45 protein-coding genes and 3 pseudogenes (2 of these 48 running past the window's edge) are annotated in these 57,671 nt (G+C 38.0%); 14 read left to right on the forward strand and 34 right to left on the reverse strand.

Features of this window, described 5'->3' with window-relative positions; translation table 11 throughout:
* Window positions 1–1,169, reverse strand: the 5' portion of a protein-coding gene (rodA, locus tag AC4G3K_RS10960) for a rod shape-determining protein RodA (RefSeq protein ID WP_491077602.1). It extends 4 nt beyond the left edge of the window; only the first 1,169 of its 1,173 coding nucleotides appear in the window; the start codon lies at window positions 1,167–1,169; the stop codon falls past the left edge of the window.
* 376 nt (window positions 1,170–1,545) lie between these two features.
* Between rodA and AC4G3K_RS10965 the strand changes: the two genes are divergently transcribed.
* Entirely contained in the window at window positions 1,546–2,397 is an 852-nt protein-coding gene (locus AC4G3K_RS10965; RefSeq protein ID WP_491133304.1) for an MBL fold metallo-hydrolase, read from the forward strand.
* A gap of 390 nt (window positions 2,398–2,787) precedes the next feature.
* Window positions 2,788–3,369 (forward strand): annotated as a pseudogene (locus tag AC4G3K_RS10970) (YdcF family protein).
* A gap of 78 nt (window positions 3,370–3,447) precedes the next feature.
* Here AC4G3K_RS10970 and AC4G3K_RS10975 read toward each other — a convergent pair.
* Window positions 3,448–3,960 (reverse strand): acyl-CoA thioesterase, encoded by a 513-nt coding sequence (locus tag AC4G3K_RS10975; RefSeq protein ID WP_491077599.1) that lies wholly within the window; start codon window positions 3,958–3,960, stop codon window positions 3,448–3,450.
* A gap of 207 nt (window positions 3,961–4,167) precedes the next feature.
* On the opposite strand from AC4G3K_RS10975, the gene AC4G3K_RS10980 reads away from it, so the two are divergent.
* A complete protein-coding gene (locus AC4G3K_RS10980) occupies window positions 4,168–6,294 on the forward strand; it encodes an MMPL family transporter (protein ID WP_491133305.1) in 2,127 nt (708 codons plus the stop codon).
* 204 nt (window positions 6,295–6,498) lie between these two features.
* The gene (gene helD / locus AC4G3K_RS10985) at window positions 6,499–8,829 is read left to right on the forward strand and encodes an RNA polymerase recycling motor HelD (protein ID WP_491133306.1); all 2,331 of its coding nucleotides are present in this window, start codon (window positions 6,499–6,501) and stop codon (window positions 8,827–8,829) included.
* Between the two features lie 65 nt (window positions 8,830–8,894).
* On the opposite strand, the gene AC4G3K_RS10990 is transcribed toward helD, so the two are convergent.
* The 7 genes from AC4G3K_RS10990 to AC4G3K_RS11020 form a co-directional block, all read right to left on the reverse strand.
* Window positions 8,895–10,166, reverse strand: a complete 1,272-nt coding sequence (locus tag AC4G3K_RS10990) for an ATP-binding protein (protein ID WP_491077596.1) — start codon at window positions 10,164–10,166, stop codon at window positions 8,895–8,897.
* A 145-nt stretch (window positions 10,167–10,311) separates the two neighbouring features.
* Window positions 10,312–12,492, reverse strand: a complete 2,181-nt coding sequence (locus AC4G3K_RS10995; protein WP_491133307.1) for an alpha-galactosidase — start codon at window positions 12,490–12,492, stop codon at window positions 10,312–10,314.
* A 173-nt stretch (window positions 12,493–12,665) separates the two neighbouring features.
* Window positions 12,666–14,126, reverse strand: a complete 1,461-nt coding sequence (locus AC4G3K_RS11000) for a S1C family serine protease (protein WP_491133308.1) — start codon at window positions 14,124–14,126, stop codon at window positions 12,666–12,668.
* Between the two features lie 734 nt (window positions 14,127–14,860).
* Complete coding sequence (locus AC4G3K_RS11005; protein ID WP_491133576.1) at window positions 14,861–16,360, reverse strand: HAMP domain-containing sensor histidine kinase; 1,500 nt, start codon at window positions 16,358–16,360, stop codon at window positions 14,861–14,863.
* A complete protein-coding gene (locus AC4G3K_RS11010) occupies window positions 16,347–17,036 on the reverse strand; it encodes a response regulator transcription factor (RefSeq protein WP_491077593.1) in 690 nt (229 codons plus the stop codon). The genes AC4G3K_RS11005 and AC4G3K_RS11010 overlap by 14 nt, the downstream gene beginning before the upstream one ends.
* 80 nt (window positions 17,037–17,116) lie before the next feature.
* Window positions 17,117–17,815, reverse strand: coding sequence for an ABC transporter ATP-binding protein (locus tag AC4G3K_RS11015; protein WP_491133309.1), 699 nt, complete (start codon window positions 17,813–17,815; stop codon window positions 17,117–17,119).
* A gap of 11 nt (window positions 17,816–17,826) precedes the next feature.
* On the reverse strand, window positions 17,827–19,344 hold the full coding sequence (locus AC4G3K_RS11020; RefSeq protein WP_491133310.1) for an ABC transporter permease: 1,518 nt from the start codon (window positions 19,342–19,344) through the stop codon (window positions 17,827–17,829).
* A gap of 291 nt (window positions 19,345–19,635) precedes the next feature.
* On the opposite strand from AC4G3K_RS11020, the gene AC4G3K_RS11025 reads away from it, so the two are divergent.
* The 4 genes from AC4G3K_RS11025 to dnaN all read left to right on the forward strand — a co-directional run bounded on the left by AC4G3K_RS11025 (window position 19,636) and on the right by dnaN (window position 23,898).
* Window positions 19,636–20,802, forward strand: a complete 1,167-nt coding sequence (locus AC4G3K_RS11025; RefSeq protein ID WP_491133311.1) for an MFS transporter — start codon at window positions 19,636–19,638, stop codon at window positions 20,800–20,802.
* 87 nt (window positions 20,803–20,889) lie between these two features.
* A complete protein-coding gene (locus tag AC4G3K_RS11030; RefSeq protein WP_491077589.1) occupies window positions 20,890–21,054 on the forward strand; it encodes a hypothetical protein in 165 nt (54 codons plus the stop codon).
* Between the two features lie 351 nt (window positions 21,055–21,405).
* The gene (locus tag AC4G3K_RS11035) at window positions 21,406–22,608 is read left to right on the forward strand and encodes an MFS transporter (protein WP_491133312.1); all 1,203 of its coding nucleotides are present in this window, start codon (window positions 21,406–21,408) and stop codon (window positions 22,606–22,608) included.
* Between the two features lie 156 nt (window positions 22,609–22,764).
* Window positions 22,765–23,898, forward strand: coding sequence for a DNA polymerase III subunit beta (gene dnaN / locus AC4G3K_RS11040; protein ID WP_491133313.1), 1,134 nt, complete (start codon window positions 22,765–22,767; stop codon window positions 23,896–23,898).
* A gap of 63 nt (window positions 23,899–23,961) precedes the next feature.
* Here dnaN and AC4G3K_RS11045 read toward each other — a convergent pair whose 3' ends face one another.
* Window positions 23,962–24,204, reverse strand: coding sequence for a YkuS family protein (locus tag AC4G3K_RS11045; RefSeq protein WP_491077586.1), 243 nt, complete (start codon window positions 24,202–24,204; stop codon window positions 23,962–23,964).
* Window positions 24,205–24,405: 201 nt separating this feature from the next.
* Here AC4G3K_RS11045 and AC4G3K_RS11050 point away from each other — a divergent pair, with 201 nt between their 5' ends.
* Entirely contained in the window at window positions 24,406–24,684 is a 279-nt protein-coding gene (locus tag AC4G3K_RS11050; RefSeq protein WP_491077739.1) for an AbrB/MazE/SpoVT family DNA-binding domain-containing protein, read from the forward strand.
* 372 nt (window positions 24,685–25,056) lie between these two features.
* Here AC4G3K_RS11050 and AC4G3K_RS11055 read toward each other — a convergent pair whose 3' ends face one another.
* The 10 genes from AC4G3K_RS11055 to desA form a co-directional block, all read right to left on the reverse strand.
* Window positions 25,057–26,805 carry a glycine betaine ABC transporter substrate-binding protein gene (locus AC4G3K_RS11055; protein ID WP_491077585.1) on the reverse strand — a complete coding sequence of 583 codons (1,749 nt, stop codon included), beginning with the start codon at window positions 26,803–26,805 and terminating at the stop codon, window positions 25,057–25,059.
* On the reverse strand, window positions 26,802–28,010 hold the full coding sequence (locus tag AC4G3K_RS11060; protein ID WP_491133314.1) for a quaternary amine ABC transporter ATP-binding protein: 1,209 nt from the start codon (window positions 28,008–28,010) through the stop codon (window positions 26,802–26,804). Before AC4G3K_RS11060 ends, AC4G3K_RS11055 begins: the two co-directional genes overlap by 4 nt.
* A 177-nt stretch (window positions 28,011–28,187) precedes the next feature.
* A complete protein-coding gene (gene murB / locus AC4G3K_RS11065; protein ID WP_491133315.1) occupies window positions 28,188–29,102 on the reverse strand; it encodes a UDP-N-acetylmuramate dehydrogenase in 915 nt (304 codons plus the stop codon).
* A 305-nt stretch (window positions 29,103–29,407) separates the two neighbouring features.
* Entirely contained in the window at window positions 29,408–30,070 is a 663-nt protein-coding gene (locus tag AC4G3K_RS11070) for an amino acid ABC transporter permease (RefSeq protein WP_491077582.1), read from the reverse strand.
* A gap of 12 nt (window positions 30,071–30,082) precedes the next feature.
* Window positions 30,083–30,718 carry an amino acid ABC transporter permease gene (locus AC4G3K_RS11075; RefSeq protein WP_491077738.1) on the reverse strand — a complete coding sequence of 212 codons (636 nt, stop codon included), beginning with the start codon at window positions 30,716–30,718 and terminating at the stop codon, window positions 30,083–30,085.
* 65 nt (window positions 30,719–30,783) lie between these two features.
* Window positions 30,784–31,590, reverse strand: coding sequence for a transporter substrate-binding domain-containing protein (locus tag AC4G3K_RS11080; protein ID WP_491077581.1), 807 nt, complete (start codon window positions 31,588–31,590; stop codon window positions 30,784–30,786).
* A 15-nt stretch (window positions 31,591–31,605) separates the two neighbouring features.
* The gene (locus AC4G3K_RS11085) at window positions 31,606–32,334 is read right to left on the reverse strand and encodes an amino acid ABC transporter ATP-binding protein (protein ID WP_491077737.1); all 729 of its coding nucleotides are present in this window, start codon (window positions 32,332–32,334) and stop codon (window positions 31,606–31,608) included.
* Between the two features lie 480 nt (window positions 32,335–32,814).
* Window positions 32,815–33,414: a response regulator gene (locus AC4G3K_RS11090; protein WP_491077580.1), complete on the reverse strand. Its 600-nt coding sequence runs from the start codon at window positions 33,412–33,414 to the stop codon at window positions 32,815–32,817.
* Window positions 33,411–34,544, reverse strand: a complete 1,134-nt coding sequence (locus AC4G3K_RS11095) for a sensor histidine kinase (RefSeq protein ID WP_491077579.1) — start codon at window positions 34,542–34,544, stop codon at window positions 33,411–33,413. Before AC4G3K_RS11095 ends, AC4G3K_RS11090 begins: the two co-directional genes overlap by 4 nt.
* A gap of 92 nt (window positions 34,545–34,636) precedes the next feature.
* The gene (gene desA, locus AC4G3K_RS11100) at window positions 34,637–35,647 is read right to left on the reverse strand and encodes a Delta(5) desaturase DesA (RefSeq protein WP_491077578.1); all 1,011 of its coding nucleotides are present in this window, start codon (window positions 35,645–35,647) and stop codon (window positions 34,637–34,639) included.
* A 430-nt stretch (window positions 35,648–36,077) separates the two neighbouring features.
* Here desA and rsgA point away from each other — a divergent pair, with 430 nt between their 5' ends.
* Window positions 36,078–37,118 carry a ribosome small subunit-dependent GTPase A gene (gene rsgA / locus AC4G3K_RS11105; RefSeq protein WP_491077577.1) on the forward strand — a complete coding sequence of 347 codons (1,041 nt, stop codon included), beginning with the start codon at window positions 36,078–36,080 and terminating at the stop codon, window positions 37,116–37,118.
* A 528-nt stretch (window positions 37,119–37,646) separates the two neighbouring features.
* Window positions 37,647–38,291, forward strand: a complete 645-nt coding sequence (locus tag AC4G3K_RS11110; RefSeq protein WP_491077576.1) for a DUF4272 domain-containing protein — start codon at window positions 37,647–37,649, stop codon at window positions 38,289–38,291.
* A gap of 65 nt (window positions 38,292–38,356) precedes the next feature.
* Here the strand turns inward: AC4G3K_RS11110 and AC4G3K_RS11115 are convergent.
* The 10 genes and pseudogenes from AC4G3K_RS11115 to AC4G3K_RS11160 form a co-directional block, all read right to left on the reverse strand.
* Window positions 38,357–39,264: pseudogene (locus tag AC4G3K_RS11115) on the reverse strand (SDR family oxidoreductase).
* A gap of 216 nt (window positions 39,265–39,480) precedes the next feature.
* Entirely contained in the window at window positions 39,481–40,737 is a 1,257-nt protein-coding gene (cypC, locus tag AC4G3K_RS11120) for a CYP152 family fatty-acid peroxygenase CypC (RefSeq protein ID WP_491077574.1), read from the reverse strand.
* Between the two features lie 173 nt (window positions 40,738–40,910).
* A complete protein-coding gene (locus tag AC4G3K_RS11125) occupies window positions 40,911–41,309 on the reverse strand; it encodes an acyl-CoA thioesterase (RefSeq protein ID WP_491077573.1) in 399 nt (132 codons plus the stop codon).
* A gap of 18 nt (window positions 41,310–41,327) precedes the next feature.
* Window positions 41,328–42,488: an iron-containing alcohol dehydrogenase gene (locus AC4G3K_RS11130; RefSeq protein WP_491077572.1), complete on the reverse strand. Its 1,161-nt coding sequence runs from the start codon at window positions 42,486–42,488 to the stop codon at window positions 41,328–41,330.
* 431 nt (window positions 42,489–42,919) lie between these two features.
* Window positions 42,920–44,377: an N-acetylglucosamine-specific PTS transporter subunit IIBC gene (gene nagE, locus AC4G3K_RS11135; protein WP_491077571.1), complete on the reverse strand. Its 1,458-nt coding sequence runs from the start codon at window positions 44,375–44,377 to the stop codon at window positions 42,920–42,922.
* 123 nt (window positions 44,378–44,500) lie between these two features.
* Complete coding sequence (locus tag AC4G3K_RS11140) at window positions 44,501–44,971, reverse strand: PTS sugar transporter subunit IIA (RefSeq protein WP_491133316.1); 471 nt, start codon at window positions 44,969–44,971, stop codon at window positions 44,501–44,503.
* 228 nt (window positions 44,972–45,199) lie between these two features.
* Window positions 45,200–46,636, reverse strand: a complete 1,437-nt coding sequence (locus AC4G3K_RS11145; RefSeq protein WP_491077569.1) for a PH domain-containing protein — start codon at window positions 46,634–46,636, stop codon at window positions 45,200–45,202.
* The gene (locus AC4G3K_RS11150; protein ID WP_491133317.1) at window positions 46,633–47,151 is read right to left on the reverse strand and encodes a PH domain-containing protein; all 519 of its coding nucleotides are present in this window, start codon (window positions 47,149–47,151) and stop codon (window positions 46,633–46,635) included. The genes AC4G3K_RS11145 and AC4G3K_RS11150 overlap by 4 nt, the downstream gene beginning before the upstream one ends.
* A gap of 167 nt (window positions 47,152–47,318) precedes the next feature.
* Window positions 47,319–48,164, reverse strand: coding sequence for an aldose epimerase family protein (locus AC4G3K_RS11155; protein WP_491077567.1), 846 nt, complete (start codon window positions 48,162–48,164; stop codon window positions 47,319–47,321).
* Window positions 48,165–48,301: 137 nt separating this feature from the next.
* Complete coding sequence (locus AC4G3K_RS11160; RefSeq protein ID WP_491133318.1) at window positions 48,302–51,397, reverse strand: efflux RND transporter permease subunit; 3,096 nt, start codon at window positions 51,395–51,397, stop codon at window positions 48,302–48,304.
* 110 nt (window positions 51,398–51,507) lie between these two features.
* Between AC4G3K_RS11160 and AC4G3K_RS11165 the strand changes: the two genes are divergently transcribed.
* The 3 genes from AC4G3K_RS11165 (at window position 51,508) to AC4G3K_RS11175 (ending at window position 53,777) form a co-directional block, all read left to right on the forward strand.
* Window positions 51,508–52,344: a TetR/AcrR family transcriptional regulator gene (locus AC4G3K_RS11165; protein WP_491133319.1), complete on the forward strand. Its 837-nt coding sequence runs from the start codon at window positions 51,508–51,510 to the stop codon at window positions 52,342–52,344.
* Window positions 52,345–52,554: 210 nt separating this feature from the next.
* Complete coding sequence (locus AC4G3K_RS11170; protein WP_491133320.1) at window positions 52,555–53,187, forward strand: YesL family protein; 633 nt, start codon at window positions 52,555–52,557, stop codon at window positions 53,185–53,187.
* 170 nt (window positions 53,188–53,357) lie between these two features.
* Entirely contained in the window at window positions 53,358–53,777 is a 420-nt protein-coding gene (locus tag AC4G3K_RS11175) for a hypothetical protein (RefSeq protein ID WP_491133321.1), read from the forward strand.
* A gap of 263 nt (window positions 53,778–54,040) precedes the next feature.
* Here AC4G3K_RS11175 and AC4G3K_RS11180 read toward each other — a convergent pair.
* The 4 genes and pseudogenes from AC4G3K_RS11180 to AC4G3K_RS11195 all read right to left on the reverse strand — a co-directional run.
* Window positions 54,041–54,422 (reverse strand): annotated as a pseudogene (locus tag AC4G3K_RS11180) (YciI family protein).
* Between the two features lie 197 nt (window positions 54,423–54,619).
* Entirely contained in the window at window positions 54,620–55,441 is an 822-nt protein-coding gene (locus AC4G3K_RS11185) for a carbohydrate ABC transporter permease (protein ID WP_491077562.1), read from the reverse strand.
* Between the two features lie 15 nt (window positions 55,442–55,456).
* A complete protein-coding gene (locus AC4G3K_RS11190) occupies window positions 55,457–56,335 on the reverse strand; it encodes a carbohydrate ABC transporter permease (RefSeq protein WP_491077561.1) in 879 nt (292 codons plus the stop codon).
* A gap of 71 nt (window positions 56,336–56,406) precedes the next feature.
* Window positions 56,407–57,671 carry the 3' portion of an extracellular solute-binding protein gene (locus AC4G3K_RS11195; RefSeq protein ID WP_491077560.1) on the reverse strand. It continues 31 nt past the right edge of the window, so only the last 1,265 of its 1,296 coding nucleotides appear in the window; its start codon lies beyond the right edge, outside the window; the stop codon is at window positions 56,407–56,409.

The raw sequence follows: 57,671 nt of genomic DNA on the forward strand, positions 1-57,671 counted from the left end.
GATGAGGTAGAGAACATGTATTTCTTGTGATGAAATCTTATACTAAATATTAATCCAAGCGCCAACATATTTCCGAGGAGTGAACTTCCTCCATAACTTAGGAATGGCAAAGGTATACCGGTAATCGGCAACAAGCCGATTGTCATTCCGATGTTTTCAAATACATGGAAAGTCAGCATGCAGATTACACCCACACAGATATAGGTATTAAAATCATTCTTAGTCTCAAGACCAATTTTTGTCATATTATAAATCAATAAGAAGAATAAACTAATGACAATACTTGAACCAAGGAATCCGTATTCTTCTCCAATGACAGCAAATATAAAATCTGTATGGCCTTCTGGCAAGTAAACTTCTCTATTCGCAAATCCCTTACCGGAAGTGGTCCCTGATCCAATCGCTAATAATGATTTAATTAACTGATAGCCTTCGGCAGAAGTATAGTTATACGGATCGAGCCAAGCATATATACGCCCAAATTGATATTGTTTAACATGAAAATATTTTTCCATAATATTCGGATGCCAAACGATAAGGTAAAAAATAACTCCAATTAACAGAAAGCCTCCGCCAAAAATAGACAAGAGTATTTTCCAGGTGATTCCTGATATGAAAATCATCCCAATCATAATCGCAATCATAACAAGAGAAGTTCCCAAGTCAGGCTGCTTCATGACAAGTAAAATAGGAATTGCTGTAGTAATTACAATTTTAAATAAAAGCATAAAGTCGGTTTGAAGTGTTTTAATTCGATGCTTCATATGATGATTTTGAATAAGGGCTGCCAATGCCATAATCAGAAATACCTTCATAAACTCTGATGGCTGAATGGAACCTATACCGGGAAATCTAAACCAACTTTTTGCGCCATTAACAACCGGTGCAATACTTGGTGGTGCAATGATTATAGACACCAACAGGAATAAGCCGAAGAAGTATAAATACCAGCTCATTTTTTTCAACTGATCTGCATCAAATCTCATAATCACAAATGCAAAACTGATTCCTACGACATACCACACAATCTGCTTTACAAGAAAGTTTTCTGTATATTGTCCTGTCGTTTGTGCACTATATATAGCCATACAGCTCGTTATAAAGAGCAGAAACACGATAAATAGAAGACCATAATCTATTCTCGACGTAAAATTTTTATTGTTAGACATGATAAACCACCATATTCATACTAGTTAGGCTTGCAGCCATTTCTTTTATTATACTTGAACAAGATAAAATCACAACTGACATGGTATAAAGAATATACTTCCTGAAAAAGATAATTATACATATATTTCATTACCAATTCCAGTTCCTTCTATTTTCTATATCTATTAATTTTATATTATATAGGTATCCTATCTTAATTTTCACAAAAGCTATATTGATTAATAGTCAGCTAGTATTAAAACTCTCCTCAAACGCTCAACATGTTCGCCTAATAGAAATACAGGCGTTCATTCACAGCTTTTTCATTTTTCTTGTTAATGAGAAATGAAATCAGGGTACATACTAAGTAAAGAGCCTATCTTAGGAGGGATTTTTATGGAACATAAATCTAAACCAACATTCCGTCATACATATATTCCTTTAACATCATCTACGAGCGGAATGGGTATTGAAGTGAAAGAAGATATTTATGTCCTGAATACACAAATCGTTAATATTACGCTGGTAGGATTACCTCAGCAAGACGATTTCGTTTTGATTGATGCCGGCATGCCTAAGGCCGATGATGAGATTATCGAAGCAGTAAACAAACGTTTTGGTAAAGAAAGCAAGCCAAAAGCGATCATTTTAACACATGGCCACTTCGACCATGTTGGTGCCCTTGAAGAATTATTGGATAAATGGGATGTGCCCGTTTATGCTCATGAACTGGAGATTCCTTATTTAACCGGGCAAAAGAATTATCCTGAACCTGACTATAAAGCAGATGGCGGGCTCGTTCCTGACATTGCGCGTTTTTTTCCTAACCACGGTATTGATATCGGCGCTAAGGTGCAACCTCTTCCGGCTGATGGGAGCGTTCCAGAAATGCCTGGCTGGAGATGGATTCATACGCCTGGGCATACACCAGGGCATATATCCCTTTTTCGCGAAGAAGACCGCTTTTTAATAGCCGGTGACGCATTCGTTGGCGTAAAACAGGAATCACTTTATAAAGTCCTAACCCAAAAACAAGAAATCAGTGGTCCACCGAGTTACTTTACTACAGATTGGAACGCAGCCAAAGATTCTGTGATTAAGCTAAATCAGCTGAACCCGAACTTTGCCGTCACAGGCCATGGTCTCCCGCTCCTTGAGGAATATTTAAAAAAGGAGCTGAACATCCTGGCAAACCATTTTGATGAAATGGCCATACCGGAACACAGCATTTATAAGAAGGAGGAATAGCCATACATTCAGCCACCAGGTTATAAGGGGCATCCCTTCAGATGCCCCCCGCCATTTAGGATATAGTGTTTCTTTCCTAATCAATTCCCTATAAAAAGAGATTAACTGGTCGATGTATTTGGATCTCTTTTCCTTTCATACTCAGTTTCTAAGGGATATCATTTATCCTTTTTAAGGATCTTAATAAAATATACGTTTTTTTAGTTACCATACTTAACGAACACATTAAATATGCCTCTCGTTTATACGACATCACGATTAATCCATTTTCTTGTTATCATCTATGCTATATTGATTGTTATATTTTAAACTCTAACCCATCATTTCTTACACTTCTTTCCAATAATCCTTTATGATTGTCATAGGATTTATGAAGGGAGTTAGAAAGTAATGAAAAAGGACATAATGATTAGTTTTGTTGCTATTATCTTGATTTTACTTATTTACATATCCATTCTTCAATTTAATATGTTTCGATATGCAAACCAAGAACTGGAGGAACCGATTGAATATATTATTGTATTGGGTGCGAGAGTGAAAGGTGAGACTCCCTCTCTTTCATTGAAATATCGAATTGATGCAGCAGCTAATTATTTACTGGATCATTCGAATTGTATGGCCATTCTTTCCGGAGGCCGAGGAGAAGGAGAGGATATTTAAGAAGCTGAGGCTATGAAGAGAGGATTGATAGAATACGGTATATCCAGTAACAGATTAATACTGGAAGATACTTCTGCAAATACGAAAGAAAACATTGCTTTTTCGAAAGAGCTTATACCAAAACATTTAAAATCCGGGGCAGTCGTAACGAATGATTATCACCTCTATCGAACTATTAAAATCGCTGAGAAACAGGGTTTGAATTTGATTGGCATACCAGCTAAAACCCCTAAAATAGCAATATTAAAATCTCATGTTAGAGAATACGCAGCAATTACATCCTACCGAATCAAAAATGACATAAGCTGGTGATGAAAAAAGAAGTACATAAAAAAGAATGGAGATAATGGCATCACCATTCTTCTACATCCCTTTTTAGTAAGACTTCTATTATTCCCAAGGCCTTTTTGTCGTAATAAATTCTGCAAGCTCTTTACTTTGTATACGATGTTGTTTTCGTTTTGCAGCTCGAATGCTTCCTGTCTCGTTCAGCTTCTTCTCTTCCTCAGTTTCAGGGATGATGGTCGGAACACGACATGGTTTTCCTGTTTCATCCAATGCAACAAATGTAAGGAATGCGGTTGCTGCTATTTTACGTTCACCACTCATCAAATTTTCAGCAATCACTTTTACGAATACTTCCATCGAGCTTTTACCGGTATAGCTCACATATGACTCCAAACATACAGAATCAGCAGTTGTAATAGGATATAAAAAATCTACAGAATCTGTTGATGCTGTCACAACTGTTTTACGGCTATGCCTCGTTGCTGAAAGTGAAGCAGTCATATCAATGTCACTCATTAATTTACCGCCAAATAACGTATTATGATCATTTACATCGCTCGGAAATATACGGTTTGTCTTCACAATTCTGGTTTCACTGCAAGTCTTTGTATCCAATTTGTTACCTTCTTTCATTGTATACACTTATTATACCCTTTATATCTCACTAGCTGGATTGTTTCAAATAATACGTTTTAGCATTCAAAATGATAATTCGGTCTTGCTTTAATCTATCTTTATTTTTGATATATCCGAGCATAAATTATTTAATTGAAATAGACAGTAAAACTATATTCCAAAACTTACCCTAAAGGAGGAATACTATTGAAAAGATTATTAGCCGCACTAACAGATAGGGTTACTACTAAACGGGGCATGTGGATAACATTAATTGCATGGTTAGTGGTAACCTTAGGATTATTCCTATTTGCACCAAGTGCCAAAGATTATGATGTTTCGAGTATACAAACATTACCTGATGATGCAAAATCCGTTATTGCCAACGAAGAACTGAACAAATATTTTAAAGATGATCAGGGGGTCCCAGCCCTTTTAGTATTCTCGACTAAGTCAGGAAAAGCAGACACACAGACAATAAGTCAAGCGATGGATGTGATTATTAAGGAAGATATAAAAGGAGTTAAGGAAGCTGTTCCTTTTTCTTCACTGCCTCCACAGGCGCAGGCACAATTCTTATCAAAGGATGGAACAACAGCTGTTATACCGCTTAACTTTGAAAGCTCACTTGAATCAAAAGAGATTCAAGCCGGTATTGAGGATATCTATGCTGCAGTAGAAGATACCACTGCTGATATGACATTCAAGATTACTGGACCGGCAGGAATTGCCTCTGATACATTGGGCTTATTTTCAAAAGCCGACCTGGTTTTATTATTTTCAACAGTTGGACTGATTTTAGTCCTGCTAATTGTTATTTATCGCTCCCCATTATTGGCACTTATTCCGCTTTTGGCTGCTGGTTTTGTGTATATAGTAGTGGATCAGTTGCTCGGAATAATGGGGAAAGCTGGTTTGGAAATGAGTACACAATCTCTTTCCATTATGACCATTCTATTATTTGCAGCTGTTATAGATTATTCTCTATTTGTCTTTGCACGATATCGAGAAGAACTGAAACGATATACCAGCAAGCATGAAGCAATGAGTTTGGCGATGCGAGAAACAGGCGAACCTGTTTTCTTCTCAGGCGGGACTGTTTTGGCAGCCATGCTTGTCCTATTCCTGGCTAAAAATGGAGATTACCAAAGCTTTGCACCTACTTTTGCAACAACGATGTTTATCATCATGATTGCGTCAGTGACGCTCGTTCCGGCTTTATTCACCCTATTTGGCCGAAAATCCTTTTGGCCTAAGATCCCTCAGGTTGGAGAAAGCAAGCAAACAAAAGCAACTTTCTGGTCCAGAACTGCAAACTTCGTTACCACCAAGCCTTTAATGGCAGGAGGAATTGTTTTTACTATTCTAATCATCTCTGCCTTAAACATATTTACTATCAAATATGAATTTGATACGGTTAAGGGATTCCCTGAGGATATGCAGTCTCGAGAAGGCTATGAGATTGTTGAAGAAAAGTTCGATAAAGGCGATCTTGCACCAACGACCGTTTTACTTAAGTCTGAGCAATCTATATCAAAGGACCAAAGTGAAAAACTTGTAAAAACACTTGAAGAACAAAATCTAGTGGCAAGTATACGCCAATCAGGTGCTACTGAAGATGGAAAAGCACTGCAGTACAACCTTTCATTTTCGGAAAGTCCATATGCATTAGAAACTTTAGATGCTTTAGAGACCATACGAGACAAATCAGATACGCTCTTAAAAGAAGCAGACATTGAAGGAAAGCTATACTTCGCTGGAGAAACGGCAACAAAAGTGGATGATCGAACCATTAATGATCGGGATATTATCGTGATTGTCATTGCAGAAACATTACTGATTTTAGTCTTACTGTTTGTTCTGACCAGATCCTTCAAAATGCCTATTTATATGATGGGAACGATTTTGCTATCCTTCCTGGCAGCTTTAGGCCTTGGAACCTTTTTAATAGATATCCTGTTTGGTATTGATGCTATTAACACTAGGGTACCACTGTATGCTTTCGTTTTCCTTGTAGCACTTGGTATTGATTATAATATCATCTTGATATCCAGATACAAGGAAGAACGTGAAAAGCACTCTGTTAGAAAAGCGGTAGAAATCGCTGTGGCCAATACAGGCGGTGTCATCTCCTCCGCAGGGATCATTCTTGCGGCAACATTCGCCGTGTTAATGACACAACCAATTGCCGTATTGTTTGTTTTTGGTTTTATTGTAGCAATAGGCATTCTATTAGATACATTCCTTGTAAGAGGCCTGTTGCTTCCTTCTCTTATCCTGTTCTTTGAGAAAGATGCGGATCAACAGAAAGAAGTTCATTCAACTAATATGTAATCAATCCAAACCCATGCCCGGTATTGCTGGCAGGAATCGACTGTCATTCATACCGGGTTTTAATCTTTTATAATGTGGAAAAGAATAATTTAACTCGATACTCATCACAGTATACAAAATTCAACATTCGTATTTGCAGACTTAAACTTTCCCTAAAGTATCATAAGCTTTTTTTAAGATCCGATTTCGTCAGGAGGACACGATATGACCGAACAAAAATTAAATCAAGATGAAGAGCAACGGCTATCAACCATTATCAAGATAATTGATCATAAAACGAACATGCTGGAACAATCCTCAGGTGGGATAAAAGAAGAAGTCAGTCATATTCGAAAAACCTTTTGGGAGGATGTCACAGTCAATCTGGATAATGCGGAAGATGCAGTCGAAACACTGGCAAGCATTAAACAACAATCAGAATTGCTTTCAGAAAGGGAAAGAACCCAAAATCTGGTTACGAAGCAATTGAAAACATTGGACCTACTTAAAGACTCTCCCTATTTCGGCAGGATTGATTTTCATGAAGACGGTGAAGAACAAACGGATACAGTCTATATAGGAATTGCTTCTTTAATGGATCAAAACAACGAAAATTTCCTTATTTATGATTGGCGCGCCCCTATCTCGAGCTTATATTATGATTACTCTCCTGGTCCGGCTGAATATCAAACACTAGATGGGGCAATTACGGGCACCATGGAGCTAAAAAGACAATTTATCATAAAAAATGGACAGATGAAAAGCATGTTTGATACCGGTTTAACAATTGGCGATGAACTATTAAAAGAGGTTCTCGGTACCCATGCGGATAATCAAATGAAAAACATAGTTGCTACCATTCAAAAAGAGCAAAATAAAATTATTCGTAATGAACAAAGCAAGTATTTAGTCGTTCAGGGAGTTGCCGGAAGCGGAAAAACATCAGCCGCGCTTCAGCGTGTTGCCTTTTTACTGTATCGTTATTTAGGAAAAATTAAGTCAGATAATATACTGTTATTTTCTCCAAATCCTTTATTCAATAGTTATATAGCGACAGTATTACCTAATTTAGGTGAAGAAAATATGCAGCAAACCACCTTACACGATTATATCGATAAATATGCAGGAAAAGATTTTACGATTGAGGATCCATTTAAACAGATGGAATACGTATTAAAAAATGAAAATGGCGAATATGATCAAGCCAGACTGGAAGGAATCCGTTTCAAGGCCGGATTGCACTATAAACGAATAATGGATGAATATATAGAGCATCTCAGCATAAAGGATCTTAGGTTTAAAAACATCACTTTTCGAGGTGAAACACTTATTACATCGAATGAGATAGCAGCATACTTTTACTCTCTCGATTCACGTAATCCGATTTCAGCTCGTATGCAGATCGTGAAAGAATGGCTGTTACGTGAATTGAATGAGAAGGAAAAAATCGAATATAAATGTGACTGGGTCGAGGATGAATTAGAGTTGTTGGAAACAGAAGAATATACAGAGAATTATATGGAGCTCGAGGCAAAGCAGCACAACTCAGAAGACTCATTTATTGATTTTAACCGAGAAAAAGATGAATTGGCAAAAAAAATAGTTCAAACCTATTTTAATCCCATAAAAAGAGCCATTAAAAATCTAAAGTTTATCAACGTAAAGGCGATCTATACGAACTTTTTCATCAATGGCTATAAACATATTAAGGAAGCGGAATTCCCTGAGATGTGGCCACAAGTTTGTGAATACACCTTGAAACGGAGCAAACAAAACGAATTAGCCAATGAAGATGGAATAGGCTTTGTCTATTTAAAAGCAAAGCTGGAAGGACGAAAAACGGATAACCTGATCCGTCATCTATTTATTGATGAAGCACAGGACTATACACCCTTTCAATTCGCAGTCCTAAAGGAGCTATTTCCCGCCAGTAAAATGACGATATTAGGGGACTTTAATCAGGCCATTTATGCTCATTCCATTCATGCACCAACTTTGCTTTCTGATGAGCTTTATGACACGGATGAATTTGAAAAAATAGAACTGACGAAAAGCTACCGATCAACACGTCAAATAGTTGAATTTACGAAAGAGATACTGGATGAAGTTCAAATTGAACCGTTTAATAGAACTGGACCAAAACCTATCCTAAAAATAGTAAATAACAATTCCCAACGTACTCTTGCCATTAGCAGCCTGATCTCTTCTTTAGAAAAAGCAGGTCATCAAACGATTGCAATTATATGTAAAACCGAAGAAGAAACACGGGAAGCCTACGAACAATTATCCAAGAATCTAAATGTCCAGCTTATGGAGAAAAACACCTATTCATATAGTAAAGGAATTTTGATTCTGCCTTCTTATTTATCAAAAGGGATAGAATTTGACGCTGTCCTTATTTATGATGCCTCGAAAGAAACATATAGGCGTGAATTGGAAAGAAAATTATTCTATACCGCCTGTACAAGAGCTATGCATGAACTTTATCTCTTTAGTAAAGGGGAACTAAGTCCGTTTCTTAAGACCATATCACCTGAATTATATACGATTGATTGACTGATCAATAAAAAGACCTGATGGTCCCCTCCATTCAGGTCTTTATTGATCGTTTATGTTTTAATTCACATTGATTTCAGTTCATGTCCCGGAAAGTAGATGGTAAAGGTTGTACCTTCACCAGGTTTACTTTTAACACGTACGGCCCCTTTCATCGAATCAATAATTCTATACACTGCCATCATTCCAAGCCCTGTGCCTTCTACACCTTTTGTTGAAAAGTAGGGCTCACCCATACGCTTTATTTGTTCAGTGTTCATACCAATCCCCGTATCAACAATAATGATATCTACACCCTTCTTTTTTTTGACAGTAGTTAATGTAAGAATTCCTCCATGCTCCATTGATTCAATACCGTTTTTTAAAATATTCACAAAACATTGTTGAAATAATGGCCTCTCCCCCTCCACTATATAGGGAGACACGTCAATCTTAATGCTTACATTTTGCATATTCGCCAGCGGTTTTACGATATCAACCACCTTATTCAATTCTATTTGTATATTGATATGATCCTTACGGTCTATTTGTGGTTTAGCAAATGCCAAATAGTCGTTGATAATGGTCTCAGCTCGGTCTAATTCAGATAACGCAATATCAATAAACTGCTGTTTTTTTTCCTTCGTTAGATTCTCGTCATTTCTTAATAATTGCAGAAATCCTTTCGTAGCGGTTAATGGATTACGAACTTCATGAGAAATAGAAGCAGCTAAATGACTGACTGACTGTAATTTCTCTGTATCAATTAATTTATTTTTTAAATTTCTGCTTCTTTCCAGCCTTTCAATTGTATAAACCATCCATACCATTCCAAATGTAAATAATAGAACATATAAGAAACTGCTTTTTAGGCTGGATTCTTGAACATACATAAACGTAAAGATAATCATAATAGCCAAAGAGGAAATAAGCGCCGTTAAACTGGATGCAATCAATCGCTGATTAGTCATTAGTTTCTTATATCTTTCTTTAAAAATGGATGCAGCGAAAAAGGAAATAAGACCTGAAAAGAAGTAAAACCATTCAAATGAGGTGGTGTGAAGGAAAGATGCAATAAGTGTGATTATATACAAACCGACTCCAACTGAATACCGGCCATAATAAATACCAAGAATAATAGATATAGAGCTTAAACTAACCATCTCGGCACCAGGCGATGGTTCAACAGAGAAAAATAAAATATTTAATAGAATACTAATCGCTTGGCCTATCCCAACGATTATATAGTTAATCTCTCCCAACGCTCCATACTTTACATGCCAAAAGTAAATTAGCTGAATAATGATCAGGATGATAAATAGATTAATAAATAAATTTTCTATATATTCACTTGCCATCTAACTCTCCTTCTTAAACAGCGGTATACTTTAAAGTTTAGAGGAAAATATATCCAAAGTAAATTGTTAATTTTGATTTTTCTGTATATTCAACTCTTTCCTTCTGAATACGGACATCTATATTGGCATGCCATTACTTATCACATTAGGAAAATCTCCATAACATACTGCAATAATCACCTTTCATTTCAGGGATAGAAAGCCCCGCGTACATCAATTCATCTCCTCCATATAATAAGGAAGTATCTTTATCGAAGTATTTTTTAACGGGATTTAATCCTCTTAACCTGAAGATACGAAATGGTTCTGCAGGCTGCGCCATCAGCCTGAAATACATAACAACCGTCTCAGATAAATCCGTACTGACAAATTGCCAAGCTGCCTGATTTCCCGCAAAAGGGCTAAGCAATCGATAAAACGTACCAAATTGAATAACAGAACGAATTTCTTTATACAATTTAATCTGTTCTTTAATGATTTCCTTTTCTGACTGGCTTAGTTTCGCAAGATCAAGTTCATATCCTAAATTTCCTGAAAAGGCAACATGTCCGCGCATGGATAAAGAAGTATGGCGGTGCACTTGATGATTAGGGCTAGCTGAAACATGTGCCCCAATCGATACTGGCGGATATACGAGGCTGGTTCCATATTGAATTTTCAACCTTGAGACAGCATCAGTATTGTCACTAGTCCACACCTGTGGCATATAAAAGAGCATTCCCGGATCAAATCTGCCTCCTCCCCCTGAACAATTTTCGAATAAAACGGTTGGGTGGCGGTTAGTTAATACCTCTAATATATAATAGAGTCCCAGCATATAGCGATGTTCTGTTTCCCTTTGCCTTTCTGGTGGTAAAGCAGATGAACCAACTTCTGTCATATGACGATTCATATCCCACTTCACATAGCTGACAGGAGCGGATGATAAGACATCAGAGACAGCATCAATTATGTACTCACATACCTCACCCCTTGTTAAATCAAGGACCAATTGATTACGTCCCAGTGATTTCGGACGATTGGGAACATGTATACACCAATCTGGATATTTTCGAAATAGGTCACTATCCATAGATACCATTTCCGGCTCAAACCAGAGGCCAAATTTCATCCCCAGCTGATTAATCCGCTCAGCCAGCTTTTTTAACCCACCAGGCAATTTTTGTTCATCCACTTTCCAATCTCCAAGCGAGGACTTTGCGTTGTTACGTTTGCCAAACCACCCGTCATCCAAGACAAATAATTCAACACCAAGCTCCTTCCCTGCTTGTGCAAGCTGTTCAAGTTTATCGGAGTTAAATTTAAAATAAGTGGCTTCCCAGTTATTTAACAATACAGGGCGCAGGCAATCTCTATATAGCCCTCTTGCCAAACGAAATCGGTATAATTCATGATAAGTTCTTGACATATCGTTTAATCCTTTATAGGAATAAACCAAAACTGCTTCCGGTGTTTGAAAGGTTTCACCGACCTCCAAATACCAGCTGAAATTAAAGGGATTAATACCGATTGATAGACGCGTTGTTTCATACTGATCCACCTCTGCTTGTGCCAAAAAATTCCCGCTATAAACGAGGCTGAACCCGTATACTTCTCCATACTCTTCATTTGCTTCTGGCTTTGCCAGACATACAAATGGATTATGCTGATGGCTGCTGGCCCCACGCGTGCTTTCGATGAGTTGGCTTCCAGCTGTCAAACGTTTTCTGGAAAGATTACATTCATTGGCATGAGCACCATATAAGGTCAGTAAGTCATAATCACTTTCCCTGAAATCAACGGAAGCGCTCATGGCTTTAAGAATTTTCACTGGTTTTTCTCCATAGTTGATAACCCGGACCGACCGAGTAATCACATTATCATTTTCATAAGTACAATACGTCAATATCGCTATAAGACCTGTTTGTTCATCCATAAGCGTAATATCAATCGAAGTCGATTCCTTTGCATCCTCAACATAAGTAGCTGGTAATCCGGCTAATTCCCGTTTGCCCTTATAAATATGAAAATATTTATATTTTAAGTCTGTAATGGTTGTCCCATTTGGGAATTGGATTTGATAGGCTGGCGTACGAAAATCTGTATTTCCATGTGCGGGATATTCCTGAGGCAGTGTATCGAGAGAAAATGTCTTGTCAAACCCTTCTGGATTTGGAGAGAATAGACGGTATTTAAACTGTAACAGATTACTTTCATTGGACTCCTTAATCCTTCTTCCCCAATATAAATGTGCCAAATACGCATGATGGCAAATCTTTATAACATAGCTCATCTCACCTGCTTGCAGATGGAATAACTTTCGTCTAGGACAGTACGATATCCCCATTTTGTCCTCCCTGATTTCTTTTTCTCTTATTATATGAACACCAAAATAATAACTTGCTCTTAGTTAAGAAAAAAAGAAGCCCGTATATCAGGCTTCAAAGCGAAATCTTCATCTATTTAAATAATGTCGCTTACCTAAGGGGACAAGGTAATGAACAGTTATTCTCCAACTCATTATTTCTCAGTAACTGTAACGGATACGGTTTTTTCTGCTCCGTTTCTGTATAGCTTGATTTTAACTTTATCTCCATTATCAGCAGTGGTATACAGGTATTTTCTGAATTCTCCAAGTGTAGTGACTTCCGCATCATTGATTGCCACAATCACATCTTTAGCCTCTATACCTGCTTCAGCACCTGGAGAACCGATTTCCACCTGAGTTACGACTACACCATTTGTTATATTTTCCGGAAGTCTCAATTGTTGCTGCAAAACATATTGAGGAATTTCGGAAATAGATTGCAAACTTACACCAACATATGGCCGTTGAACTTTTCCATCAGCAAGCAAATCATTCACAATGTCTGAAACATCCTTACTTGGGATAGCAAACCCTATCCCTTCCACCTCTTCAGATGCTATTTTCATACTGTTGATACCGATAACTTGTCCTTCTGAATTGACAAGCGCTCCTCCACTGTTTCCGGGATTTATCGCTGCATCCGTTTGAATTGCATCCATATCCCATTCACCTGCTGAAGTGCTAACCGTTACTGTTCGTTGCAAGCCGCTTATGATACCTTGGGTTACTGATCCCGAGAAGTCAAGGCCCAATGGGTTCCCGATTGCTAATACTTGTTCACCAACGCTTAGCTTTTCGGAATCTCCAAATTCAGCTACTTTTGTGACTTTGCTTGCATCAATCTTTAATACAGCCAAGTCTGTTAATGGATCTGTACCTACTAATTCTGCCGTTATTCTTGTTCCTTCTGCCAAAGACACTTCAATCGTATCTGCATTTTCGATAACATGATTGTTTGTCACGATGAATGCATCTTTTCCAGATTTTTTAAATATAACCCCTGAGCCTGTGCCGCTCTCCTGATTGCTATTTGATTCCTCATTTCTTGCTGGTTGGCGGTATTCGTAGTAATCAGTGGCATTCTGTATATTAACAATACCTACTACAGCTGGAGATACTTCTTCAATCATTTGAATTAGTTCAGAAGTCGTTTTCGTTGTATCTATAATTTTCAGGCCATCTTCACTATTTACTTTATCATTTGTAGCGATAGCTGTTTTAACAGAGCTGGCTTCGTCTGGAAGTAGCCCTGATAAATCTACAAAGCCAAAGTAAGAACCTACGCCCAGTGCCACTGTTCCGCCTAGAATCGCGGTGATGACCGGCGTCAGCCATCTGTTTATTTTTTTCTTTTTTCCAGCCGTCCTTAGCTCTATTTCTTCACTCGAAGCAAGAGACTGTGGTTGTGGCAGGGGGTCATTTACGATACTCTTTTTTTCAAGGACTCTCTCTTCGCCATTTGACGAACGTAATTCATGATACCCACGGTACGAAAGGAATTCCTTTTCAATCTCTTGTTCGTTTTGCATCTCAGGCTTCTGGTTTCTATCTTGATTAGCAGCATCTATTGGTTTATCAAAATGTTCATAATCATGGCGATTATTGTTTTCCATCAAAATTCCTCTCCTTGCAAATTAGACTGTCTATTTAATATATTACGATAATTATAGTAAAATTGCATTTCTGTTCATTCATTACACTGTCTACTATACTAACTGTATGTGTCAACAAAATGTCAAATATACGTAATTTTTTCATTTTAAATAAAAAGCTGCCGGTCTCTCATTGGCAGCTTTAGCATTAGTTATGTTTTTTGTAATCTAGCTTCAACTCCTAGTCCCTCGAGTCATAAGCAAATACTCTACAGGAGAAGCCCCCTCCCTTCGAGTATTGGTCTTATGCTTCTAAGGACTGAACAGTCGTTTCAGCTTTTTGGGCAATCTAGCTTCAACAGATAGAAGCTCAGGAGGCCTACAGGATGTTGGTCACAAAGACGTTGCCACAGGATGTGGAGTTCTTAGTCTTTGTTCCTTACCCCTTCCTCCGAGCCTCTGTCTTATACTCCTCGCGGGCCTACAGGATGTAGGTCACGAAGACGTTGCCACACGATGTGGCGCTCTTAGTCTTTGTTCCTTTAACCCTCCCTCCGTGCCTCTGTCTTATGCTCATCGCGGGCCTACAGGATGTAGGTCATGAAGACGTTGCCACAGGACGTGGCAAATTTAGTCTTCGTTCCTTAATTCAAGGCCCTTCAGCACTATATGTAATCCGGCTTCAACGGCTAGAAGCTCAGGACATAAGCATAGCCTCTTCCGGAGGGAAGAACACCTCCTTCTGAGCCTCTGTCTTATGCTCCTCGCTTCTGGGCAAGCCGTTTCAGCACTATAGTAAAGGTTGTACCTTTTTTACTGCTATTTGTTAATACCAAATCACCATCCATGGCTTTGGCCAGCATTCTGCTGAATGGCAATCCCAATCCCAAGCCACGGACTTTATATTTTTTTTCTTCGCCGCGATAAAAACGTTCAAATATTAAGTCTTGTTCAGCAAGAGGCACTCCCGAACCGCTGTCCTCTACATCAATGGCGGCAAAATCCTCGTCACGCTTATAAACACGTACCTCTATTGTTCCCTCTCCTTGAATGGCTTGCTTGGCATTATTCATAAGGTTAATGATAATTTGCTGCAAACGGAGAGGATCCGCCGATACTATCATGTCTTCTTTGGGTTGTTTCATAGTAACCTTAACAAGTTGATCCTCCTGTACAATTTCCCATTGATAGATCATTTCTTTTATGATTTCCCCGATTTGAATCGATTTTCTATTAACTGGGATTGCATTGGCCGTAAAAGAGTTGAACTCCAATAGATCCCCCACCATTTTTTGCATACGAGTTGTTTCCTGTAAAGAGATCGCCAGAAACTCTTTTGCCTCTTCTCCTGTTACAACTCCATCATTAACAGCCTGAAGTAAACCACTGATTGATGTTACAGGCGTCTTCAATTCATGCGTAACGCCTGCCAGCAATTCTGCTCTCATAGTTTCCAACTGCTCCAATTTAATCGCCATTTCCTTAAAGGAGTGGACAAGATCATAAACCTCCTGTTCGTTTACCTCTACCTCTTCAATAAGTTCAATATTATAATTGCCTTTTTGAACCTGTTTAGCTGCTTCAGCTACATTCGCAATCGGCTTAACCAGTCTTTTGGATAAAAAGTAAATCGCAACCCATCCGAGCAAGGCCAAACTTAAAATCATAATCAAAAGTAATTTGTATTCCTGATCTACTGCCGTTAACTCAGCCTCGGATTGCATAACTACAATCCAACTAAACACCGTATCATTCACAACAAGAGGCCGCTTGACAAGATAATAATCTTTACCTCCAATATTGTTTAGCTGTTTGACTTCATCCTGACTATTAAGCAGTGCAGGTGAAAATGAAGATACATTAAGGTGGTTACTAGAACGATTTTCGATTACTATTTTTCCATTGACATCCACTACATAAATAGAAGGATTGCCACTAACCTCCAATAGTTTTTTTCGATTTGAAAAAACTTCGGGATTCTGCTCTGGCAGGATGTCAGTGCCAACTGTCTGATCCAGTATCCGCGCTGCTACTTCCTCTGCCAAGTATTTATTAATATCAAGATTCTTATTAAGTGTGGATTGCCTGATAATGATACCTGAAACAAATCCTATGACGATAAGGCCAATAAACAGGGTTACCAGATATCGTGTCGTCCAGTATTTCAACAAACTGACACGTTTAGTCTGATGATTCTTCTTTTTTAGACCCAAGTGCTTCAGAAAATCTATTTGTAGTTTATTATTTTTTTTCATAGACACTTAATTGATACCCCAATCCTCGCAGTGTTTTAATTTCTCCTTCAGATGCAGGCCAGTTTTGCAATGACTTTCTCAATCTTTTAATGGACAAATCGACTGCTCGGTCGCTCCCTTCGTAGTCCAACCCCCATACATGATCAATTAATTGATCTCTCGTAAATAGTTGATTTGGGTGCTGAGCCAGGAAGATTAGCAGAGAAAGATCACGTGGTGTTAAATCAAGCTCCACTCCATTTAATGTAACGCTATGTGCTTTTACATTAATGCATAATGCACCATAGTGTTTCTTCTCCTTATCATCAATAACTTGTACTGATCTTCTCAAAACTGCCTGGACGCGGGCAACTACTTCATCACCAATGAAAGGTTTAGTGATATAATCGTCGGCCCCCTCATTCAAGCCTGCGAGCCTGTAATTGATATCGCCAAGTGCCGTGAGCATGATAACAGGGCATGCGCTTTTTGTACGAATTTCTTTTAATATATCCCATCCACTCATACCTGGAAGCATAACATCTAACAAAACAAGATTAGGTTGAAATTCTTCAAATTTAGCAATTGCTTCACCACCTGTAAATACTTGTTCAACTTCGTAGTTCACTTTCTTCAAGTATGCCTTTAGAACCTGGCTGATGGCCTTTTCATCTTCCACAATCAAAATCTTTTGCATCTAGTGCTCACTCCTCAGGGTAAAAAGATAGGACAAAAATCCCCGATATCTCGGAGATTTCCATTAAAATATACATTCACTTATCGGGGCAATTGTTCGTTTATATTATTTACAATCGTGATTTGACCTTTAGAAAGGCGAATCGTTTGATCTGCAATTTCAGCAATATGTTGATCGTGCGTAACGATAATCACACATTTATTTTCCTCATGTGCCAGCTGCATAAATAACTTAATGATGTCTTGAGCAGTATCCTCATCAAGATTTCCGGTTGGCTCATCCGCAACGATTAACTCTGATTTACAGCAAAGGGCTCGGGCAATGGAGACACGTTGCTGCTGTCCGCCACTCAATGTCAATACCTTTTGTCCCGCCTGTTTTTCATCGATACCCACTTTCCTAAGCATCTCAAGTGCATACTGTTTTTTGTCCTTAACCTTATTGCCGGTAATCTCCATGGCTGTAATGACATTTTGTAATGCAGTCATATAAGGTAATAAATTATAAGCTTGAAAAACAATTGATACATATTTATTTCGAAAAGTTGTATATCCAATTTTTCTAATATCTTTACCTTCGTATAAGACCTGTCCGTCTTTCGGAGCATCTAACGCGCTTGCTAACGCCAGCAGCGTGGTTTTACCCGAACCTGACGGACCGACAATAGCATAAAATAGTCCCTTATTAAAAGATACATTAATTTTCTTTACTATATCATGCTGTTTATTAGTATGTCTGTACCAATAACTTAAATCCTTAAACTCCAATAATGCGCTCATTTATATTCCTCCTAATCCTGTCTTGAAAGTATAGCCTTTGGCTGTAATCGAAGTATGGATAATGATGGGATCAATGTAGCCAGGATGGCAATCAGTAAACCAATACCGGATAATTTACCAAGATCAGAGGCTGTCACTTTAACGTCTAAATCATCCACTTGAGCTGTTTCTGCCTGTGGCTGATTTGGCCCTCCAGGACCGTTTCCTCCGTCTCCCATTCCTGGACCCATGCCGCTTCCCATTTGCATTCCTTTACCGCCAAATGGATCATTTATGGATTTTGTCTCCGTTTCTATTTGCTGTGATAATAATTGGTCACCAATTTTATCAGCTGCTAGATTACCAGTTACGGAAGATATACCAAGAGCAAACACAGCAATAATTAATATTTCAACAATAAATTGTCCAATCAGCTTGCTTTTCTTCTCTCCGATGGCAAGCAGTACACCCATCTCGTATTTCCGTTCCCGGATACCAAGCATGACTATCAATCCTAGAATGATAGCACCCGCGATGGTTACAAGATACACAACGTTCTTAGAGAAGGAGGCTACATTGTTAATCGGTTCAACCATTTGTTGATATAACTGATCATTAGCATCCAATTTAAATACATCCGTATTAATGGCTCCGGTCGCTTCCGCATCCTTAATAAAAGAATCCGTATCTGCCGGATCATTCATATAATAAACTGCACTTTCGATTGTATCCTCATAGTCTTCACCCTTTAGTTCATTGACAAGTGTGTATGGTACATATACTTTGTTATACGGATTCATGGCAGCAAAATTCATCATACCTGAATCCGTTGATGCTGAAGAAGTTTTATAAATACCAATTATCTCAACTTCAACCGTCGTATCTTCATCTGTTGCAGAGGCTACCTCTAATTGGTCCCCGACAGCCAATTCATTTTCCTCAGCCAGTGTCTCTTCAATAATGGCTACCTTTTTAGTTAAATGATCTTCTGAAATATGAGAGCCTTCTATCATTTCGGCATCTCCATCTATAAATTCACTTGTTGTATCCGTAAAAGCGACTCCCTGGAGACTAACATCGGCATCTGCTATACTTGGACCGCCGCCTCCTCCAAATCCCGGAGCTTGGCCATTCTGGTTCGTTTCATTTGTTGTACTTGTTGACTCTGTTTCTATTGGATCAAAATTTCTAGATATTGCAAATGTAGTAGAATAGTAGTTATATCCTTTAATCTGTGACAATGATAATAACTCATTTGCATCGCTAACCGCGACCGGCTCTTCCATCAATCTAACAGGTTCTCTACTTTCTCTGTTTTCTTGATTTTCTCGCTCCTGCCGTTGCTGTTCCATTAATTTTTCTCGATCTGCACTTAGTGTGACTTCACTGCCAAGACTTTGTTTCGCGAGCTCTGCTGATTTGTTTGCGGCTGTCTGAATGGAAAGACCTGATAAAACTAATACACAGATAGCAGTAAATATAACCAACTGCAAAATACTCTTCCCTTTTCTTGCTTTTACACTTAAAAAAGCCCTTTTAATAAAATTCATCTTACTCATCCTCTCTGACAATCTATAAAAGATAAATAGTTCGAAAAGCTTTTCTATAATTAAACTATAGGACCATCATGTGTCAGTAAAATGTCAGATAAAACATAAAATGTTATTTTATAAGCCCACTATATTTTTTTGAAAGTCTTTACAATTGACGTTTGAAATACTGATTTTGTACAGTTGAAAGGAACATAACTATAACTTAACCGCTTAATACATAAATTAGTTTTACATCCTGAGCACTTTTACTCCATTCAAGCATTTTGAGCGGTTATAGAGGAGAAACGTATGGAAAATAGAAAAGTATTGCCCCTTTTGTTCCTGGTCATGTTTTTAGTTATGGTTGGCTTCGGCATTATCATACCGGTCCTGCCATTCTTGGCAGAAAAGGTAGGAGGTACGCCCACCCAGCTTGGTTTCTTAATGGCGGTTTATTCTTTAATGCAATTATTTTTTGCTCCTGTTTGGGGAAAAGTTTCGGATCGGATTGGCAGAAAACCAGTTATGATGATTGGTATTTTAGGGCTGGCTTTATCATTCTTCATCATGGCAGCTGCCGATTCATTATGGCTCATGTTTGTCGCACGGATTATTGGCGGAATCCTTTCTTCTGCCAATATGCCAACCACGATGGCCTATGTAGCAGATATTACGACTGAAGAAAATCGAGGAAAAGGAATGGGGATTATCGGTGCTGCAACTGGTTTAGGCTTCATTTTTGGTCCGGCAATTGGCGGGGTCCTTTCAAAATCAAGCTTAAATACCCCCTTCTTGATTGCTGGAATTCTATCAACTTTCACATTCCTGTTAGTTCTTATTATCCTGAAGGAATCCTTGCCTGCGGAGGAGCGGGGAAAACAGAACTCGATAAACGAATCAATATGGAAGAACTTTACAGGCGCAGTTTCCATTCTTTTCATACTTCAATGCATAGTATCTTTGTCAATGGCTGGCCTCGAAACAACTTTTGCTTATTTTGCCGCTAAAAAGGCGGGAATTAATACCGTTCAACTAGGCTATATGTTTATGGTAATGGGATTTGGGAGCGCAATTGTGCAGGGCGGACTCATTGGAATCATGACAAAGAAATGGGGAGAAGGCCGAGTCATTCAAATTGGGCTAGTCGTATCAATGATTGGATTTACCCTGATCTTATTCAGCAATAGTTTCTGGACAGCTACGATCTTTTTAACCATCTTTGGTTTGGGTAACGGGGTCATTCGCCCAGCTGTTACTGCATTGCTGACAAAGACTTCAACAGGGGGACACGGCGGCTCGACCGGACTTCTATCATCCTTTGATTCCCTGGGCAGAATCATTGGCCCTCCACTGGGAGGTTTATTGTACTCATACTCCATCGGGCTTCCTTATATTTCAGGAGCGATTCTTTCTGTAGGAGCACTTTTGCTTTATCAGGTTTACCATGCTCAAGTGAGAAAGGTTCAAGCTTTATAATGAATACTGATTAATTGCCGTTGGTTTTGCACCAACGGCTTTTTTATTTCAAAAAAGACAATCTTATGTTCCATAAAGAGGCACCCATTGGATTTTTCCGGATTGGCTGGATTCTACTTGCTTTCGGCTGGATTTTCTCCTGGTTTGGCTGGATTCTTCCTGCTTTCGGCTGGATTCGCTACTGGAGCGGCAATTCTTCCTGCCTTCCGCTGGATTCTACTTGCTTCGCCTCAAATCATCCGCCTATTTTAGATAGAATAGGTTAATTACCGACATTTCCTTTCAACTATTTTACTTGATTCTACATTCCGTCCGTATTATAGAAGGAATTTTGAGTGAATTATAGAATAGGTATATCACAGAGAGCATTTGGCAAATGTACGATTCAAGATAGGGATCCTCTTAATCCCTGCCTATAAAATTAAAATAAATTGATTACTCATCCAGGTGAATAATAATTTTTCACCACTTAAAATAAAATCTTGATAAATCTATTCCCCCAAGATTTATCTACTTATGAATGTGAGGAATACATTTCATGAAGAGTCCAATTTAAATCCCCCCTTCGATTGAAAATAATAATCGGAAGAATGGGGGATTCAAATGAATAAAAATTTCAGCTTATTACTTACTGGTCAATCGCTGGCCAATATGGGTGACATTCTTTATACAGTGAGCATAATTAAGTTAATTTTTTCTTTAACCGGCTCAGCAACTGCAGCGTCTTTTGTACCATTTACGATCACAACATGCATGTTCATATCCAGTCTATTAACACCTCTGTTATTCGGGAAAATCAGCCTAAAGTGGTTAATGACCGGTTCACAAATCGGGAAAACTTTTCTGCTAGTCCTTTTAGGTTTCTTGTTAATCGTAATAACAGTTGCTAACTTTTATTGGGTATTTTTACTCATCGGGTTGATTGCATTGCTTGATGGGTGCGCCAATCCAATCAGACAAACGCTGATTCCCCACTATGTGAACGCTGAACAGCTGCTAAAAGCGAATGGAATCAGTGAATCAGTCACCCAATTTATCCAGAGCATCATGTGGTTCATAGGCAGTTTATTCTTGACAATCTTAAGTTCACAACAGTTGATATGGGTTGTCGGATGCCTATTTGCCCTAGCCAGTATTTTTCTTTCGTTTTTGGAAAATGTCCCTAGCAAACAACCCATCAAACAAGGCGGGAAGCTAGCACAAGTTCAAAAAGGCTGGAGTACAATATCGTCGACACCCATATTGAGACAAATTGTAAAGGTAGATATTCTTGAGACGATTGCAGGGACAGTCTGGATCGCGGCGATTGTCCTGGTATTTGCCAACGAGGTCTTAAATAGTGATGAAAAATGGTGGGGGTTTATTAACGGTGCATACTTTTTCGGTTTAATAGCAGGAAGCATCTACTGTGTGAAACACTCCTCCTTTATCGAAAAAAGATTAGGGAATGTCATTCTACTAAATTCGTTGGCGACATTCCTTATAACGGTGCTATTTAGCATAAATAGCATTCCCATAATCGCTTTATGTCTATCTCTATGCGTAGGTATTTTTGGACAAATAAAGAACATACCGCAGCAAACAATCATCCAATCCAGTGTAGCGAAGGAAGAATTATCAACGGTATATACTTCTTTAGGATCTGTCTCTACCGGTATTTTTGGCATTTCTTCTTTACTCATGGGAATCATGGCAGATTTAATGGGAGTGAGATCTGTATTCCTGATTTCTGGCCTGATACTTGCCTTGGCCAGTATCATCATTTTTAAAAATAAGAAGCTATTCATCAGAAATGTTATAGAGTAAACAATTATCGTGCGGAGCAGCAGGAAGACATCCAGTGCCCGCACTTTTTTAAAAGAGGGTACGACTGCCTGAAATTATCCATGCTGAAGGAAGGAATATGATTTTTCATAGAGAATAGAATATATATCAAAATAATTAAGGACATGGAGATTTCTTATGGAATTTATAATAGATAAAGAGTATTTCAATCGGGCATTATCTGATGTTAGCAGAGCAGTAACAACGAAATCACTATTACCAATTTTGAGTGGGATCAAAATAGTAGCCCATCCAGATGGTTTAACTTTGATTGGCAGCAATACAAATATAATAATAGAAAATAAAATCCCCTTAGAAATGAACGGAAAGTTCGTTTTAAAAGTAGTAGAACCAGGCTCTGCAGTCCTTCCAGCTAAGTATTTGTGTGAAGTGGTAAAAAAATTATCAGAGGATATTCATATTAAGGTAAATGGAAATAAAACTGCCAATATTCAATCAGGCCAAGTCATGGTCTACTTAAATGGATTAAATCCTGGCGAATATCCCACTTATCCTTCAATTGATGCAGATCCTTTTATACAGATAAACAGCTCTACCTTAACGGAAATAATCAATCAAATGACTTTTGCAGTTTCCAATAGTGAAACTAGACCTGTCCTAACTGGCGTTAATATGTCTTTTAAAGCTAATAAGCTTACTTGCATTGCGACTAATTCACATCGACTGGTTTTAAGGGAAATACCTATACACTCACGAATTGAAGCTTCTTTTATTGTTCCTGGAACCAGCCTTACTGAGCTCACAAAATTACTGAATAGGGAAGAAGCTTTTATACAGTTTTACATAACAGACAACTATATCGTATTCAAATCACCAACTACCTCTTTATATTCCAGACTTATTGAAGGTAATTTCCCAGGCATATCTAAACTAATACCAACCGAATCAAAAACTGTTATTACACTGGATAGGGAAAAGCTATTAAAGGGAATTGATCGGGCTCGCCTGTTTGCAAGTGTATGGAAAAATAACAATATATTTATTGAAATGCGAAATGGTAAACAACTAAAGATTTCTTCTAACTCAACAGAAATGGGGAAAATTGTAGAGATCCTGGATATCAATATGGTTCAAGGTGATAAAGAGTTAAGCATTACTCTTGATGGAGATTTTCTGCTCGATGCCTTAATAGCTATTAAAGAAAAAGAAATAAAATTAAGTTTTGACGGATCTTTTAGACCAGTTTTGATTGAACCTGTTAACAACCCATCTTATCTTCACCTCATTTCACCAGTACGATCATATGGATAAAAATAATTTTCCTTCTATAACATAAAAATAACGGCTGCTTATTCAGAGCAGCCGTTATTTTGTTTACAGAATTTTGTTTTCAACTGCCTGACACACTTCCTCAGCAGTAAGACCGTCAGCATTAATGACTGAACCTTGCATTACAGTATCCTGCATACCCATTACGTTATGATCCAGGCCTGATACAACACAGCAATCGCACCCTTCTGTGTCATTTTCCTGTTTTAATTCAATCACATTATGTCCTTTATCACGTAAAGCTTGTTGAACATCTGATAAAGATTGCTCCACACCAATTTTAGCCATAACATCCACCTCCTTCTTCTGTAAATTGTCCATTTGTACGACAATTTATTCAAAGTTAAGTCGAATGATCAGCCTATAAATAACATTATATCTAACAAAGTATCTTTGTATTACAATCTTGTTAATATTTGAGCAAATCCATTTACAATTAACCAAAATAATACTATTATTCTATAAAAAGGAAAGAAGAGTGGTGTAAAGATGAAATCTACAGGGATTGTTAGAAAAGTGGACGAACTCGGAAGGATTGTACTCCCGATTGAACTAAGAAGAACTCTGGATATTAACATAAAAGACTCTATCGAGATTTTTACGGATGAAGATAAAATTATCCTACAAAAGTACACTCCAGGTAAAGCATGTGCCATTACCGGAGAAGTGAGCAATCAAAATATTTCCCTCGCCAATGGAAAACTTATATTAAGCCAGGAAGGTTTACGAATTTTAGGTTCTGAATTAAACCGAATCATGGAACGGTAAAAGACATTTTTTTCGCCTTTTACCTCGAATTCAAGAGACTTTTATACTGCCCTTATCGTCCACCAATGGAAATTCCAGGATATAAAATAAACCTTGATTCGTTAATTTAATTTGTGGATTAACTGGCAGTGCCAAAAATTGATTCTGAGGGTTTATCAATACATGAAGCATTAATAGAGTATTCAATATACTATGCCTTAAGGTCAAATAGAGTTTATTTATTAAGATAGGTATATGATGAAGCAAGTTAATCAACAAAAATGGGTCTATAGAAAGGCAAATAAAAAAAGCATGAGTTCAGTAAAATACCGTACTCATGCCTGCATTTCATCTATCTGATAAAATCCATTTAATTCTCTTTGACTATAAAAATTACTTTTCCTCTTTTTTTATCAAATCTTCAATTGAATCTATATCCATATAAGTGGGAACAACGAGTCCAAGCTTGGTTCCTTTAAGATTTGGACCCAGATCGATTAAATCTTCCTTATACTTGTCATAGAATGCCTTTGATGTAGTTGGCAGCCAGGCTGCAACCATGGCATCTGCCTTTTGGTTGGCAATCGCTGAATACATCGGGCCAATTTCCACCTGTTTTAATTCTGGATTATAACCATGCATTCTTAATACTTCACTAATAACATTTGTTGATGCAATCTCTGACTCCCACGCAACATAGACCAGACTAATATCTTGCCCATTGCCCTTCTCTGCACCTGTCAGCCATTGATCTACCTTGTTTGGATATTTTTCAATCCATTTGGAGGCTGCCTCTTTTGGTTTCATTCCCTTTTGTACATACATCATAACTTCTTCCATATCAGATGCTGTCCAGTAAAATTGATCTAGAATTTGTTCTGCTCCAGGCAGATCTTCTTCGAGGCCTTTTCGAACGATCGTATGGATGTTTTCACCCTGGCCATAGACACCCTTAGGATCATCTAGATATTTTAAATCATATGTCTGGAACATCCAGTGCGGTGTCCAACCTGTCAGGATAATTGGATTTTTAGTATCATAAGCTTTTTGAAGCTCTGCACCCATAGCAGCAGATGATCCTTCCTGTAATGTCCAATCTTCTTCGAGGCCATACACCTTCATTACTTCTTTTGTAGCAGTCATAAGTCCTGCTCCAGGCTCTATGCCTACAATCTTATAATCTACTTGATCACCCGCATAGGCAGCATCTTTCGTACCTGTTTCTGCAGATGAAGATATCGCTATATAGGCATATCCTCCAAGAAAAACTAAAACCATTAAACTATATGCCCATTTCTTCGCTATTATTCTTTGATATGCGGGAGTTCTGAGATTTTGCGATACTCTGTCTAAAATAATCGCGATGATAACAATTGCTAGTCCAGCTTCAAAACCTTCTCCAACTGCTATTTGTGAAACAGCCCGGTATACCTCGGCACCCAATCCAGGCGCACCTACAAGGGATGCCATAACTACCATGGATAAAGATAGCATAATACTTTGGTTGATTCCTGCCATAATTGTTGAAACAGCCAATGGCAATTGGACCTTTGTGATTTTTTGCCATGTAGTGGAACCAAAGGCTTGTGAAGCTTCTATTAAATCTTTCGGAACCTCTCTGATTCCTAAATTCGTCATCCGTATCGTCGGCGCAACAGCGAAAATGAAAGACGCCACGATTCCAGGAACGACTCCAATTCCAAAGAATAGGATGGCAGGAATTAAGTAAACGAAGCCCGGCATCGTCTGCATGAAATCGAGAATTGGCATAACAATTCTCTTCACAGTATTACTTTGTGATGCCCAAATACCAATCGGGACTCCGACAATAATCGTAATCAGCACAGCTGCCAAGACTAATGCTAATGTTTGAATCATCGCATCCCATAATCCCAGATTATCAATCAGTAATAATCCTATAAACGTTAATAATGCCATGCCCCAATTATTTGTATATAAAACGAGCAGAGTAATCAGGACAATCAACACGATGGAGGGCCCTAAGCCCAGTACCTCCACACTAGTATCTATAATAGTTTGGATGACAATTGATATCCAATTAAAAAATGGTCCGCATACCTCTGTTACCCAATCAACAAAACGATCCACTCCAGCAGCTATTGGTAATTTTTCTAGGTTCATTGACTTTCCTCCTTATCATGGAGTATATCTTTGTTGCCAGCCAATGCTCCAATGACAACACCACGTACAAGTACACCCTTCAACCTGTTAGCCTCATCAACGACCGCTAAAGGGATTTGTGCATTTGCCATATCGTCGAGCAGATCAGATAGAATCGTATTTTCTAATACTTTTGGTACTTCTTTCGTCATGACTCCATCTATAGAAATTTTCTGCAGTATTGCTTCTCTTGCCTGATCGGCAGATAATGCCCCAAGCAGTGTCTGTTTGCGGTCAACGATAAATATACTGGAATAGCCCCTGTCTTTCATAATTTGTAAGGCAACACGAGGTCCTCTGTCGATTGTAATACGTTCTGCCCGAGTCATAATCGTAGATGCAGTCAGAACATGCGATAAATCGATTCCTTCAATAAAACGTTCAACATAGTCATTGGCAGGATTCATCATGATTTCTTCAGGAGTTCCCACTTGAATTACCTGACCATCACGCATCAAGGCAATCCGGTCTCCTATTCTTAAAGCTTCATCCAAATCATGTGTAATAAATACAATCGTTTTTTTGTAATTATCCTGGATTTCTAGCAGTTCATCTTGCATGCTTTTGCGGATAAGAGGATCGAGGGCACTAAACGCCTCATCCATAAGAACAATATCTGTATCGCTGGCTAAAGCCCTCGCAAGCCCGACACGCTGCTGCATACCGCCGCTTAATTGAGATGGATATTGATTTTCATATCCTTTAAGGCCAACCACTTCAAGTGATTCCATTGCCTTTTGTTTTCGTTCCTCTTCAGGCATTTTTTGAATTTCCAATCCATACTCAGTATTCTCAAGGATCGTTTTATGAGGGAATAGGGCGAAGTTCTGAAACACCATACTAATTTTCTTTCTTCTGGTTTCACGTAATTCAGCCGGTGACATATTGACTATATTCTCATCATCAATCAAAATCTCACCGGATGTCGGGGCAATAAGACGATTTAACATTCGAATTAATGTGGATTTTCCACTCCCCGATAACCCCATTACTACGAATATTTCTCCTTCATAGATATCGAGATTTACTTTGTTAACACCAATGGTACATCCCGTTCTCTTTAAGATATCTTTTTTTGAATAACCCTGCTTCAATAGATCCATTGCAGATTGCGGAGATTTACCAAATACCTTTATGACGTTTTGTATACTTATTTTTGGCTGCAAACAACCACTCCTTCTATGTATTTTATTTAGACAAAATTTATTACCTCACTTATTACTATAACCCATTTAGGGAAAATCTAAACTTTTATGCTCTTTAATACCCTTTTCCTTATACATTGACACTAAAAAAACCCCTCTTTTATGAGGGGCCAGACAGTCAATATATTCGAATTTTATTTATTCTTCTTCACCAATTATTTTTACTTCTGTTTCCAGGCTGACACCAAAATTAGCTTTAACTGTATCCTGCACATGTTTAATTAATGCCAGATAGTCAGTAGCCGTTGCGTTGCCAGTATTGATGATAAAACCAGCATGTTTTGTAGATACCTGAGCTCCGCCAATTTGAGCACCTTGCAGATCGCTATCCTGAATAAGTTTACCTGCAAAATAGCCAGGAGGACGTTTAAAAACACTTCCGCATGAAGGGTATTCAAGCGGCTGCTTGGACTCCCTTAAGTATGTTAACTCATCCATTTTATCTTTAATTACGTCCATATCTCCCGGAACCGGTGCAAAACGGGCCTCAAGAACAATGTAATTATGTTTAGCTATCAAACTGCTGCGGTACGTAAGCTCCATCTCATCTTTTGTCAGTGTAAGAAGCTCACCCTTCTCATTTAATACGACAGCTGACTCAATGACTTGTGAAATTTCTCCGCCATAGGCTCCGGCATTCATATAGACCGCTCCACCGACTGAGCCAGGGATTCCGCATGCAAACTCAAGGCCAGTTAAGTTATGCTCTAAAGCAAATCTGGATACATTAATAATGGTTGCACCACTCTGGGCTATAATTTTTCCGTCTTCCATATAAATTTTATCTAAATGACTTAGAATCAGGACAATCCCTCTGATTCCGCCATCTCTAATAATTAAATTAGACCCATTTCCTAAAATGGTCAGCGGAATATCATTCTTACGGGCATATAGAATCGTATTTTGTACCTCTTCATAGGTTGTCGGCAACACTAGAAGATCAGCATTCCCACCTGTTTTAGTAAATGTATATTCACATAAAGGCTCATCCTGTTTAATATGTTCTGCCTGAATAATCTGTTGCAATTCTTCAACTGTTTTTTGTTTATTCATACTCTCAACCTTCTGAATTTTTATTTGTCGTATCTTATTATATACATGAATCATGATAGAAAATCATTGCAAATGGTTGGAAAATCATCTTCACATGATCCTGATATTTAGCCATACCATTAGTCACTATATTAACCCCAATGATTATCATACTATAAATGTAGCTGATTAAAAAACAGTATATTTTACAATCATTAAAATCCTATAAGAGGACTGTTTTCTTTAAGTATATGACAATGATTAAATCTAATGAACAAATGAAAAACAGCATCATCCTCAAGGATGATGCGGCAATCGTATTCCTTTTAAGCCCTCTTAAGCTCTAATCTTCTTGCAATCTGTGATAAACCATAATTAACTACAAAATACATAAGTGCTACGAGGATTAGGATAGGATAAATATAATTGGTGCTTTGCGCAGAAATAATCTGTCCATTATGCGTCAGTTCAGGCAGTGCGATAATAACCGCCAATGATGTATCCTTTAATAAGGAAATAAACTGACTGACAATAGGCGGAACCATATTGCGTAAGGCCTGTGGCAAAATAATATGAATGAGTGTCTGCATATAATTCAACCCTGATGAACGGGCTGCCTCTATTTGACCTTTTGGGATGGAGTTTAAACCGCTTCGGATAATTTCCGATATCATAGAAGATTCAAAAATCGTCAACGCCAGAATGGCAGCGGTCGTTACACTCATATCCAGTGACCAGCTTCTGCTAGGATCCTGTAAGCCAAAATAAACAAAGAAAATAATTAAAATTAATGGCAGATTCCTTATTGTTTCCACCAAAACCGCGACAACATTTGATAAAACCGGTATTTTAGCATAACGGATGATTCCAAGTATCCCTCCTATAAGAAAGCTGAGAATAATTGAAATAAAAGCAACCTCTAGTGTAACAAGAAAACCATCGAATAAAAATTTAAGATTATCGGGCGTATATGCTCCTGCAAAATCCATGATTACGCCTCCTTACGAACTTTTAGCCAGGTGTTTTTCTAAATACCCAACACCTAAACTGAGTGGTATGGTTAAAATCAAATAGAATATAGCAACAAAAATATAGACATCAAACACGACAAATGTATCGGAAGAAATCAAATCAGCCTGATACATTAATTCACCTCCGGCAATGACAGCCAGAATTGATGAATTTTTAACTAAATTGATAAATTGATTTCCTAATGGAGGAATTACTATTTTTATAGCCTGGGGCAAGATAACCAATCTCATAGCCTGTCCATAGGATAAACCCGAAGAACGTGCTGCCTCCAGTTGCCCTTTATGTACGGATAAGATCCCTGCTCGAATAGACTCTGCAATAAACGCAGCCGTATAAATCGTTAATGCTAGTGAACCTGCCATAAAGCCTGACATTTGTGCTCCATAGTGAAAAATAAAAGCAATAATCAATAAAGGGATATTCCGTACAAACTCTACATAGGCTGTACCAATCCAATTCAGTGGTTTGAATGGAGCAATCCTCATCACCGCGATAATCGCTCCTATCAAAAAGCTTCCCACGAGAGCCAATAGACTAATTTGTATCGTTTTGTAAAAACCGTCTAAATACGTATCTATATTATCTGCGAGTATCGAAAAATCCAGCAATTATTTCACTCCTCTTAATCAATCAGGATGAGCTTTCTGCCCATCCTGATTGGAGAAATTATTTATTTTTTAATCCATTTGTTAAAAATCTCATCATATGTTCCGTTCTCTTTAATCGTTTTAAGTGCTTTATTTAATTCATCCACTAATTCTTCATTGCCCTTTTTAACTGCAATTCCATATGGCTCTTCTGTAAATTGTCCACCAACCAATTCATAGGAAGGGTCTTCATCAACCATTCCATACAGGATAGAATCATCCGTAGTTAGAGCATCACCTTGTCCTGATTTAAGAGCAGAAAAGGCTTCAGCGTAGTTTTCATATTGAAGAACTTCTGTATCTGGTGCTTTTTCAGCGATATTAACAGCAGACGTAGAACCTTTCACCGCAAGAACTTTTGTACCTGCTTTTAAATCATCGACACTTTTGATTTTACTTCCCTTTTTAACAAGTAAGGATTGCCCTGCTTCAAAATACACATCTGTAAAGTCCACTTCTTTTTTACGTTCCTCTGTAATTGTCATTGTGGCAACAACAGCGTCAATCTTTCCATTTTGAAGAAGCGGCACCCGAGTTTTAGAGGTTACTTCCTTAAATTCGACTTTATTTTCATCTCCAAGAACCTCTTTAGCCAGTGCTTTGGCTATATCAATATCAAAGCCTTCTACTTTGCCAGTGCTTGTATTCTTTAATCCAAACAGACGAGTATCATTTTTCACGCCAAAGATGATTTTATCCTTATCCTTGATTTTATCCAGACCCTTTTCTGAGGATCCTCCTGTTGTTTCGTCATCTTTCCCGCAAGCTGCCAACATGAATACAGCTATGATGGAAATGATGGATACCTTCCAAAACTTTTTTAATGACATTCTTTTTCCCCCTTATTAATGATTTAATATACGGCTTAAAAACGTACGAGCCCTTTCTTCTTCCGGGTTCGTAAAAAATTCAGCCGGTGTAGATTCTTCTAAAATTTTCCCTTCATCCATAAAGACAATCCGATTGGCTACCTCTTTCGCAAAGCCCATTTCATGTGTAACGACAACCATCGTCATGCCTTCCTTCGCCAATGCCTTCATAACATCCAATACTTCGCCAATCATCTCAGGATCGAGAGCAGAGGTTGGTTCATCAAAGAGCATAATTTCCGGATTCATCGCCAATCCTCTCGCAATGGCTACACGTTGTTGCTGTCCACCGGAAAGCTGAGCTGGATATGCGTTCGCCTTATCCGGAATACCTACTTTTTCAAGATAGATTTTTGCAGTTTTAACGGCTTCCTCTTCAGATTTACCTAAAACCTTCATAGGAGCCAATGTGATATTTTGAAGGACGGTTTTATGCGGATACAAATAAAAATGCTGAAAAACCATTCCAATTTCACGACGGATTTTATTGATATCTGTCTTCTTATCATTGACCGAAATATCATTCACTTTTAAGGTACCGCTATTAATACTCTCCAGTCGATTAATACATCTAAGCATCGTACTTTTACCAGACCCTGAGGGACCAATTACTACTACTACTTCTCCCTTTTCAACTTGAAGATTTATATCTTTCAAAACATGAAAATCTCCAAAATACTTATTTACCTGATCAAAAACAATCAACATTCTTCCCCCTTGCCGATGCTCATCTCAATATTTTTTATTTTCAGAAATTATACGGGTTATTTAGAATTATATGTATATAAAGTTAGTCCGTCAATCAAATTAATCCAAACTTTCCATTTTTAGGGGTAATTATACATACTGTCCCTTTTAATATTTTGTTAGAATCTATATATAATATTGTTTTATTATCATGGAATACATATTTGTGTATTTCTTGTAAGTTGAGGGAATTTTCATTTCATTGAAGCTAGAAATCTGTTTCGTTCGGGTGCAGCTTGTCGTACCGGGAAGTCTCTTACTCTGAAGTGATTAAAGTGTGGGTATAATGAGGGTCTAGTGAAAATAAATTAAAAAGTAAAATAGAGCGACAAGGTAACTAAATTGTCCAATCCTATTCTACCTTTCATTCATCACATATTTTAAATTTTACTGTCAAATTATAACATTATCAATTATATTTTAAAAAAATATTCAAAATTACTTAAACCAACCCTTTTCTTTAAATCGAGAGATGGCTTCTATACGATTACTGACGTCTAATTTATCGAGAATAACAGATATATAATTACGGACTGTTCCTGTCGTTATATATAATTGTTTGGCAATTTCCTTTGTGTTTTTTCCATCCGCAATTAATCCCAAAACTTGTTGTTCGCGCTCCGTCAGAGGGTTTTCCTCCTCGTAGATTATGTCAACAAGTTCAGGTGCATAGATACGCCGTCCATCCATGATAATACGAATAGAATTAGCCAGTTCTTCACTCGGGCTATCCTTTAATAAATAACCGCGCACATCAGCTTTCCGCGCTCTCTCAAAATAACCTGCTCGCGCAAAGGTAGTTAAAATAATCACTTTACATCCTGTTTCTTTTAATTCTTCTGCGACATCTAATCCACTTTTACCAGGCATTTCAATATCCATCACGCAAATGTCAGGACGATGCTGCTTAATCATGCAGAGGGCTTCGTCTCCATTTTTCGCTTTACCGACCACCTTCATATCTGCTTCTAAATCTAATAGTGCGCCCAATGCACCGAGCAGCATTCTTTGATCTTCAGCTATTACGATTTTAATCATGCCATTACCTCCTGGTGAACAGGCTGTTCTATCAAGGGAATTCTAAAAGTTAGTTCCGTCCCTGATTCAGCTTGAATATCAAGACTCCCATTTACAAATTCAAGCCGCTCTCTCATTCCCTTTAAGCCATTTCCCTTATTCATTTCTTTTTCGACAATCCCTACTCCATTATCCTGAATGATCATCGTTACTTCAGTTGCCGTTTTTTTAATATACAATCTGCATACAGTGGCACTGCTATGCTTCACGATATTGGTGATAGCTTCCTTTAAACACATTCCTATAACATTTTCGACAAGCAGCGGAATCTTATGGAAACTTTTCTCTCCTTCAACATAAAACTCCATTTGAGCAGCCTTCAATATCTGCTTGACCCGGATTAACTCTTCTTCCAATTTGGTGCCTCTCATATCAGCCACTATTTCACGTACTTCTTTTAATGCCACTCTCGCAGTGACTTGAATATCATGCAGTTCCTGCTTAGCTTGTTCAGGATTTATTTGTATCAGTTTGCCGGCCAAGTCACTCTTCAAGCCGATTAAGGAAAGTTTCTGCCCAAGAATATCATGTAAGTCTCTGGCGATACGCTGCCGTTCCTGAAGCTTAATCAAATCTGATATTTGTTGGTGGGCATCTTTCAGCTGAGCCTCCAGCCTTTCTCTTTTATGAATACTATAGGAACTCCACGGAAGTACAATAACGCCGATTACACTTATTAAAATAAAGGGAAACTGCGAAAAAAACAGCGGATTCTGAGTAATGAAACCCCAATTAACCGTCAAAATTGTACCACTAACATGAATGCCATATAAAATAAAAAATCCTACTTTATTTTCAATATTCCCAATAAAATAAGCCAGAAAGAGTGAAAAATAAACAAAGTTGAAAATTAAAGACATGGCGATACATATTGCCATTTGGAGGCCCACCCAAAAATAAACATAGCCACCTTTTGAAATAGCTGAAACGCGATTACTCACAAAAAATAGCAGTATAAGAAGGAGACCTATAACAATCATAAACAATGATTTTGTATTAAAAATAAAATAGAAAGGAAGAATACAAAATACAAGCCAAATATAGAGATTCAGCCCTATGTTTGTTGGAAATAACTGATACAGAGCTTTCATTTGCTCTTTCCTCCCTCCAATAATTTACTCCAGCATATACCAATAAAAACAAAAAATACAGTAGATCTACTGTATTTTTTGATGTACCTTAATTATGGCTTCACTTTGCCAGAACGTGCATTTAAATCTTTAAAACTCACAAATCCCTTCCCCTTTTCGTCCCATAATCGAAAACGGATAGCTTTTAAACTTGTGGAGATTGTAATGGTCGTAGCCTCCTGTAAAGGAGCAGTCTCATTATGGACTGTTTCAAGATGATAATTTGGCACTCTTGGACTTAAATGGTGGACATGATGAAAACCTATATTCCCCGTTACCCATTGAAGTACTTTAGGAAGTTTATAATAGGAACTTCCGTCAATTGCCGCTTTTACATAATCCCAGTCCTCTTCCTCTTCAAAATACGAATCTTCAAATTGATGCTGTACATAAAACAACCAGATTCCTAAAGCCCCGGCAATAAACAGGATTGGCAATTGGATCAATAAAAATTCCTTCCATCCGATGAGCAAGCACATCGATGCATAAATGACGACGATCGATAGATTAGTAATATACATATTGATGCGTTCTTTCTTTCTAGCACCCTTACGATTAAATCGATTGGTAATTAAGAATAAATAGATTGGACCAAATCCGAACATAACAATTGGATTTCTGTACAAGCGATAGATTAATTTTTCTTTAAACGATGCCTCTTTGTATTCTTCAACCGTCATAATCCAAATATCTCCGGTTCCCCGCTTATTTAAATTACTGCTCGTCGCATGATGAATAGAGTGGCTTCTTTTCCACTGTTCATATGGAAACATAGTGATAATTCCAGTTATTGTCCCCCATATATCATTCCATTTCCTATTTTTAAAAAAGGATTGATGGCAGCAATCATGGAAGATAATAAATAATCTAATGACAAACCCGGCTGTAAGTACCGCAAAAAACAATGTTAACCAATATGATATCTCCAAGCTTTGATAGGCTGCAAACCAAAAAATCAGAAACGGCAGAAAGGTATTTAGAAGTTGTTTTATACTTGATTTGGTGTTTGCCTTTTCATAGGGAGCAATTTGTTTTCTTAAGGCTATATTTTTCTCCTTCGACATTATCTTCACCTCTAACCTATTATTTATCTTTAATGCTATACAATTAAGCGACTTCAAAACAGTCATAAACGTCAATAAGAAAACATGACAAATGTCATATAGAAACATTTTGAAAAAAATGAATAATATGTTTACAAACCGTACACACTTACACTATAGTAAATGTAATCACTTACATGAAGGAGGAATGTTTTATGAATAATCATTTTTTACAAATAGCCGATATCAATTTCATATCACAGCCCTCTGGTAAGGATGCTTAAATTCCGTATGTTTAATATGATTGAATTTGCATATATTCCATGGGCTGTGCGAAGCCCATGGTTTTTATTTGTCTGATTTGTCTATGTACAGATCTGACAAGAAGGAGACCGGCATGTTCGGTCTCCTTTTTATTTGCAATCACATACAAACATTGGAGGAATTTAAATTGAATTTAAAACAATTAGGTTGGAATCAATTTTTTGTAGATGCTTTTAAACCATATGTGAATAAAGGATATACAGCTGGCCGGATCGCCCTGGAGCATAAAGGAATGTATCGTGTTTTTTGCGAAGATGGAAATCTTTTGGCTGAAGTAACAGGAAAAATGCGACATGAAGCAAAGGAAAGTTCCGATTATCCTGCAGTCGGCGACTGGGTCGTCATCACTTCCAGAAAAGAGGAACATAAGGCTACCGTCCATGCCGTACTGCCCAGAAAAAGTAAGTTCTCAAGAAAAAAAGCTGGTGTGACTACTGAAGAACAGCTCGTTGCTACCAATATTGATACAGTGTTCCTAGTTAATGCACTAAATACCGATTTTAATTTACGCAGACTGGAACGATATTTACTAATGGCTTGGGAAAGCGGAGCAAATCCAGTCATTATTTTGAGTAAATCTGATCTATGCAATGATATTGAGCAAAAAGTTAAAGAAGTAGAAAGAATTGCTTTAGGGGTGCCTATTCATGCAATCAGTGCTGAAAAAAAAGAAGGTTTGGAGCAGTTAGACTCTTATATTCAAGATGGAAAAACGATTGCATTACTAGGTTCATCCGGTACGGGTAAATCAACATTAACCAATGTCCTGTATGGTGATTCCATTCTAGAGGTGAATTCTATTCGAGAAGACGATGATAAAGGCCGACATACAACCACACATCGAGAACTTGTACTCCTGCAAAATGGCGGAATTATCATTGATACTCCCGGTATGAGAGAATTGCAACTATGGGATGCTGATGAGGGGATCAGTCATAGTTTTACGGATATTGAAGAATTAACATTATACTGTAAATTTACGGACTGCAAACATGACAGTGAACCAGAGTGTGCTGTACAACAAGCACTATTAAATGGAACGCTGAGTAAAGAACGCTTTACCAGCTACCTAAAACTCCAACGCGAACTCGCCTACCTAAACCGAAAAGAAAACCAAAAAGCGGCCCTGGCTGAAAAGGCAAGGTGGAAAATCAAAAAGCTGAGGTGACTTGCCCAGCTCCGACAAGCATAAGGGGAAGCACGCAGGGAGGTGCACTTCCCTCCCGCAGTGACTATCCTTATGACCTCGAGGAGCTAGGAGCCGAAGCTAGACTATAGAAAAAAGCTGAGGTGACTTGCCCAGCTCCGACAAGCATAAGAGGAGGCACGCAGGGAGGGGGAAGGAACAAAGAATAAGAACGCCACATCCTGTGGTAACGTCTTTGTGACCGACATCTTTGACCTTTGATATGCAAAGAGAAGCACGCAAATTTGCGTGCTTTCTTTTTTACATTTTCTTTTTTTGTGCAGACATTAAGAGACCTTTTCTCCTTTCCTTTTTCCTTTCTACTTAACTTACTTCCTCTTTAAATTTTCCTTTTTATAAGCTCTCTTGCTAAATAAACTGCGCATACATTTCCACCATGTGCAGAACACTCAATGTTTCAACCAAAATATGTTAAAATCATCATATTGAAAATGCTCTTCTAGTCTTAAGTAAGATAAAAGTCAGGTATGGTACAGAAAGGGGATACAAATGAATAGTCCAATAGGAAGAAAAAAAAGGACAGAAAAAATGCTGAAAGATATGGGAATCCCTATAAATCATCACCTACATACATTAGAAAATGCGTGTAACCTGAGTTTAAAAGATATGGATGAAGTGATTAACCGTATCATTGCCATTACTATTGTTTCGGCTAAAGGAAGCGGCGCCCCTGATGATACGATTGATACATTCATAGAAATTTACAATGCGAAAGAATTATTTTCTCCGGATGAAAAAGATTTCATCGAGAATGAAGATCCCGATCAGGATGAATATAATACCTACTCTTGGAAAATCGAATGTAACTCTGTCCTATTATGGGCCATCAATCTGGTTCCTGACTTACCCTTTCCACATACTATTTCCGATGTAGAAACACTGTATAGCCTTGTCTTAGATTCTACGAAGGAAGACTTGTTGAAACGCGCTTTCTATCGAGACAAAAATGAAATTCTTGATGCCCTCGATATTTTGTACAGACTTCATTGGGCAATTGTTGAAACTCGTATGAACAATGATGAATTTCCAATCGAAATAAGCCCTGGTGTTGTTTATGAGAGGAGATATGCTCTAAATTGGTTGGTTAATATCCTGGATGAGGAATGGGACGATATCTCGATGAATACCATCTGACACTTTGGTATATTAGAGTGATTAACATGGGGGGTGCCATGGCTTTCATATTCGTCTCTCCTCACTTAAGAACTTACCATATCTCCTCCATTTGGATGAAGAATTTGCCCGGACATGTAGCTAGAGTCATCCGATGCTAAAAATACATAGCTGGTGGCTATTTCAAACGGCTTCCCGCTCGCTTCATCGGTACTTCAGGAGTTCGTGTTCCAAAAGTCTTCACCTCTTCAGCTGAAAAAGAAGACGGAATCAGCGGCGTCCAAATAGGTCCGGGAGCTACGCCATTAACCCGAATTCCTTTTTTTAGTAAAGAAAGGGAAAGCGAACGCGTAAATGTGACAATTGCCCCCTTTGCAGCTGAATAATCCAATAAATTAGGATGGCCATTATAAGCAGTTACTGAGGCAGTATTTATAATGGCAGCCCCTGATTGTAAATGTGGCAGTGCAGCTTTCACCATGAAAAAATAGGAATAAATATTCGTACGAAATGTTAGATCAAGTTGTTCTTCGGTGATATCTTCAATCCGTTTTTGAACAAACTGTACAGCATGATTATTAACCAAAATATCAATCTTCCCAAATTCATCCAAACATTGGTCGATAGCGTCCACTGAACTATCCTCATGAGTCAGATTCCTGCATATAAGCAGACATTTTACCCCTAATTTCTCAATCCTTTCTTTTGTTTCCTGGGCATCCTCATGCTCATATAAATACACAATCGCAATATCGGCACCTTCCTTCGCAAAAGCATAGGCTACCGCTCTTCCTATACCAGAATCTCCTCCCGTTATGATAGCCGTCTTCCCTTTCAGCTTTCCGCTCCCTTTATAATATGGATTTTCCGAAATGGGTCTGGGGTTCATCACATATTCCAGCCCCGGATGCTGCGTTTGATGTTGAGGAGGAAAAGCAATCGGCACATCCTTACAGTACTTTTTATACCCTAAGAATTTATAGTATGGATACATCCTTCAAACCTCCCCATTTTAAACCTCTCTACTATGCGTATAGTAAAGATCTGTCCTATATGCGTCTGCATGGTTATATATTTAGTTATTTAAGTCAGCTTAGCTCCCAGAAGCAGGGGCATTCCGACAAAAAAAGACACCCATTTGGTACTGACCCCTAAAAGTTAGAGTAAAAAACTAACTTTTGGGATACAGCACCTTTAGGGCATCTTTAATTTAAATTCTTTTTACATTTTTAATGATGAATCCACTCTTTGGATAGGTGGGGATTCTAGACATATTGATGGTTAAATCCTGCTCCGGTACTTCATATTCTACCGCTTTAACTAGAAAATCAGTCGTTGCTTGCATGATCTTGACGGTTGCCCATTCCCCTGCGCACCGATGTCCTTTATCATAATCACCGCCGCCTTGTGGTATATAGCTAAACGGACTGCCTTTCCAATCTCTAAATCGCTCAACCTTGAAAGAATCCGGGTCATCCCAATGATCCGGATGATGGTTTGTTCCATATAGGTCCAAAATGACTAATGTTCCTTTTTTGAATGGATACTCATTCCAATAAAAATCTTTCCGGACCCTGGCACCTAAAAATGGAGCAAAGGGATAGAAGCGACGCACTTCCTGCACAAACATTTTATTGTAAACTTCATTATTTGTTTTCAGTATTTTACACACTTCAGGATGATTATGTATCGCCAAAGCACAGAACACGGCAAAATAACAGTTAGCTACGATTGGTCTTATGATATTAATCAGTTCAACCGCAGCTGTTTCCGAATCCAACAATACTCCATTCAGATCATGATGATAAGCTATAATGGAAAGAGCAGTACCTGGCTCTGCACTAAGCTTTCCTTCACGTACTTGTTCAATTATATCGACAATCCATTTATCAGACTTTTTGCGTGCCCTTCTTCCCTTTTGGTATCTCGGGCCCACTCCACCAATAGCATCGACTAAATCGAATAGGTCTTCCGCTCTTTTTTTAACTTCCTTCTCTTTTACAGGAACACCTGCCCACTCGCAGGCTATTCGGCACAGAACTTCTGTTGATTCTTCCAACAGGTTCACCTTTTTACTCTTTTCCCATTTAGGAATAACCGACTCCCACTGTTTCTTTGTAATTTCCTGGAGTTTGTCCAAGCTTTGATGAGTCATAATCGACATAAACATCCCTTTACGATGTCGGTGCTCTTCCCCATCCATTGTTTGCACACCGTTTTCGCCAAAAAGAGATTTTTGAATTCTCTTTGGAATTGCAGGTTTACGAATAAATCGTTCTTCATCATAGAATGCTCTTCCAGCTTCTTCTCCAGTTATGCAAATAACCTTCTGGCCAAGAAGGCGAGTCTGGAATATATCCGAGTTGAAATACTTTTGCCTGTTTAAAATAAATTCATACCCCTCAGACAATAGCGTAAGAGTGTTATCTACCGTTTTTTCACGAGGAATTTCTTTTACACTACTCATGCCAACAGCTCCTCATCTAAAATAGTCCTTAATAAGGATACCCAGCAGAAAAGTATATAAACATACTATTCACACAAGTCTTTTCCCCCGCATGAAGTTATAGAATACCAGAGATTCGAACTATCCGAACTGTGATACAAAAATAAGACTTACGTGATCTATAAGTCTTCAAATCATTTTTTCACATACATATGTCTGGATAATTCCACTTTTAAATATTGGGGAATAGGCTCTGTTTTTTGAGTTTCTAAGTTAAAATTAACATAGACAACTGTCCCTTTTGCACAAAGCTGACCATTTTGGTGGATTTCTTCATATAATTCTAAACTCGTATTTCCAATTCGTTTAACCCATGTACAAACTTCAACATTTGTACCGAAATATATTTGTCTACTATAATCTATATTCATATTTAAAATGATTAATTTCCAGTTTTGAAATGAGAGATCTGGAGTAAACAGCTTGAAGATTGGATTCCTTGCTGCTTCAAACCAAATCGGTATGGTCGTATTATTCACATGGCCTATGCCATCCGTTTCAGATACTCGCGGTTCTATCATTGTTTGATACATACGTAGCCTCCTCTCTTATTAACATGGCACCCCATTATAGGCATGCTGATAAATTTTAAAAATATCATTCTTGTTTAAAGGCAATGGACTTCTAGCCAATAACCTCGTCTGTTTGATAGCATCATCGGTCAAGTTTAACAAGGAACCTTCCTTCATTCCATATTCCCTCAATGTAACAGGCAAGCCAACATCCGCCACCACTTGCTGGAACACTTCTTTTACCGGTCGCTTGTCACCTTCCAAAATTCTTATTACATAATCCATTTTCTCCTCGCAACCGGCCTTTATGTAGTCCATTACATACGGCAGCAATACGGCGTTAGATTCCCCATGAGGCAGTTTGAATTGGCTTCCAAGTGGATAAGCAAGTGCATGGACGCCGGCTACGCCTGCATTGTAAAAGGATAAGCCAGCCAAATAGCTGCCGTGGCTCATCGCTATTCGTGCTTCTCTATCCTCTCCATTTAGAACAGCCCTCCTGATTGAATCTCCAATAAGCTTGATTGCTTGCAGGGCAATCCCATCGGTCACATCATTCGAATGGACTGAAAGATAGGATTCTACCGCATGTGTCAACGCATCAATACCCGTCGCAGCCGTAATACGCTTTGGTACAGAAACCGTCAGCTGCGGATCGACGATGGCCAGCTCAGTTAACAAATAATCATGAGCAATAACATCCTTTGTTCCATCGAGCGATAGAACGGCAATATCCGTCACCTCACTTCCAGTCCCTGAAGTAGTCGGAATTAATATTTTTTGTTTCCCCTTATGGATGATTTTTCTTGTCCCATTTAAATTCAAATAATCAGCAACGTCCCCTTCATTTTCTGAGATGACTGCCGCCAGTTTAGCTAAATCCAATACCGATCCTCCGCCGATTCCAACAATGCAATCAAAATCTCCTTCTCTTGTAAACTCGACCAATCGTTGAGCACATGCCAGCGTTGGTTCCGACTCCACATCCGTATAGATTTCAATTGTATATTTTGATTCTAACGGGGTAATAAACGGTGTAAGTAATCTTATATCCAGAAACATCTGATCCGTGATTAGCAAGACTTTTTTACTTTTCATAGATTGCAGACCTTCATCCAGTCTTTCCATTGAACCCCACCCAATAAAAGTTTGACCTGGGAATTTTATAGTGGATAACACTTTGAATGCCTCCTTTATCATTTTCTCTATGAACCGACTTTCAAGGCTAACTCCTCTTAAGAAATCTAAATCATTCTCTCTACATACTTCGTCAAAAAACGGCTGATTCCTGTTATGTTTTTACCAAATGTATAAAAGTCCCTATTTATCATTTATTTCACATACGATTTCTACTCTAATACGATACTCGTTTTTTAAAGCATGGAGTCTCAGGTCATCCCACTATTATCAACCAGCTAATAAATCAACAATGAACGTTAACAAAGTCTACTGTATAACTAAAGCAAAAAAAGCTCGTTCCATATTTTAGATTGGAAAGAGCTTATTTAAAGGCTATTTAGATGATAAACCTATGCATAGACGCCTGCAAAAAAATGAAGCGAAGGAGCCATTTTAAGATTAATCAATTTGAGATTCTACCCATGTATTTTTCACCATAAATCTATTGTTAACTAATTCTTCACTATTTTTTTCAATTCATCTGCAACAAATTGAACGTTTGTACCGACAATAATCTGCAGACTTTCCCTACCGGTTATCTTAATACCAGGTACACCGGTTGATTTAATTCTGTTCTGATCAACTCTATCCATATCTTTAACCTCTAACCTGAGGCGAGTGGCACAATTATCGATGGAGACAATATTGTCTTTTCCACCCAAACCAGTATAAATGGCAGCTGCTAAGCTGGCATATTTATTATCAATAGAGGCTGCAGCAGGTTGCATTCCATTTTCCTCACCCTCTAGTGCTTCTCCTCTTCCAGGAGTATTGAGGTTAAATTTCACAATAATGAATCGGAACAAGAAATAATAAATGACTGCAAAAATGAATCCCTGAACGATTAACATATAAGGTTGGTTTGCTAACGGTAATTGCGAGCTTAGAGTAAAATCTATTAAACCGGCACTGAATCCAAATCCCGCTGTCCAATGGAAAGTGGCTGCAATGGCAAGTGAAATTCCTGTCAGCACAGCATGGACCAAGTATAAAAGCGGAGCCGCAAACATAAAAGCAAATTCAAGTGGTTCCGTCACACCTGTAACAAATGCGGCAAATCCAGCAGCAAGCATTAAAGAAGCGACCTGCTTCTTATGTTTCGTTTTCGCCGTATGGTACATCGCCAATCCAGCAGCAGGCAATCCAAACATCATTACCGGGAAGAATCCTGCTTGATACATTCCTGTGACACCTTTCACACCCTCACCCGACCAAAATTTACCGATATCATTAATACCAGCAACTTCAAACCAGAATACAGAGTTTAACGCGTGGTGTAAACCTGTTGGAATCAATAATCGGTTAAAGAATCCGTAAAGGCCAGCCCCTGCTGCTCCCAATTTAGCGATTCCTTCCCCAAACGAAATCAATCCTGTATAAACTGGAGGCCAAATAAATAATAACAATATAGAGACAACGAGCATGGTTGCGGTTGTCATAATCGGCACCAAACGTTTGCCGCTAAAGAAAGCCAATGCATCTGGTAGCTTGACATGGCTGAACCGGTTATACATTACTGCCGCTATAATACCAGATATAATTCCAATAAATGCATTATTTTTAATTTTATCAAATCCAGGATCCACATTCTCTAACTCAATTCCCTTTAACATCGCAACTGACTCAGGTGCCAGCAAGGTCGTTACAACTAAAAAGGCGACTAAACCACTTAAAGCGGCCGAACCATCTCGATCCTTTGACATCCCTAGTGCCACACCAACTGCGAACAAAAACGGTATGCTATCAATAATTGATGAACCGGCTTTGATTAAGAAGGCTGCCAAAGGACTCTCAGCACCCCAGCCAGTCGGGTCAATCGCGTAGCCAATTCCCATCAAAACGGCAGCGGCAGGTAAAACCGCAACAGGTAGCATTAACGAACTGCCTAGTCTCTGTAAATATTTTTTCATTTTACTCCCTCCAATTCTCCTTCTTAAACAGCAAAGTGAAAGCGTTTTCTAAAAATCTTCTTCCTTAATCCTTCACACATAATAGCTGGCCTCACCCCCTTTTCGATCATATACTAATGTTATTTAAAAGGTCATAATGACTGTCTCACCTTGAATACAGGCACCTCTGCTACCAAAGGTAATTTCCTTAGCGCACTCTGTCACTATAATAGGGGTCACTATACTTTCCACACGCGTCTTCAAATATGTCCAATCTACCTCTATCAGCAATTGCCCCTCCTTTACACGTTCGCCTTCCTTTACTGCCAACTGAAAACCTTCTCCATTTAAGGCAACGGTTTCAAGGCCGATATGGATTAATACCTCAACCCCGGATTTACTGCGGATAGCAATCGCATGTTTGGTTGGAGCAATCATAATGATTTCTCCAGTAAAAGGTGCATATATATGTCCACCTGAGGGTTGAACGGCAATGCCCTCTCCCATCATTTTTTGGCTGAATACCGGGTCCGGAACCTCTTCAATTGAAATGATTGTACCGTTTAAAGGCGCTACCATATTTATTTCTTTCTTCTTAAAAAAGTCAAAAGCCATCCTTGATTTCCCCTTTCTATCTAAAGATATGATTATAGTTGATAGAATTATTCTTCTTTCTGTCCATAGAATCAAAAAGGCATGGCAGCAAAAATAACAAGTTACTCGTAACCTATCACTTTACTACCATGCCTGAAGAGTATCAGCTACATGTGATGAATATATTGTTTGTTTCTATCTTTATCGTATCACTATCTCAGTTAAAGATGTTCATTATTTTACCATTATTTATAATATTTTTTTATTACTGCTCTTTTTATACCATTCATGAAAATTCACAACGGCCTCTTTTGGGACATCCGGTAATGATGTAATGACCACTGGCTTCGAACGATTGGTAAATTCCAATGTGGCTACATCAAATTTACGTTGCAGCCATGAATATCCTATTTGGATTTGCTGGATATTCTTTCGTTTTGTTAAAAAGGTTTCTGTAACAAGACCGCCATTTCGAACCTGAATGAATGTTTCATTCTGCAAATAGCTTGTAAATTTATAATTAAGAACGCGAAGTACCAGTTCAATCACAAAAACAGCAAGGGCTGCCCATATCCACTCTTTCTTAATTATATAGAGGCCGATTATAGCAGTGATGGTCCAGTAATAGGGACGGATAAGCCTCAAACCTAATACCTTCCTGGGTAAATGAATCATATCTTCTTCAATATGATACTCTGGCAATAATTTATTTGTTAATATATAAGCTTCATGCTTCGGTAAAAAAGGATACAGTGAACTAATCTCCTGTTCCTTATTCTCTGTTTGGCCGGCACTTACGACCTTAACTTCAGCCATTCCCAAGAGGCGCTTTATTAAAGACTGTTTAATCGCAATCGCCTGAACCCTGCTTTTTTGTATAGAGAATGTAGTTCTGTTTAACACTCCTTTAGATATATAAATCCTCGAATCATCGCCTGCTATTTCATAGTTTCCATACTTGAGGACCGTTTGGATATATCCAATACCAAAAGAAAGAAGAAGGGCAATCACAGCCATTGGAACTAATAATAGTAGATGATCCATAAAATAGGAGACAATTATTTTCGTAGACTCCTCAACATTAAAAAAATCATCAATATTTGAGTAGACAGCTGCGAGAATCGGAAAAATAGCCAAAAAACTGAATGAAGTCAGGGCAGCTTTAAGATTATCTTTTTGAGTGGAGCGGAAATAAATTTGTTTTTCAACCACTTCTTCTACTGTCTCATCCACCTGATTAGAATTTTTCCTATGCACCAAATCAAGGATTCGATCTGCTTCCTCTAAACTGACAGCGGCAAAGGTCAAGGTGGAATCATCATCCGTAGTACCTGTTTCCAGTTTAATAGATGTTAAGCCCATCAGCTTATGAATAAAGTTTGTTTGGATATGGTGATCCTGAATACGCTCATACGTTGTTGTACGAATTTTTTTAACAAACACACCCTCGTGAAGTACGATTGCTTCTTCTTTCAACTCATAGGTACTTGTATACCATCTTAAGAGGATGATTATGAGGCCCCCGGCAACAAAAAGCCAGAAAGCATATCGCGCCCACACAATCCATCCAGTATCTTTATCCGCCTGTAAAATAAATAAAAAAAGGATAATAAAAAAGAGACTTTTAATTAAACTGCCTATCTCTAATAGAATCCAGGCAGGATGTTGTCTTTTGGATTGGTTCATAGCTCCTGCTCCATCCCTTTTTCATCCAGATCTTTAACCTTGGCAAAGATCGCAATTTGCTCACGTAATGCTATTGCCTGTTCAGACGGAATAGCAGGAATCGTATGATTGGTAGTCGTTGTTCCTATTTCAACATCGTAAAGCTGGTACTTCCGTAACAATGGACCTTGATGTGTCGATACATATTCTACTTTTGTCATCGGAATCACAAAGTATCTTTCGATAAAATGTCCATGCTTCAATTGAATATATTCCTCGTCTATTTCATATCTCCATGTTTTATATTTATAATAGGGTTCGAAAAGAATAGAGTAGATGGCTGAGAATAAGGTAAAAACAAAAAGCACAATTAATCCATATGTAATCCATGTCTTCCAATCATACAGTTCAGAAAGATACCATAATACTCCGAGTATAAGGAGAGTCATACCATGTCCAAGTGTATTGGACAGCCTCCAAACCCATATACTATTCTTGGATATCCTCTGTGTTGGTTCTTGAATTTGTAAATACATTTCTCCACATCCCTGCCTGTCTTTTACTATCTATACGAGAAGATAAATCATTGCATTCCAATAAACTATTTATTGCCTCTTTCCCTTATTTCGACAAAAATTCTTTTATCCCTTTCAAAAAACAAAAAACCTGGTATCTAGCTGTACCGATTTAACTTCTACTATGTTTAGCTATGCTTGATTGAAATACTGCACTTGGCCTGTAACTCTTCATGTGCAGGTAAACGAACAATGCCTTTCTTCTGATTAAATCCATCAGGAAGTCCCATCCATGGCTCAAGACATACATATTGATCCGGCTTTTCCGACCAAATAACAATGGTAGTAAAGTGGTTGCTATAGTCCACTTCAATTGTGTCTTGATTATGACTCAGTCTAGATATCCCTCCAGATACCGGATTGAATAGTTTAGCATCCTGTATAGGTATATCCTTCAGATTGTTCTCGAATGGTTTTGTTAAGCCATCCTCATTATCAACATATTGAGTTGCTGGGATTCCATAATGGGTGGTTGAATGATTCACATTAAAATATGGATGAAAGCCGGCATAGAATGGCATGGTTTCTGATGATAAATTTTTGTAAGTTTGATTAATAATTAGCTTTCCATTTTCTAATTTATACGTAAACTCAAGAGAGAAATGAAAAGGATATTGTTCAAAGGTTTCTTCATCATCCCGCAAATGTAAGGTTGCCCAATTAGAAGCTTGATTGACTACATCCCAAGCCTTATTTCGAGCAAACCCATGCTGACGCATTGTATAGGTATGTCCTTTATGTTGATATTCATTGTTTGGTAATGGACCACAGATTGGAAACAGAACCGGGTTGCCTCCGCGGATATTTTTTGTTGGATCTGCGAATGTTTCCTCCTGAAGATATAAGATTTCTTTCCCTTGGAGAGTAAGCTGAAGTAAGATACCCCCTCTTTCCGGACATAAAATTGCTCTTGAATTTGTAGCTTTTTCCGTTAGAACGATTACTTGATAACCAGCCAATATTTCCATAGCCATTGATTATTTCACTCCTTAAATAAGTTGATTGATATTTGTGAACTATAACACAATTATACAGAACTTTGATTCTTAAAAAATAAAAACCACAGTTTCATTAGCAATCTATCATGCTAAGAAACTGTGGTTTTAAAGAATTAATCTTCTACTATATCTTTACGATTTTTCTTAAATAGCTTAGATAGTACTTCATATACAATCGGTACAATCACTAATGTTAAGAGTGTCGAACTAATCAAACCGCCGATTACAGTAATAGCAAGATCTTTTGAAACAAGACCTCCGCCACCATCGCTTAGTGCCATTGGGATCATCGCACCAATCGTCGCAATGGCTGTCATTAAGATTGGACGCAGCCTTGTTGCTCCTGCTTCAAGGATAGCTTCACGCATAGTCAATCCTTCACGTTCCATATGAATGATACGGTCAACCAATACAATGGCATTTGTCACGACAATACCAATCAACATTAACAGACCCATCATAACGGATACAGAAATCGTTTGTCCGGATAGATATAGTCCAACAAATGAACCAATTACCGCGAATGGCAAGGAGAACAGAATCGCAAATGGAGCTAATCCTTCACGGAATGTGACGACAAGGATAAAGTATACAATCGCTACAGCCGCAATCATAGCCACTCCAAGCTGTGTAAAGGTCTCAGTCATATCTGCTGCAACACCAGAAACCCCAGTCGTTACACCTTTCGGTAAATCAAGTTTATCTACTTTTTCATCTGCAGCACTTGAAGCCTTAGATACATCTTCACCAACTATTGTTCCTGATACAGTCGCATAATACTCACCCTCAGAACGAGCTAGTGTATTAAGAGTCGTTCCTTCTTCAACTTTTACAAGCTGAGATAACGGCATTGCAGTACCCTGCGCAGTCGGTATTTGTGTTTTCAGTAAATCATCCATTGACTTTGGATCAGCTTTCGCTTCACGTTGGACGATGACCTCAATATCATTGCCATCATTCTCGACTGTCGTTAATACTTCTTTTTGATCAGATGCATTTAACGCCATGACAATTTGACCAGTTGTTAAACCATATTGCAGGACATCCGCCTGATCTACTTTTAACACATGCTCTACATATGGGTCTTCGGCATCAGAAGTGACATCTTCCAATTCCTTCACTTCTCCAAGCGCGCCTTCCACTTGTTTCACAGCATCCTGCAAGTCCTCCAAGTCTTTACTGTAAATCGTGTAGCTTGCTTCATTAGATGACATACCACCCATTGAAGCAAAATCCTGAAGTTTCCACTCACCGGATTGACCTAGATTAAGTAAATAATCTTCAACTTTTTCTTTTTCTTCACTGAAGTTTTCCGTTTCAGGATCAAAGATCAGGAACATTAATGCCCCTCCAGCACCGCCGCCCATAGCCATGGACGATGCCATATCAGTAGAATCGGAATCCGTTACGGATAACTGGATAACATCAATATCCTTGTGTTTCATTAATTTCTTTTCAACTTGCTCGATATTCTTTAATGTATCTTCCTCTACCTCACCTGTAGCTGGTGTGTATGTCACATACATCGATTTCTCTTCCTGAGATCCCATAAAGCTGAATCCAATTAACGGTGTTAAGGCTATTGAACCGCCTAACAAAACAACTGCGATAATAGATGTAATGACTTTATGGTTCAGTGCTTTAGCCAATACACCTTTATACCAGATTGCCAGTTTACCAACTTCTTTATGATGGCTTGCTTTTCTCTCCCCATATAGACCTTTACGGAATAAGAAGTGAGATAATGCCGGAACAATTGTAATGGCCACGATTAACGAGGCAATTAAAGCAAATGACATCGTTAAGGCGAATGGCATAAACAATTCTCCTACCATACCACCAATAAAGACCATTGGGGCAAATACGGCTATTGTCACTAATGTTGAAGATAAAACTGGCTTGAACATTTCAAGCGTTGCTTCACGTATTAGTGCCCGTCCTCTTAACTTTTCTTCTTTCAAATGCATTCTTCGGTAAATATTTTCCACTACGACAATGGAGTCATCAATTACCCGCCCAATCGCCACGGTTATCGCACCAAGTGTCATAATATTTAAGGTAATATCCATCCAATTCAAGAGCAGCAAGGCCATGAGAATGGATACTGGAATAGAGATAATCGATATAATGGTAGATTTAAGATCTCGTAAGAATAACAAGATGACCAGAATTGCGATTAATCCGCCAAATAAAGCTTTTTCAATCATCGTAAATACAGAGTCCTCGATTGGTTTACCCTGATCAAGTGTGACATCTATCTTCAACCCATCGATTGTTTTTTCCTGATCGTCAATTAGGTCCTTAACAGCATTTACAACGGTTACTGTATTTGCTTCTTGTCCTTTAACAATTTGTATCGCTATCGCATCTTTTCCGTTGGTACGTGAAACAGATTCTACTTTACCAACCTTTTCGATTTTTGCAATGTCACTTAATTTTACAAACGGTGTTGGATTCTCCGCAGATGGCGTTACTGGGATCACCATATTTTTTAGGTCATCAACCGTCTTAAGTTTTCCATCTACATAAACCGCTTCTTCGCCTTCTTCAAATTCATAAAGTCCAAGCGAAAGCTCCATGTCGCTCGCCTGAATCATTTCCTTCACTTTGTCTTCAGTCAGTCCCAATTGCTTCATCTTTTCCTGATTGTAACTGAAGTTTACTTCTTCTATATGTTGACCTGTAATGGTTGCAGAAGCTACACCATCAATTTCTTCAATTTTAGGCAAGATTGTATCTTCCACAGTTGAGGTTAAATCAACAATGTCCTCTTCCTCACTGCTGATGGATAAGGATAGAACCGGCATCATATTCATACTAATCGCCATTATGGACGGCTCTTCAGCATCCTCCGGCATTTCCACTGCATCTATGGCCGATTGCAATTCACGTTTTTTCTCATCCATATCTACCCCGTACTCATACTCTACCTGAACCTGAGATACGCTGGATGATGAATTCGAGGTAACCGCATTTACATCTTCTAGTCCCTCTATAGCCTTCTCCATCGGAATGGAGACTTCATTCATTACTTGCTCTGGAGCAGCACCAGGATACACTCCCATTACGATTAAATAGGGAATAGATATATCCGGAATAGACTCCATTTTCATTTTTGTGCCTGAATAGATTCCTGAGGCTGTGATAATGATCGTTAATAGCCATACAGCCAGTTTATTTCCTAAGACAAAATTGACTAACCCTTTCACCCTTACACCTTCCCTTTGCTAATAAGATTCTAACAATTGACTCAATTCCTACATTTATTTATAATAATGACTGGTTGGTCAGATGTCAACTAATGAACAGGGGTGTCGGCATGGTTAAAAAACACTTAATAATGGAAAAGGCTTTTGAACTTTTCGCTAAAAATGGGATTGAAGCAACATCTATTCAACAAATTACAGAAATCTGCGGAATTTCAAAAGGCGCTTTCTACCTGTCTTATAAGTCAAAGGATGAATTAGTTTTCGCATTGATTGATTACTTCCTGAGCGATATGACAGCTAATATTGAACATTCGGTCAGTAAGTCTCATTCATCTGAATCCTTACTTTATGATTTTTATTATACTATTTTTAATGCGTATCAAAGTCATTCCAACTTTGCGAAGGTTTTAATAAAAGAACAGTTTACTTCCTGCAGTACTGAGATATTTGAACAGTTATCCAAATATGACCATTTTTTGAATTCTATTATATTCTCAATAATAGATCGCCAATTTCCTGATGTGAATGATTCTATGCGGCCTGATTTGGTTTATACCATTAAAGGATTCTCTAAACTTTATGCAGAGTTATTTTTCATATCTAATTATCCTTTTGAGCTGGATCTCTTATGCAAATCTTTAGTTGAAAAAGTAACCGTTTTAGCCAATCAGGCAACCATACCTCTCATTCCAGCTGAATATCTATCCTATACAAGTACAGAAACCCTCGTACCTTCAAAGGATGAACTGGTGAATTTGCTCACTGTAAAAAAGGATGAAATAACTGATCGAACAATTCAGCAATCATTGGAGCTTTTAATAAATGAATTGTTGAATCCTCAATATCCCGAAGCCATTATTGATGGTCTACTGAAGAATTTAAAGGAAAATTCCCACAGTAAATGGACAGCCTATTTATATGAAGCCTATTTAGATGCTCTTCAATAAAAATTAATAACTGAATTTATTCTTAAAATCCCAACCGCAGAGAATGCTTGGGATTTTTTATTTTTATAATCCAATGAATCTGCATACAAGATTTCCGTATCTTCTATCTCCCCTTAAAATTCTATATATTCTCAATAATGTTTAATATAGCCTCTATATTGCAGTATAATAATAGAATAAGATGTATTCGCCAAGGAGGGATAGTGGCACTTGAAGGATTTAGGAAATGGTCTTTACACCATATTGGAATGGATTACAAGGTTTGCCTACTTAAATTTATTATGGGTTATGTTTACTTTGACCGGTGCTATTCTATTCGGTCTATACCCCTCAACCACAGCCATGTTTGCAGTGGTGAGAAAATGGCTAAGAGGACATTCTGATTTGCCGGTCTTCAGTACCTTTTGGTCTTATTATAAAAAAGACTTTTGGAAAAGTAATCATTTAGGGATCTATACATCCTTCATTATTCTGTTGATCGTAACTGATCTGTTTTATATACAAAGCGGTACAAGCAGTCTTATGCCAGGAATCCATATCCCGATTTTCGTTTGTATTCTGTTATTTATCTTTTTACTATTCTATTTGTTTCCTGTTTTCGCTCATTATGAACTGCCAGTTCGATCTATTTATAAACAGGCCTTTTTGATGATGTTAATCAGCCCTATTCAACTATTTCTGATGGTCATTTGTCTGGCGGCTTTTCTCGTTATCACCAGCATCTTTCCGGCACTGGCATTTATATTTGGATTTAGCTTTTATTCCTTTATCACTACCTGGTTAGCTTCTACCTCATTCAGACGTTTAGAAGCCAAGCAACACGCAAGTCAACAGAACAGATGAAGATACAAAGCACAAATGCTCTTTTTGAGGTAGCTTGTGCTTTCTCTATTTCTTAGTATAAAGTTCTGTAGATGACCTATTTAACTACAAAAGCAGGTTAGTGAAAAAAGACATAGATGATAAATGATCAAATAGGTATAACAAATACCATTCATAAGGGGGTGCTTTATTTGAGCAATCAAATTAAGGGAGAGAAAATAGCTATAACTTTAAAGAGAAAAATAGTAACGGCTGTTCTTAGTAGTTTATTATTTACACTTATTCTTTCAACACCTGATTGGTTTGAAGGGGATGTTTTTATAAATTTATACTATTTAAACTTTATGTTCGTCATTACTTACGGCATTATTACTTCCTCTTTTAGTGACTGGATTAGCAAGAAGCTCTCTAAAAAAGCCTATACTCGTGAAATCACTTCCTTCTTATTTCATTGTTTATACGGATCCATTTTAGCCGTATTAAGTCTTATTTCTGCTATCTTATTCTTTATTGTTGACCGTTTACTAAAAAAGGTGGAGATTAGATGGATGTCCGTTATTATAGCCTTATCAATCGTAGTGCTAGTCTTTATTATTATGATTAATAGGTAGCTGAAATAAGCGAGTTCCGACTTAACTATTATATGTACGTAAAGGAACTACTGGGCGTTTTGATTGAACAACTGTGATAACAGGATTTTTCATCCATGAGCAATATTTAAGAAAAGAGCCATTCAAATTGTAGACATAGTCCTCATTTCAGGAATAATATCTGCAGTTTGTAATTGAAGTAAAACTCCTTATAGATAAATAGCCTCCCATACGTTTTCATGTCCGAAATTCTTGTATGATTCATTCTCTAATTAAAAATAAAATCATGAGTGTTTATTAGTTTGTTCCGGAAACTCAATTTACTTGCCGCAACTCAATTTGACCTTCCCCATGTCCTTGTGGATCCGGCATCCGCATAGCCCACTCAAAGGCTTCTTCCTTCGACCTCACATCAATTAGAATGAACCCAGCAATCAGTTCATTCGTTTCTAAAAACGGGCCATCCGTGACCACTGGATTTTCTCCTGGTTTTGGATAAGAAATACGAATCCCATTTGAACTTGGATGAAGTCCTTTAGCAATAATTCGCACGCCTGCCTTCTCTAATTCCTCATTGTATTTCGCCATGGCTTCCCTGAGCACTGGGCTTGGAAGATTTCCGGATTCCGAATTCTTCGAAGCTTTGACAATAATCATAAAAAGCATAAAATCCTCCTTTATTATTATGGAAAATCTCCTGATTGACCTATTTATAATGAAACGAACAGGTACTTCAAAATTTATCATTATAACTATTCAGTAAAACCAAAGGATATTCTTTCTAAAAAAAACAGCGGAAATATAAAAAAGCAGCTTAGACCTCGCATAAGGTTTAGGCTGCTTACGTTTACCTATTAAACTCATTACCCTTTAACTGCGCTTGCAGATAATCCTTCGACTACTTTATTACTGAAGAAAATGAAAGCAAGTAATAATGGAAGGAAACTGATAATTAATGTGGCACCAATTGCACCCCAGTCTGTCATATATTGTCCAATGAAATTCTGAATGCCAACCGTCAACGTTTTATATTTATCAGAGCTGATAAACGTGTTAACAAATACGAATTCATTCCAATTGTAAATCATATTGATGATGACGGTGGTGGACATGATAGGCATGGACATGGGCAGGATGATTCGGAAGAACATCCGATTGATTGAACTTCCATCAATAATGGCTGCCTCTTCAATTTCTCTTGGCAATGTCGTATAAAAGCCCATCAGAATCATCATCGTAATCGGTAGATTATAAGCCGTATAAGTGATAACAATGGACCATGGATTATCAATCAAATTCACATTCAAGAACATATTAAACAAGGGAATTAACGCTGAATGAATTGGAATCATTAGGCCGACCATAAACAATCCTAATACAAGCTTACTATATTTCCAATGCATTCTCGTAATCGCGAAAGTTGCCATACTTGCAAAAAGAACCGTTATTACAATAGCAACCCCTGTAATCCAAATACTATTAAAGAAGTATAACCCAATGCCCCCATCCCAAACCTTCAAATAGTTTTCCCACCTAAATTCGGAGGGAAGAGCAAATGGGGAACCTGCAAAGATCTCCTGATTACTCTTTAATGAAAACAGGAATAACCATATTATTGGAAAAATCTGAAATAACGCAACCGCTCCCAAACAAATATATAGTACAATTTTTCCGAACCGAGCCATCATGTTTCCTCCTCTCTAATATTGGATTTCATCCTTGGATGCGGTCAGTTTATTAACAATAACCGTAACAATCAAAGTAATGACGAGTAACAGGAATCCAATCGCACTCCCGTAACCAAAATTAGAGGTTGAGAAGGCCAATTTATACATATAGGAAGCCATTACTTCGCTCGATCCATTCGGACCTCCGCCAGTCATAACATAAATAAGATCGAAATACTTAAGTGAACCAACAATAGCCAGTACAACTGTAACCTTTACTACCCCCATGATTAGCGGCAGCTTGATTTTCAAGGCAATCTGCCAAGGAGTCGCGCCATCTATTCTTGCTGCTTCAATTAAAGATTCAGGGATGTTTTTCAGAGCTGCATAATAAATCAAAATATAAAATCCTGCATACTGCCATAAGATGGGGATAAAAATAGCATATAAAACAATAGACGTATCAGAAAGCCATAAAGGTGGATTTTCAACCCCCATCCAAGTCAATAGTGTATTCAATATTCCATTCGAAGGATTGAACACCTTAATCCACAACTGTGCGATAGCCACTGAAGATAATAGCATGGGAATCAAATAGATCTTTCTTAATAAATCTGCGCCTTTAATTTTGGAAGCCAGAATAAGAGAAATGGCTAAATAGATGACTAAACTTAAAGTTGAAAAGATAGCCAGTAAAATAGAATGCCAGGCACTGTCCCAAAATTTTGCATCCTGGATTGCATTGATATAGTTTTCCAAGCCAATAAACGTCATGGAGCCAATGCCATCCCAATCCATAAGCCCATAATACCCGGTTAAAATAAGTGGAATAAAAATCAGCACACTGACCAATAGCAAAGCCGGCAGAATATACATCGCTATAACCCACTTATTGGACATCACTTTATTCATAGAAACCACCTCTTCTATATGTAGGAAAAGGATTCATCAAAACCAAGATGAATCCTTTTCCCCTTATCTTATTATTCTGCAGAAAGTGCATCTTCATGTGCTTTTGTAAATTTCTCCGGCGTTGTTTCCTTGCCGAATAAAGACTGAATTTGATCTAAGTGAATCTGCGCAGCATCAGAGCTTAACTGTACATCCGCATACAGAGTAATATTGGTCGCTTTATTTAATTTACCCAATACATCCACATACATTTGCGGCAAATCTAGCTTTTCAGCATCAATTTTAGTAGCCGGTATTACGCCAGCATCCGTGACAGATTTTTCTCCCCACTGCTGAACAAAGTAAGAGACGAAATCCTTCGCTTCTTCTTTTACTTTAGAGTCTTCAGAAACAAACAATCCTACTCCAGGACCACCAACATAACTGTTCATATCCCCTTTTCCATCAACAGATGGGAAGTCGAAGAAACCAACTTGATCTTTAAATTCCTGAGGCACATCTGGGTTTGTTGTGTAGTTAGGCAAATCCCATGTAGCAATTAGATACATAGCTGCCTGACTGTTCATGAACATACTCTTTGCTTCTTCATCGGACAATCCATTGAATCCATCTACAAAACCATTTGCATCAACTAATGTTTGAACTTTTTCAGCTGCAGATACGAGTGCCGGATCTTCAAAAGAACCTGTACGGTCAATTGCACCTTTTAAGGCTTCCGTTCCGCCAATACGGTCAGCTAAGTACATATACCATAATGAACCAGTCCATTTGTCCTTATTACCAAGCGCAATAGGCTCAACTCCTTTTTTATCAAGAGTTTCCGCTACTTTTACTAAATCATCATAAGTTTTTGGAACTTCTAGCCCATTATCCTTAAAAATCTTTTTATTATAGAAAACAGAGGCAATATTAAGCTCCAGTGGAAGACCGTATGTTTTATCATCAATTTGGTAAGCTTCTGTTGTCCCCGCTACAAAGGAGTCCTTTAAATCTCCTTCAAGAATGTCATCAAGTGGCGCAAATTTTTTCCCATCTACATATGGCTGAAGGTATCCTGCTGCCCAAGTCATCCCAACATCAGGAAGTTCATTGGAAGCAGATAAAACTTTTATCTTATCCTTGTATTGTTCATTGCTTAAAACTTCAAGCTCAACCTTAACGTCCTTATGTTCCTTCTCATATTCCGCAACAATATTTTTAACAATTTCATGATGTTGTTTAGAACTGCCTTCTGGCCATAGATGCATAAACTTAATAACTTTCTTACCATCAGAGTTTGACTTTTCAGTATCCGACGAACAACCCGCTAAAACTAAAAATATGGCTAAAAACCCAA

This window comes from Bacillus sp. z26 (assembly GCF_058313635.1).

Bases quoted from the DNA above. Each gene is read 5' to 3' on its own strand.
- AC4G3K_RS10965 (WP_491133304.1), top strand. From the start codon at position 1,546: ATGGAACATAAATCTAAACCAACATTCCGTCATACATATATTCCTTTA.
- helD (WP_491133306.1), top strand. From the start codon at position 6,499: ATGACCGAACAAAAATTAAATCAAGATGAAGAGCAACGGCTATCAACC.
- AC4G3K_RS10990 (WP_491077596.1), bottom strand. From the start codon at position 10,166: ATGGCAAGTGAATATATAGAAAATTTATTTATTAATCTATTTATCATC.
- AC4G3K_RS10995 (WP_491133307.1), bottom strand. From the start codon at position 12,492: ATGGGGATATCGTACTGTCCTAGACGAAAGTTATTCCATCTGCAAGCA.
- AC4G3K_RS11000 (WP_491133308.1), bottom strand. From the start codon at position 14,126: ATGGAAAACAATAATCGCCATGATTATGAACATTTTGATAAACCAATA.
- AC4G3K_RS11005 (WP_491133576.1), bottom strand. From the start codon at position 16,360: ATGAAAAAAAATAATAAACTACAAATAGATTTTCTGAAGCACTTGGGT.
- AC4G3K_RS11010 (WP_491077593.1), bottom strand. From the start codon at position 17,036: ATGCAAAAGATTTTGATTGTGGAAGATGAAAAGGCCATCAGCCAGGTT.
- AC4G3K_RS11015 (WP_491133309.1), bottom strand. From the start codon at position 17,815: ATGAGCGCATTATTGGAGTTTAAGGATTTAAGTTATTGGTACAGACAT.
- AC4G3K_RS11020 (WP_491133310.1), bottom strand. From the start codon at position 19,344: ATGAATTTTATTAAAAGGGCTTTTTTAAGTGTAAAAGCAAGAAAAGGG.
- AC4G3K_RS11025 (WP_491133311.1), top strand. From the start codon at position 19,636: ATGGAAAATAGAAAAGTATTGCCCCTTTTGTTCCTGGTCATGTTTTTA.
- AC4G3K_RS11035 (WP_491133312.1), top strand. From the start codon at position 21,406: ATGAATAAAAATTTCAGCTTATTACTTACTGGTCAATCGCTGGCCAAT.
- dnaN (WP_491133313.1), top strand. From the start codon at position 22,765: ATGGAATTTATAATAGATAAAGAGTATTTCAATCGGGCATTATCTGAT.
- AC4G3K_RS11045 (WP_491077586.1), bottom strand. From the start codon at position 24,204: ATGGCTAAAATTGGTGTGGAGCAATCTTTATCAGATGTTCAACAAGCT.
- AC4G3K_RS11050 (WP_491077739.1), top strand. From the start codon at position 24,406: ATGAAATCTACAGGGATTGTTAGAAAAGTGGACGAACTCGGAAGGATT.
- AC4G3K_RS11055 (WP_491077585.1), bottom strand. From the start codon at position 26,805: ATGAACCTAGAAAAATTACCAATAGCTGCTGGAGTGGATCGTTTTGTT.
- murB (WP_491133315.1), bottom strand. From the start codon at position 29,102: ATGAATAAACAAAAAACAGTTGAAGAATTGCAACAGATTATTCAGGCA.
- AC4G3K_RS11070 (WP_491077582.1), bottom strand. From the start codon at position 30,070: ATGGATTTTGCAGGAGCATATACGCCCGATAATCTTAAATTTTTATTC.
- AC4G3K_RS11080 (WP_491077581.1), bottom strand. From the start codon at position 31,590: ATGTCATTAAAAAAGTTTTGGAAGGTATCCATCATTTCCATCATAGCT.
- AC4G3K_RS11090 (WP_491077580.1), bottom strand. From the start codon at position 33,414: ATGATTAAAATCGTAATAGCTGAAGATCAAAGAATGCTGCTCGGTGCA.
- AC4G3K_RS11095 (WP_491077579.1), bottom strand. From the start codon at position 34,544: ATGAAAGCTCTGTATCAGTTATTTCCAACAAACATAGGGCTGAATCTC.
- desA (WP_491077578.1), bottom strand. From the start codon at position 35,647: ATGTCGAAGGAGAAAAATATAGCCTTAAGAAAACAAATTGCTCCCTAT.
- AC4G3K_RS11110 (WP_491077576.1), top strand. From the start codon at position 37,647: ATGAATAGTCCAATAGGAAGAAAAAAAAGGACAGAAAAAATGCTGAAA.
- cypC (WP_491077574.1), bottom strand. From the start codon at position 40,737: ATGAGTAGTGTAAAAGAAATTCCTCGTGAAAAAACGGTAGATAACACT.
- AC4G3K_RS11125 (WP_491077573.1), bottom strand. From the start codon at position 41,309: ATGTATCAAACAATGATAGAACCGCGAGTATCTGAAACGGATGGCATA.
- AC4G3K_RS11130 (WP_491077572.1), bottom strand. From the start codon at position 42,488: ATGATAAAGGAGGCATTCAAAGTGTTATCCACTATAAAATTCCCAGGT.
- nagE (WP_491077571.1), bottom strand. From the start codon at position 44,377: ATGAAAAAATATTTACAGAGACTAGGCAGTTCGTTAATGCTACCTGTT.
- AC4G3K_RS11140 (WP_491133316.1), bottom strand. From the start codon at position 44,971: ATGGCTTTTGACTTTTTTAAGAAGAAAGAAATAAATATGGTAGCGCCT.
- AC4G3K_RS11145 (WP_491077569.1), bottom strand. From the start codon at position 46,636: ATGAACCAATCCAAAAGACAACATCCTGCCTGGATTCTATTAGAGATA.
- AC4G3K_RS11150 (WP_491133317.1), bottom strand. From the start codon at position 47,151: ATGTATTTACAAATTCAAGAACCAACACAGAGGATATCCAAGAATAGT.
- AC4G3K_RS11155 (WP_491077567.1), bottom strand. From the start codon at position 48,164: ATGGCTATGGAAATATTGGCTGGTTATCAAGTAATCGTTCTAACGGAA.
- AC4G3K_RS11165 (WP_491133319.1), top strand. From the start codon at position 51,508: ATGGTTAAAAAACACTTAATAATGGAAAAGGCTTTTGAACTTTTCGCT.
- AC4G3K_RS11185 (WP_491077562.1), bottom strand. From the start codon at position 55,441: ATGGCTCGGTTCGGAAAAATTGTACTATATATTTGTTTGGGAGCGGTT.
- AC4G3K_RS11190 (WP_491077561.1), bottom strand. From the start codon at position 56,335: ATGAATAAAGTGATGTCCAATAAGTGGGTTATAGCGATGTATATTCTG.